We start from the raw sequence: 55188 nt of genomic DNA on the forward strand, positions 1-55188 counted from the left end.
GCACCACGGACGTGACGGGCACGGTGAAGCTGCCGGACAACGTCGAGATGGTCATGCCGGGCGACAACATCGCCATCGAGGTGGAGCTCATCACCCCGGTCGCGATGGAGAAGGAGCTCCGGTTCGCGGTTCGTGAAGGCGGCCGCACGGTGGGCGCGGGCGTCGTGGCGGAAATCATCGCGTAGCACTCAGCCCACCAGCCCTCCGGATGGCCCCTCGTGGGCGCTTCCGGAGAGCCGGTGGAAATCCAGTTGCAACCCATGGGGTGTGGTGGTACACACCGCGCCCCTTCGTTCCGAAGAAACGGTTCTCTGAAATCCAGGCGTTGACGGGCGTACCGCCTCACGGTTCCCAGAGGTCGTTCAAAGAGGTTCTTGCGAATGGCGACACAGAAGATCCGCATCCGGCTGAAGGCGTACGACTCGAAGCTCCTGGACCAGAGTGCTGGGGAGATCGTCGAGACGGCCAAGCGCACGGGCGCCAAGGTGGCCGGTCCGATCCCCCTGCCGACGCGCATCAACAAGTTCACCGTGTTGCGTTCGCCGCACGTGGACAAGAAGAGCCGCGAGCAGTTCGAGATCCGCACGCACAAGCGCCTGCTCGATATCCTCGAGCCGACCCAGCAGACGCTGGACGCGCTGATGAAGCTGGATCTGTCTGCCGGCGTTGACGTCGAGATCAAGTCCTAGGAAGCGGGATGGCGTCGGAGTGGTTTCACTCTGACCCCCGAGGAAAGTGCCATGGCGAAGTTTGACGTAGTCGACCTGGATTTGAAGAAGGTGTCGGAGATCGAGCTCTCCGACGAGATCTTCGGCGCCGAGCCGAACACCCACCTGTTCTACGAGGTGGCGAAGATGCAGCAGATCAACCGGCGTCGCGGCACGGTCGGGGTGAAGAACACCTCGCTGGTCAGCGGCGGCGGCAAGAAGCCCTGGAAGCAGAAGGGCACCGGCCGCGCCCGTCAGGGCTCGATCCGCGCCTCCCACTGGGTGGGCGGCGGCAAGGCGATGGCCCCCAAGGCCCGTGACTACTTCTACCGGCCGCCCCGCAAGGTCCGCCGCGGTGCCCTGCGCGCCGTGCTGTCCCTGCGTGCCCGGGAGAAGCAGCTCATCATCCTGGACGGCTTCAAGCTGGACGCCCCGAAGTCGAAGCAGGCCTTCGAGGTGCTCACGCGCCGCATGAAGCTCCAGAACGCGCTGGTCATCGACGAGCGTGGCAACACCAACCTGCACCGCAGCGTGCGCAACCTGGCGAAGTTCGACGTGCTGCCGCCCGAGGGTCTCAACCTCGAGTCCGTGCTCAAGCACTCGCACATCGTCCTGACTTCCGCCGCCGCGAAGGCGCTCGAGGGGTCCCTGTCATGAACCTGAACGACGTCATCAAGGGCCCGCTCATCACGGAGAAGCTGGACAAGGCCCGGGAGAAGTTCCGCCAGTACTCGTTCATCGTGGACCGCAAGGCCACGAAGCACGACGTGTCCCGCGCGGTCCAGTCCCTGTTCAAGGTCACGGTGGAGGGTGTTCGCACCAACATCGTGCGTGGCAAGACGAAGCGGGTGGGCAAGAGCATCGGCCAGCGCCCCAACTTCAAGAAGGCGGTCGTCACCCTGAAGGAGGGTGACAAGATCGAACTCTTCGAAGGGGGAGCGGTCTGACGCCACTGGCGTCCAGATCCGCCTGAGAGGAACACACCATGGGCATCAAGAAGTACAAGCCGACAAGCGCCGCCCGCCGTTTGATGACGGTGTCCGACTTCGCGGACATCACCAAGGACTCGCCGGAGAAGTCTCTCACCGAGCCCATCAAGCGCTCCGGTGGCCGCAACGTCCACGGCCACATCACCCGTCGCCACCAGGGTGGCGGTCACAAGCGCCGCTACCGCGTCATCGACTTCAAGCGTCGTGACAAGGACGGCGTGCCGGCCAAGGTCGTCGCGGTCGAGTACGACCCGAACCGCACCGCCAACATCGCCCTCCTGCACTACGCGGACGGCGACAAGCGCTACATCCTGGCCCCCGTGGGCCTGAGCGTGGGCGACACCGTGTTCGCCGGCTCCACCGCCGACATCCGGCCGGGCAACAGCCTGCCGCTGCAGAACATCCCGGTGGGTACGGTCATCCACAACGTGGAGCTGAAGCCGGGCCGTGGCGCCCAGGTCATCCGCTCCGCGGGCACCTCCGGCCAGCTGATGGCGAAGGAGGAGCGCTACGCCCAGGTCCGTATGCCCTCGGGCGCCGTGCGCAAGGTGCTCATCGAGTGCCGCGCCACCGTGGGCCAGGTGGGCAACATCGAGCACGAAATCATCCGCATCGGCAAGGCGGGCAAGAGCCGCTGGCTGGGCATCCGTCCCACCGTCCGCGGTCTGGCGATGAACCCTGTCGACCACCCGCACGGTGGTGGTGAGGGTAAGTCCGGCCAGGGTAACCCGCACCCGGTGTCTCCGTGGGGCAAGAAGACCAAGGGCCTCACCACGCGCACCAACAAGCGCACCGACAAGTTCATCGTGAGCGGCCGCCGCCAGGGCGCGCGCAGCCAGTAAGAGGATTTGAAACATGGCTCGTTCGATCAAGAAGGGTCCGTTCGTTGACGATCACCTCCTCAAGAAGATCGAGGGGATGATCGCCGCGAACAAGAAGGCGGTCGTCAAGACCTGGTCCCGGCGCTCCACGATTCTCCCTGAGTTCGTGGGTCACACCTTCGCCGTTCACAACGGCAAGAAGTTCATTCCGGTGTTCGTCACGGAGAACATGGTGGGCCACAAGCTCGGCGAGTTCGCTCCTACGCGCACCTTCGGTGGGCACTCGGCGGAGAAGAAGGTCGCCAAGGCCCCGGGCAAGTAGCCCGTTCGCACGCCTGAGAGCCTGAGGAGATGACCATGGAGTCGACTGCACATCTGCGTCACCTGCGCATGAGCCCGCGCAAGCTGTCCCTCGTCGCGGCGCTCATCCGGGGCAAGCCTGTTGAGGCCGCCCTGAACATCCTGAAGTTCACCCCGCGCGCCGCCGCGCGGCCGGTGGAGAAGCTCATCAAGAGCGCCGTCGCCAACGCGACGGACCTGTCCAAGGGTCAGGTCGACGTGGATACGCTCTACGTCAAGACCATCTCCGTGGACCAGGCCGCCACCCAGCGCCGGTTCATGCCGCGCGCCATGGGGCGCGCGACGCCCATCCAGAAGAAGTCTGCCCACGTCCACGTCGTGCTGGCCGAGGCCAAGAAGTAGGACCCGTCGGGCCCCGCCCGGACGCACCAAGGAGATTCAGTTTGGGACAGAAAGTACATCCGATCGGGTTCCGGCTCGGCGTCATCAAGACCTGGGACTCCAAGTGGTTCGAGCACAAGAACTACGCCCAGTGGCTCCACGAGGACATCCGCATCCGCGAGTTCGTGAAGAAGTCGCTGAACCACGCGGGCGTGTCCAAGGTGGAGATTGAGCGCGCCGCCAACAAGGTGAAGGTCAACGTCCACACCGCTCGGCCGGGCATCGTCATCGGCAAGCGCGGCGCTGGCATCGAGACCGTCAAGAAGGACCTCCAGCAGTTCACTAAGAACGAGGTCTTCCTGAACATCGTCGAGGTCCGCAAGGCCGAGACCGACGCGCAGCTCGTGGCGGAGAACATCGCCACGCAGCTCGAGCGCCGCATCGCCTTCCGCCGCGCCATGAAGAAGGCGCTGCAGACCGCGATGAAGTTCGGGGCCAAGGGCATCCGCGTCGCCTGCTCGGGCCGCCTGGGTGGCGCCGAGATGGCCCGCTACGAGTGGTACCGCGAGGGCCGCGTGCCCCTGCACACCCTTCGCGCGGACATCGACTTCGGCTTCGCCGAGGCCAAGACGACCTACGGCAAGATTGGCTGCAAGGTCTGGATCTGCAAGGGCGAGGTCCTCCCCGGCAAGGGCGGCCAGGCCCCCATGCCCACCAACCGGTAAGACGCCCCCTGCGGGGCGGGTTTAAGAGACCCGCCCTGCATGGAAGGCACGAAGGACATCGACCATGCTTCAGCCTGCTCGAACCAAATACCGCAAGATGCAGAAGGGCCGCATGTTCGGCTCGGCCCACCGCGGCAGCGACCTCACCTACGGTGAGTTCGGCCTGGTGAGCCTCCAGCCGGGCTGGATCACCTCGCGCCAGATCGAGGCGGCCCGTATCGCGATGACCCGCCACGTGAAGCGCGGCGGTAAGATCTGGATCCGGATCTTCCCGGACAAGCCCATCACGAAGAAGCCCGCCGAGACCCGTATGGGTACCGGTAAGGGTGGCGTGGAGTACTACGTCGCGGTCGTCAAGCCGGGACGCGTCCTCTACGAGATGGAGGGCATGACGCAGGAGATCGCCACCGGTGCGCTGAAGCTGGCGCAGGCGAAGCTGCCGGTGCTCACCAAGATCGTGCGCCGCAGCGAGCTCTCGCTGTAGTCACGCACCGCCGGGACGGGCGCTCCACCTGGTGACAGGGGAGGGCGCCCGCATCCCGCGCCGAGGAGACCAAGATGGCGACTGCGAAGGAACTGAAGGACCTGTCGACGGACGACCTGCAGAACCGCGCGAAGGAACTGCGCGACACGCTGGTCCAGGATCGGCTCAAGCGTCGGACCGGCTCGCTGGACAGCCCTGCTGAGGGCGTGCAGCACCGCCGTGATCTGGCCCGCATCCTCACCGTCCTGGGCCAGAAGGCCCGGGCCGCGAAGGCGGGGTAGTAGTAGCAGTGCATCCGCGGGCATCCGGGCTCACCCGGATGTTCGTGGCCATCCGGGCAGAGGGCCCGGGTGCATGACAGACAGTGAGAACCAACATGGCTGAAGCGACCGAAACGCCCGCTGCCGAGACCTCCACCCGGGGTCGTCCCAAGACCCGCGTGGGCATCGTCACCTCCAACAAGATGCAGAAGACGGTGGTCGTCACCGTCCAGCGTCGTGCTCCCCACCCGAAGTACGGGAAGATCATGAGCCTGCGCGAGAAGTACAAGGCGCACGTCGAGGATCACGACTACCCGAAGAAGGTCACCATCAACGAGGGTGACCGGGTGCGCATCGCCGAGACCAAGCCCGCTTCGAAGGACAAGCGTTGGCGCGTGGTCGAGGTGTTGGAGAAGAGCAAGAACGTCTAGGTAGGCCACACCGCGTCCGTGCGCCATGAAGCGCGTGGACGGGTTCGAGCAAGAGGAGACTTCACATGATTCAGATGCAGAGTGTGCTCGATGTGGCCGACAACTCGGGCGCCAAGAAGGTGTTTTGCATCAAGGTTCTCGGCGGCTCCAAGCGCAAGTATGCCTCCATCGGCGACGTGATTGTCGTGTCGATCCGCGAGGCCCTGCCCAACTCCAAGGTGAAGAAGGGTGACGTCGCGAAGGCCGTCATCGTCCGCACCCGTCGCGAGGTGGGTCGTGCGGATGGCAGCTACATCAAGTTCGACGGCAACTCGGCGGTCCTCATCAACAAGGACCTGGAGCCCATCGGGACGCGCATCTTTGGGCCGGTCGCCCGTGAGCTGCGTGCCCGCAAGTTCATGAAGATCATCTCGCTGGCGCCCGAGGTCCTCTAAGAGGACGCAGGCCTGACGGCGAACAGCCAGAGTGAGGAAGCCATGCAGAAGCTGAAAGTCGGTGACACCATCCAGGTCATCTCCGGGTCTGAGCGCTCGGAGAAGACGCCGGCGACCAAGCGCGGCAAGGTGCTGAAGGTCGACCGGGAGGCGGGCCGCGTGACGGTCGAAGGCCTGCGCCTGGTCAAGCGCCACATGCGCAAGACGCCGCAGAGCCCCGAGGGCGGCATCATCGAGAAGCCGGGCACCATCGCGCTCTCGAACGTCCAGGTGGTCTGCGCCAAGTGCGACAAGCCGACCCGCGTCGGCATCCGCAAGGAGGGGGAGTCCTCCAAGCGGTTCTGCAAGCAGTGTGACGCCCTGATTGACTAGGGGTCGGTGTTCGGGCATGTATGCGCGCCCCTTGCCCCACCTCGTGGTGGGGCAAGCGGGCGTGCACGTCCAGAGGGCTGAAATGGTCGAGCCCTCCGGGTGTTTCCACGTACTAGACGCAGGACTGATCGGACGCGCTGGGTCCATGACGGCGCCCCGAAGCAGGGGAATGAAAGATGGCTGACGAGAAGAAGGCCGACTCGAAGGAAAAGAAGAGCAAGAAGCGCGGGAAAGAAGAAGCCAAGAAGGTCGGCTTCGCCGCGAACATCGAGGAGGGCCTGAAGGCCCGCTCGGCGCGGCTCAAGGACCGCTTCCGTTCGGAAGGCGTGCCCGCGCTCATGAAGGAGCTGGGGCTCAAGAACCCCATGGAAGTGCCGCGGCTGGAGAAGATCGTCGTCAACATGGGTCTGGGCGAGGCACTCGCCAACAACAAGATCCTGGAGTCGGCGGTGGACCAGCTGGCCGCCATCACCGGTCAGAAGCCGGTCGTGACGCGCGCGCGCAAGTCCATCGCGAACTTCAAGCTGCGCCAGGGCCAGGCCATCGGTGCCGCCGTCACGCTGCGCGGCGACCGCATGTTCGAGTTCATGGACCGCCTCATCACCGTCGCGCTGCCGCGCGTGCGTGACTTCAAGGGCGTGTCCCCGAAGGCCTTTGACGGGAAGGGCAACTACACGCTCGGCGTCCGCGAGCAGATCATCTTCCCGGAAATCAACTACGATCAGATCGAGAAGGTGAAGGGGCTCAACATCAGCTTCGTCACCACCGCCCCGAACGACGAGCAGGGACTGGCGCTGATGCGTCACTTCGGCATGCCGTTCCGTCAGTAGGACCGAGCCCAGGACTCCCATCGATCATGGCCAAGCTCTCCAAGATTGCCCAGGCAAAGCGCAAGCTGAAGTTCCCCGTGCGTCAGTACAACCGCTGCCCGCTCTGCGGTCGTCCTCGCGCCTTCCTGCGCAAGTTCAAGATGTGCCGTATCTGCCTGCGTCACCGCGCCCTGCGCGGTGAAATCACCGGCGTCACCAAGTCGTCCTGGTAGGCGCTGGACCCCGGAAGCCGTCCCTGTCCTGAAGAGGGCAGGGCGGTCCCCGGTTGAAGTAGAAGGGAAGTGGCGGTCTCCGCGAACCCCCGGGATGGGCCCGGCAGGCGTGGTGGCTGCGAGCGCGGTGGGCTCCTGAAGGGGCTCCCGCTTAGCTTGAAGGTGCTTCATGCCGGTCAATGATCCCGTCGGCGACATGCTGACCCGCCTGCGCAACGCCTCGCGCGCGCGGCACGACAAGGTCGTCATTCCCCACTCGAAGCTCAAGGTGGAGATCGTCAAGGTCCTCAAGGACGAGGGCTACATCGGGGACTTCACCATCCACGAGGTCGCGCCGCAGAGCGAGATCACCGTGCAGCTGAAGTACGGCCCGGACCGCAGCCCGGCCATCACCGGCCTGCGCCGCGTGTCGAAGCCCGGCCTGCGCCGCTACGTCGCGGTGCGCGACATCCAGCCGGTGCTCGGCGGCATGGGCATCTCCATCCTCTCCACCTCGCGCGGCATCCTGGTGGACACCGAGGCCCGGAAGCAGAAGGTCGGCGGCGAACTGCTCTGCACGGTCTACTAGCCAGGAGTCTGGGTGAGGCGCCCCGCGAGGAGCGCGCCCCAGGCGACGACAGCACGAGGCAATCATGAGTCGGATTGGAAAACTGGCGATCAAGCTTGGCGACAAGACGAAGGTCAACGTCGCCAACCAGCAGGTCAACTTTGACGGCCCCAAGGGCAAGCTGTCCGTCAAGCTCCCCGCCAAGGTGAAGGTGGAGGTGAAGGACGGCCAGGTGACGGTGCAGCGCGAGGATGACTCGCGTGAAGCCCGCAGCCTGCACGGCCTGACCCGGACCATCCTCGCCAACGCGGCGAAGGGCGTGTCCACGGGCTTCGAGAAGCGCCTCGACATCCGCGGCGTCGGTTTCCGCGCGGAAGTGAAGGGCAAGGCCATCCACTTCTCGCTCGGCTACTCCCACCCGGTGGTGTTCAACCTGCCGGAGGGCGTGACGGCGGAAGTCGACAAGGTCTCCCGTACCGAGGACAGCCTTCCCACGGTGGGGCTCACGCTCCGCTCGGCGGACAAGGAAGTCCTGGGCGCCACGGCGGTCAACATCCGCTCGCTGCGTCCGCCGGAGCCCTACAAGGGCAAGGGCATCAAGTACGCCGAGGAGCGCATCCGTCGCAAGGAGGGCAAGACCGGTACGACCTAGTCGTCACCGCGTCTTCGCCGAGCATTCAACCCCGCCGGGCCTTGAAGCCTGGCGGAATCATCCGGCGGCGGAAGGCCGCATCGCCGCCGGACGGAAAAGGAAGCAGCCATGTCCAAGACTGTCGATCAGCGCCTCAAGAGGAAGAACCGCATCCGCAAGAAGCTCTCGGGTACCACCGAGCGCCCGCGGCTTACGGTGTACAAGAGCCTCAAGCACATCTACGCGCAGGTGGTGGACGACTCCACCGGCCGCACGCTGGCGTATGCGTCGTCCCTGTCCAAGGAGCTGAAGGGCAAGGACGAGGGCGACAAGAAGGCCGACGCGAAGCGCGTGGGCTCCCTCATCGCGGAGAAGTGCAAGGCCGCCAACGTCGATGCGGTGGTGTTCGACCGCAACGGCTTCCCCTACCATGGGCGCATCGCTGCCGTGGCCGACGCCGCGCGCGAAGCCGGCCTGAAGTTCTAGGTACCAGAAAGGAATTCCTCAAGTGGCAACTCCGATCAATCCGAACGATCTGGACCTGACCGACCGCGTGGTGAACATCAACCGCGTGGCCAAGGTGGTGAAGGGTGGCCGCCGTTTCTCGTTCGCCGCGCTCGTCGTGGTGGGCGATGGCAACGGGCACGTGGGCGTGGGCCTGGGCAAGGCCAACGAAGTCCCCGAGGCCATCCGCAAGGGCGGCGAGAACGCGAAGAAGAACCTGTTCCGCGTTCCTCGCATGGGTCACACCATCCCGCACGAGATCCTGGGGCACTTCGGTGCCGGCTGGGTGCTCCTGAAGCCGGCCTCCGAAGGTACGGGCGTCATCGCCGGTGGCGCGGTGCGCGCGGTGCTGGAGGCGGCGGGCATCCGCAACATCCTGACCAAGAGCCAGGGTTCGCGGAATCCGCACAACGTGCTGAAGGCCACGGTCGCTGGCCTGAAGCTGCTGCGCAGCGCCGAGCAGGTCGCTCGCCTGCGTGGCAAGGACGTCGAGTCGCAGAAGCTCGCGGGCGAGGCGAGGGGCTAGCCATGGCGCTCAAGGTAAAGCTGACGAAGAGCTACTCGGGTTCTTCCGAGGACATGCTGGCCACCATCAAGGGCCTCGGTCTGAAGAAGTTCGGCGACGAGCGGCTGTTGAAGGACACCCCGGCGGTGCGCGGCATGGTGTTCAAGGTGAAGCACCTGGTCTCCCTGGAGACGGTCAGCCAGGAGGCTCCGGCGCCCAAGCGCCGCAAGCCCCGGAAGATTGTCGCCCGGGACCGCGCCCTGGAGCGCCTGGCCGCCAAGGCCAAGGCCTGAGAACTGAGGATCCATCATGAGCATCCTGACCAATCTGAAGCGCCCTGAGGGCTCCTGGCACCGCAAGAAGCGCGTGGGCCGTGGCCAGGGTAGCGGCCTGGGCAAGACGGCCGGCCGCGGCGGCAAGGGCCAGAAGGCCCGCTCCGGCAACATGCGGTTCGAGGGCTTCGAAGGCGGCCAGAGCCCGCTGCAGCGTCGCCTGCCGAAGTTCGGCTTCAACCCGCCCAACCGCACTACCTACGCGGTGGTGAACCTGGGTGACCTGGAGCACGTGTTCGACGCGGGCGCCACGGTGGACGAGGCCGCGCTGAAGCAGGCGGGCCTGGTCAAGGGCCGTTATGACGGCGTGAAGGTCCTGGCCCATGGCGAGCTCGCCAAGAAGCTGACCGTTCGCGTCAACAAGGTGTCCGCGGCGGCTCGCGAGAACATCGAGAAGGCGGGCGGCTCCGTGGAAGAGCTCCCGCTGGTGGCGCACAAGCCGGAGTCGGCCTCCAAGGCCCACGCCGGCAAGGGCGTCAAGGCTCCTCGCCAGCCCCGGGCGTAGGCGTGACCGGCGCGCATCACGGTGATGTGGTGCGCGCCCCCAGCCTTGTGTAGGCTTCCGCGCCCCTTTCCGGAACCGGAGAGGGGCGTTTGTTGTTGCTGGCAGAACCTCTTGAAGAGGATGGCATTACCGTGGCCCTGAACGCCCTCGCCAACGTCTTCCGCATCGCGGAGCTGCGCAGCCGGCTTGCGTACACGCTCGTGCTGCTGTCCGTCTACCGCATCGGCATCTTCATCAACACGCCGGGCGTGGACCGCTCCGCGATGAACGCGTTCATGGACGCCCAGAAACAATCGGGCGGCCTCGTGTCGCTGTTCAACCTCTTCTCCGGCGGCGCGCTGGAGCAGATGTCCATCTTCGGTCTGGGCATCATGCCGTACGTGAGCGCCTCCATCATCATCCAGCTCCTGGCGGTGGTGGTGCCCAGCCTGGAGCGCCTGCAGAAGGAAGGCGCCGCGGGCCGCCAGAAGATCAACCAGTACACGCGCTACGGCAGCATCGCGCTGTCCATCGTGCAGGGCGTGGGCATCTCGCGGTGGCTGGCCTCGCTGGGCCGCTCCGACGCGGGCCAGGCCGGCTTCAACCAGGTGGTGGTGCCCAACGACAACCTCTGGTTCACCTTCATGACGGTGGTGAGCCTCACGGCGGGCACGGCCTTCATCATGTGGCTGGGCGAGCGCATCACCGAGCGCGGCATCGGCAACGGCATCTCGCTCATCATCTTCGCGGGCATCGTGGCGCGCGTGCTGCCCGGCGCGAAGACGCTGCTGGACCTGACGACGCAGGAAGTGGTGAACGTGGCCGCGGTGCTGGGCCTGCTCTTCTTCATGCTCCTCATCATCGGCGTGGTGGTCTACGTGGAGCGCGGTATGCGGCGCGTGCCCATCCAGTACGCCAAGCGCATGGCGGGCCGGCGCATGTTCGCGGGTCAGGCCACGTACTTCCCCATGAAGGTGAACGCCTCGGGCGTGATTCCTCCCATCTTCGCCGGCGCGGTGCTCTCCTTCCCGGCGACGCTGGGCGCGTGGTTCCCCTTCCTGCAGGGCTTCCAGCGCGCCATCGAGGGCAACCTCTGGGTCTACAACGGCCTGTTCGTGCTGCTGGTGGTGTTCTTCTCCTACTTCTACACGGCGCTCACGTTCCGGCCGGATGACGTGGCGGACAACATCAAGAAGCAGGGTGGCTACATCCCCGGCATCCGCCCGGGCCGTCAGACGGCGGAGTTCATCGAGCGGACGCTCAACCGCCTCACGTTCGGCGGCGCCATCTACCTGGCCGTCATCTGCGTGATTCCGTCCGTCATCAGCAGCGTGCTCGGGGTGCGGTTCACCTTCGGCGGCACGGCGCTCCTCATCGTCGTGGGCGTGGCGCTGGACACGGTGCAGCAGATCGAAGGGCACCTCATCAGCCGCAACTACGAAGGCTTCGCGGGTCCGCGCGGTCCGCGCATCCGTGGTCGGGTCCGCGTGGCGGCCTGACGTCGGTCGGTTGTGTTCCGGCGCCTCTCCCCAAATGGTGGGGAGGGGCGCCTCGTCGTTCAAGGGTGGACGCTGGTGCAAAGGAGCGACATGAACCTCATCCTCTTGGGGCCGCCGAACGCCGGGAAGGGAACCCAGGCGAAGAAGCTCTACGCGGACTTCCAGATCCCGCAGATCTCCACCGGCGACATCCTGCGCAAGGCCGTGAAGGACGGCACTGCGTTGGGCAAGGTGGCCGGGCCGCTGATGGCCGCGGGGCAGTACGTTCCTGACGACGTCGTCATCGGCATCGTGGAGGAGCGGCTGAAGGAGCCGGACGTGGCCAAGGGCTTCGTGCTCGATGGCTTCCCGCGCACCCCGGGGCAGGCGGACGCGCTGGACCGGATGCTGGAGCGGCTTGGCAAGCAGCTGAACGCGGTGGTGTCGCTCGAGGTCCCGCACTCGACGCTGGTCGAGCGCGGCTCCGGGCGGCGCGTGTGCCCCAACGACGGAGCCGTCTACCACGTCACCCAGAGCCCGCCGAAGCGTGCCGGGCTCTGCGACAAGTGCAGCGCGGAGCTCGTGCAGCGCCCGGATGACACGCCGGAGGTCATCGAGAAGCGCCTGCAGAAGTACGACGCGGAGACATCTCCCCTGAAGAGCTTCTATGCGAAGAAGGGGCTGCTCAAGAGCGTGGACGGCGTCGGGTCTCCGGAGGGCATCTACGAGGAGATCAAGAAGGCCGCCGGCCGTCCCGCCTGAGTCCAGGCCGGGCGGAGGGGCGGGGGCAGGGCCGGTCCGGACTGCCGCCCCACCGGTCGCGGGTTCCGACAAAGCAGCAGCCCGGTAGGGAAAGGGGCGCATGAACCCGGTGGAACTCAAGAGCCCCGACGAGATTGCCCTGATGCGGGAAGCGGGGCGCATCGTCTGTGAAATCCTGGACGAGCTGGAGAAGGCAGTAGCGCCCGGGGTGTCCACCTGGGAGCTGGATGCCCTGGCGGAGCAGCTCATCGCCCAGAAGGGCGCCAGGCCGGCGTTCAAGGGCTACCACGGCTTCCCGGGCGTGCTCTGCGCCTCCGTGAACCAGGAGGTGGTCCATGGCATCCCAAGCCGGAAGCGCCGGCTGGTGGCCGGGGACCTGATGAAGCTGGACTTCGGGGTGGTCTACCGGGGCTTCTTCGGGGACTCGGCGCGCACGGTGCCGGTGGGGAAGGTGACAGCGGAGGCCCAGGCCCTGGTGGATGCCACCCGGCAGTCGCTGGAGAAGGCCATCCAGGTGATGCAGCCGGGCAACCGCATTGGGGACATTGGCCACGCGGTGCAGCGCCACGTGGAGGCACGGGGGTTCTCCGTGGTCCGGGATTTCACGGGGCACGGGATTGGCCGGAAGCTGCACGAGCCGCCCCAGGTTCCCAACTACGGGCAGGCGGGGGCGGGGATGAAGTTGCGGCCAGGCATGGTCCTGGCGGTGGAACCGATGGTGAACCAGGGAACGCCCGACGTGGAGGTCCTGGAGGACGAGTGGACGGCTGTCACCGTGGACGGCAAGTTGTCCGCCCACTTCGAGCACACCATCCTGATCTCGGAGCGAGGGCCGGAAGTGCTCACCCGGCGCTCATGAAGGGCCCCGGACCCGGGGTGAAATAGGGTGATGTCAGTAGGTGTTGATAGAGGTCCAGATTTCAGATCGCGCGGCGCTTGCTACTTACGGACCAAAGTGTTATCCCGCCGCGCTTCCAGAAGGTTCGTGGTCCGGGAAGAAGGTTGACGCTTGCCGAAGGATGATTCCATCGAAGTCGAGGGGACCGTCATGGAACCCCTACCGAACGCGATGTTCCGCGTGGTGCTTGACAACGGCCACAAGGTGCTCGCGCACATCTCGGGCAAGATGCGGATGCACTTCATCCGCATCCTCCCGGGCGACAAGGTGAAGGTCGAGTTGTCTCCGTATGACCTGACCCGCGGACGGATCACGTACCGGGCCAAGTAATTCGCGCCGGCCGCCTGTGCGGACCGGCTGTTGTGCTTTTCTCCGCTGAAGGAAGGAAGTTCGCTCCATGAAGGTTCGGGCGTCCGTCAAGAAGATCTGCGACAAGTGCAAGGTTGTCCGCCGCAAGGGCATTGTGCGCGTCATTTGCGCCTCCAACCCCCGGCACAAGCAGCGCCAGGGCTGAGAGTCCCCAGGGACTCTTAAGCCTCAGACCAACTCCAAAACGAAGGAAGACCGAAGATGGCTCGTATCGCCGGCATCGATCTGCCGCCCAACAAGCGCGCGGTGATCTCGCTCCAGTACATCTACGGGATCGGTAACAAGACCGCGCACGACATCATCGAGGCGGCGGGCATCGATCTCACCACCCGGACCAAGGACCTCACCGAGGACCAGGCTCGAAAGATCCGCGAGATCATCGAGGCCAACTACAAGGTCGAGGGTGACCTCCGGCGCGAGGTGACCATGAACATCAAGCGGCTGATGGACCTGGGTTGCTACCGGGGTCTGCGTCACCGCAAGGGTCTTCCGGTCCGCGGCCAGCGCACCCACACCAACGCGCGCACCCGCAAGGGCCCGAAGCGCGGCATCGTTCGCGCGAAGCCGGCCGCTCCGGCCCGCTAAACCCTCTGGCGCCTGCGGCCTCACCCCGTGTGAGGCCCGGGCGTTGATCACCTACTCCCAGGAGCAGCGATTCACATGGCTGACGAGATCAATACCGCCGCGGCGCCGGCCGGTGCCGAGGGTGGCGAGACCCCTGCGGCGAAGAAGAACAAGCGCAAGGGCAAGAAGAACATCCTCAACGGCGTGGTCCACATCCAGTCCACGTTCAACAACACCATCATCACGATCACGGACGTGTCCGGGAACGTGATCTCCTGGTCGTCGGCCGGGGCGCGCGGCTTCAAGGGCAGCCGTAAGTCCACGCCGTTCGCGGCGCAGGTCGCCGCCGGCGACGCCGCGGCGAAGGCGATGGAGCACGGTCTGAAGACCGTGACGGTGTTCGTGAAGGGCCCGGGCGCGGGCCGTGAGTCGGCGCTGCGCGCGCTGGCCGCCGCTGGCCTGAAGATCAGCCTCATCCGCGACGTGACGCCCATCCCGCACAACGGCTGCCGTCAGCCCAAGCGCCGCCGCGTCTAATCACCGCTTCGGGCCGGGGCTCGCGTCATGCGCGGGCCCGGCTCCAGACCATCTGCAAGGAGAGTTTCCGTGGCTCGTTACACCGCGAGCGCCTGCCGTATCTGCCGGCGCGAGAACCTGAAGATGTACCTCAAGGGCGACCGTTGCTACACGGACAAGTGCGCCATCGAGCGCCGCCCCTATCCCCCCGGTCAGCACGGCCAGGGCCGCGTGAAGTTCTCCGGCTACGGCGTGCAGCTGCGCGAGAAGCAGAAGGTCAAGCGCATGTACGGCCTGCTCGAGAACCAGTTCCGCGGGTACTACCACCGCGCGTCCGCGGCCAAGGGCAAGACGGGTGAGAACCTGCTGCAGCAGCTGGAGCTCCGCCTGGACAACGTGGTGTTCCGCATGGGCTTCGCGGACACGCGCAACGAGGCGCGCCAGCTGGTGCGTCACGGTCACTTCCAGGTCAACGGCCGCCGGGTGAACATCCCGTCGTTCTCCGTGAAGCCGGGCAGCGCCGTGGAAGTGGTGGAGAAGAGCCGCAAGGTGCTCCGCATCTCCGAGGCGCTGGAGACGGTGGACCGCCGTGGCGTTCCCCAGTGGATCGACCTGGACAAGAAGGCGTTCAAGGGCACGGTCAAGACGGTCCCCAACCGCGAGGACCTGACCATGCCCATCCAGGAGCAGCTCATCGTCGAGTTGTACTCGAAGTAGTCCTGGGTGCCGGGCCCGCTTTTCCGGGCCCCTCCCGCAGTGGACGCCCTGGCCGACGAGGCCGGGGCGTCGTTGCTTTGTCGCCTGGAGGGCGCGTCCTGCGCGCGCCGGGCGAAGCTGTTACGCAGTCCCCCCGCGTGCCCGTCCTCCCGCCACTTTGGCGGGGATGTGGGTGATGGCGCACGTTCCGAGGAGCAGTCCCCATGGCGGATACGTTTGTTGCGAAGAACTGGCGCGACCTCATCAAGCCGCGCCGCATGGAAGTGGACCAGGACTCGCTGAGCCCCACGTACGGCAAGTTCGTGGCGGAGCCGCTCGAGCGCGGCTTCGGGACGACGCTGGGCAACTCGCTGCGGCGGGTGCTGCTGTCGTCGCTGCAGGGCGCGGCCATCACCTCCGTGAAGATTGAGGGCGTGGACCACGAGTTCACGACCATCCCCGAGGTGGCCGAGGACGTCACGGACGTCGTGTTGAACCTGAAGGAGGTCCTCCTCCGGATGCACACGAACGAGACGAAGACGCTGCGCATCGAGGTGGAAGGCCCCAAGGAAGTGAAGGCGGGCGACCTCATCGCGGACCAGGACGTGGAGATCCTCAACCCGGGTCACCACATCTGCACCGTGTCCGAGGGTGGCAAGGTGCGCATGGAGCTGACGTGCCGCCGGGGCCGGGGCTACGTGCCGGCGTCCACCAACAAGGTGGCGGGCGCGCCCATCGGGACCATCCCCATCGACTCGCTCTTCTCGCCCATCCGCAAGGTGAACTACCAGGTCACCAACGCGCGCGTTGGTCAGGTCACGGACTTCGACAAGCTGTCGCTCGAGGTCTGGACGGACGGCTCCGTGGTGCCGCAGGACGCGGTGGCGTACGCGGCGAAGATCATCAAGGAGCAGCTCACGGTGTTCGTGAACTTCGACGAGACCGAGGAGCCGGTCGTCGCCGAGGCGCCGAAGGAAGAGGCGAAGCTCAACGAGAACCTGTTCCGCTCGGTGGACGAGCTGGAGCTGTCGGTGCGTTCGGCCAACTGCCTGCAGCAGGCGAACATCAAGTCCATCGGTGACCTGGTCCAGCGCACCGAGGCGGAGATGCTCAAGACGAAGAACTTCGGCCGCAAGTCCTTGAAGGAAATCAAGGAGATCCTCGCGGAGATGGGTCTGTCGCTGGGCATGAAGCTGGAGAACTGGCCGCCGAAGAACGCGCCGGCTCCCGCGGCCCCCAAGGCCTGAGCGTCGTCGTTTCCCTGAAGCACCTGTCCCGCCTCCCACCGACACGGCATCACGGTGGCGCGAAGGCAGGGGGCCCTGGTACACAGGGCCCGATTCAACGGCGGCCCCCGGTGTCGGGGCCGTCATTCCCACCCGGTACCTGATACGGCCGGAGTGGTGGGGTTCTCAAGAAGAGGCCCCGGAGCACGCGCATGCGCCACAAGGTCGGACAAAGGAAGCTGCACCGCACCACGAGCCACCGTCTCGCGATGCTGAACAACATGGTCACGTCGCTCCTGGAGCACGGGGCCATCCGCACCACCGTTCCCAAGGCGAAGGAAGTCCGTCCGCTGGCCGAGCGCATCATCACGCTCGCCAAGCGCGGTGGCCTGTCCAACGTGCGCCTGGCTGCCCGCACCGTGAAGGACCGCACGGTCCTCCAGAAGGTGTTCAGCGAGTACAAGGAGCGTTACGCCTCCCGTCCGGGTGGCTACACCCGCATCGTGCGCCTGGGCTTCCGCCGGGGCGACGCCGCGGAGATGGCCCTCATCGAGCTGGTGGACCGTCCCGCGAAGGCTCCGGCCGCCGCCGAGACGACCGAGGCTCCCGCCGAGGCGAAGACCGAGGGTTGAGCCGTTCCCCGCGCCCGGGCCTCTGCTGTGAGTGAGGCCCGGCCGGACTGAAGAAGCACAAAGGGCGCCTTCCTGCTTCAGGAGGGCGCCCTTCGTGTTTCCGGAGGCTGGGGCCTGCTCGCGGCGGGCTACTGCTTCGGCGCGAGGAGGCGCTTCCACTCCTCCTGGAGGGAGGGCGTGAGGTCGGCGTTGTCGTCCGAGCTCTTCATCGTCAGCGCCTGGAAGCGGAGGTCCGCGGGCGCGGAGCCGCCGTTCTTCCCCAGCAGCTGCTTGGGCGTGATGGTGACGAAGTTGCCGGGCTGCACCTCCGCCACCACCGCCTTGTACTCGTTGTTCACGGTGATGATGACGTCGCGCCAGACGTCCTTGCTCTCGTTCCAGATGGTGACGGAGGGCCGGTCCAGCTTGTCGCTGAGCACCAGGCGCGCGTCCATGTCCCCTGTGTCCAGGGAGCTGCCCGGGCACGCGATGGCGAAGCTGGCGACGGACAGCGCCACCCAGGCCGCGACGATGCCGGCCTTGTACTTGAAGAAGCGGTCGCTCGCGCGGAAGTCCGCCAACTGCTCCTTCAGGATGGAGAAGGCGTTGAGCAGGACGTTGGAGGTCTCCGCGGCGACGCGCTTGCCCAGCGGGCCTTCCGTCTTGGGCTTCTCCAGCGGGGCCGTGCGGGCGGCGCTCACGGCGCGCATGCCGGGGCTGGTGGCCGCGCGGGGCTGGGTGCCGGGATTGGACGGCGTCCGGGGCGGCGGGGTGCTGGGAGGGGCGGGTTTGCGCGCGTCGCTCATCGGGGGCGGAGTGTAGAGGGCGCGGTGCGCCGGTGGCTACTGGCCCTTGAGCACCTGCAGGGCCTTGCTGGCCACCGCGTTGTCGGGCTGGGTCTCCAGCACCTTGCCCAGCCAGCGCTCCGCTTCGCTCGCGGCCTTCTGGCGCTCCTCGGGGCGGCGGGCCTTCTGGGCTTCCTCGGTGTAGAGCAGGCCCAGGCGCAGGGCGAACTCGGTGTTCTCCGGGTCCTTGTCCGCCACGTACCGGAGCTCACGCTGCGCGGCCGTGTAGTCCCCCTCCAGCTGGTACACGAGCGACAGCTTTCCCCGCGCGGGCGCCGAGTCCGGCGTCAGCGTCACCGCCACCTGGAAGGCCTCCTTCGCGGTGGCCAGGTCTCGGGACTCCAGGCGCAGGTCGCCCAGGCGGAACCAGGCCAGCTCCAGCAGCGGGTTGAGCGCCACGGCCTTCTCGAAGGCGGTGCGCGCCGCGTCCGCGCGCTGGCGCGACAGGTACAGCTCCCCCAGGTAGAGCTGGTTCTTGCCGTCCTGGGGGGCGCGCTCGATGGCCTGCTTGAACTCGTCCACGGCGCGGCCGGCGTCATCCAGCCGCTGGTAGGCCAGCCCCAAGAGGGCGTGCACCACGGCCAGGTCCGGGTAGTCGTGGAGGATCTCCTCGAAGGCGATGAGGGCGTGCTGGGGGGCATCCAGCTCGTGCAGGTAGCGCATGCCCTCCTCGAGCTTCGCCTCCGCCGCCTTGGGGAAGTTCTGGAACGGATCCGCCAGCTGGTTCATCAGCGCCCTCGCGGTGGCGACTTCCGAGGGCGTGGGGTTGCCCTTCACGACGGTGCCCAGGGCCTCCACGGCGCCCGCCGCGTCACCCGTGCGGGCCAGGGCCTTGGCCAGGGGCAGCTTCCAGCCCGCGCGCTCCGGGGCCAGCTCCACGGCCTTTCGCAGCGGGCCCATCGCGGCGGCGTACTGCTCCGACTCCAGGCGCGCGACGCCCAGGCGGTAGTGGAACTCCGCGGTGGTGGGGGACAGCGTGATGGCGCGCTCGAAGGCGGCCACGGTGGGGGCGCCCGCGTCCCGGGCCCGGGAGAAGAGGGTCAGGCCCAGCATGTACTGGTCCACCGCGCGCTCGTTCTTCGCGATGGACTGGCGCAGCTCCTCCGCCCAGGCGTCCGCGCGGCCCGCCTTCACCTGGGCCTCGGTGAGGGCGCGGGCCACGTCCACGTCGTCCGGCGTGCGCGCGTGCAGTTCGCGCAGCAGCTTCAGCGCCTCCTCGGGCTGGTTCCCGTCCAGGTACGCGCGGGCCTGGGCCGTGGGGGACAGCGCGGGGGCCTGGGCCTGGCCGTGGCCGCAGCCGGTGACGAGCAGCCCGAGCCCCAGGAGGGCGGCGGGCCAGCGGAGCATGCGGAGGCGGTTCGAGGGCGTCAGCAGGGGCACGGGGAGCTCAGGAGGCCTTGGAGGTGGCGGAAGAGGCGCGCTGGGCGACGCCCTCGCGGTTGGGCGCGGCGACGGCCGTGTCCGGGTCACCGCCCTTGCCGCCCAGGGAGAGGCTGTCCGCGATGATCTGCGCGCGCACGGCGCGGGCCAGACCCTCGCGGTCGTTGTCCGCGAAGCCGGTGGTGTCGATGGGGCGGCCAATCTTCACGCGCACCGGGCCCGGGGTGATGTTCCACGAGTTCTTGGGCATCACGTTGTCGGTGCCCTCGATGGTGACGGGACAGATGGGCACGCGGGCCTTGAGCGCGAGCGCGAAGGGGCCCTTCTTGAAGGGCAGGATGCTGCCGTCCTCGGAGCGGGTGCCCTCCGGGTACAGGAAGATGCTGGTGCCCGCGCGGATCTGCCGGGCAGCCTTGTCCAGCGACGCGATGGCCGACGAGCGGTCGCCGCGGTCGATGAAGATGTGCCCCGCGATCCAGAGGTACCAGCCGATGAAGGGCACCCAGCGCAGCTGCGACTTGGCGACGAAACGGAAGTCCACCGGCACGGCGAGGAAGTGAGCCGGGATGTCGAGCGTGGACAGGTGGTTGCCCACGTAGATGGTGGGCCGCTTCGGGTCCACGTTCTCCCCGCCAATCACCTCCAGCTTCGCGCCCCCCGCCCACAGGAGCACGGGCGACCAGAGCCTCCGGGCGACCCCGACCGAGCGCGACGGGTTGAGCGTCACGAGCATCGCGAGGCATGCGAGGGGAAAGCAGACCGCGGACCACACCGTGACCACCAGGATGCACCACAGCTTGCGCAGCATGCGTCGCCTTTTCTCCTACCGGGTGGCTTGAGCGCCGGACGGGCCCCGGGGGTGCCGCTCACCGGTCGGGCAGCCAGGCGGCTCGGCGGGGGCGCCGGCACGGGCTCCTGGGCGTGCGCAACGGGGCGGGGGCATGCACTTTATCTACCATGGCTCCCCTCGCCATTGTTTCTGGTGAATGCTGCTCGCTGGGGTTACAAGCAAGGGTGGCGTGGCCAGGAAAAAGTTCATCGCCATCGCGGGCAATATCGGGGCCGGAAAGACGGAGCTCACGTCCTTCCTGTGCCGGAAGTACGGCCTCACGCCGTCCTTCGAGCCCAATGACCAGAACCCGTACCTCGCGGATTTCTACAAGGACATGAAGACGTGGGCGTTCCGCTCGCAGCTCTTCTTCCTCACGCACAAGTTCCGCCTGCACCGGGAACTGGAGCGTACGCCAGGCACCGTGCTCCAGGACCGGACGCTCTACGAGGACGCGGAAATCTTCGCCAAGAACCTCCACCGCCAGCGGCTCATCGACAAGCGCGACTGGTCCACGTACTGGGAGTTGTACCAGACCATCTCCCAGTCGCTCCGGCCGCCCGACCTGATGATCTACCTGCGCTGCCCGGTGGTCACCCTGAAGGAGCGCATCCGCCTGCGCGGGCGCGCCATGGAGAAGGACATCCCGACCGCGTACCTCAAGCGCCTCAACGCCCTCTACGAGGAGTGGTTCGGGGGCTACTCGCTGTCGCCGGTGCTGGTGCTGGGGACGGACAAGCTGGACTACCTCACCAACCTGGTGGACCGCGTGGACCTCTTCCGGCAAATCGAGAAGCACCTGTGAAGGAGGTCTACGTCCTGGCCACCGAGCAGCCCGTGCCGCCGTCCCTGGAGTCGCTGCGCGCGGCGTTCTCCACGGACGAGGTGGAGTTCGTCCCGCACGAGGGCGACTGGGGCTTCACCGTGCGGGCGGACGGGTCGGAGGTGAAGGTGGTGCTCAAGCCCCTGAGCGACGGCCGGCCGCGCGTCAGCCAGGAGCTGTTCAGCGGCAGCCCGGAGGCCTTCGCGCGCGTGGAGAAGGCGCAGGCCTGCTACGCGTTCCTGCTGGAGCCGGGCGGCGCGCAGCCCACGCTGCCCGTCTTCGAGGCGCTGTGGACCGTGCGCACGCTGATGGAGCAGGCGCCGGGCGTGCTCGTGGACATGACAGCGTTCAAGCTGCACGAGCCCGAGGACGTCGTCGAGATCACGGAGCTGGACTTCGACATCCGCGACCACGTGCACCTGCACGCCATCGAACTGGCGGAGGGTGACACGCCGCTGTGGGTGCACTCGCACGGGATGGAGAAGTTCGGCGCGCGCGACGTGGAGATCTTCCACCTGGGCGAGGGCGACCTGCTGGCCGCGGAGAGCTTCCTCCACGAGCTGTGCACGGACCTGGCGTTCGCGCAGGGGCCGGCCTTGCGCGCGGAGGTGTCCACCAGCGAGGGGCAGAGCTTCACCCTGGTGCCCTCCGAGGAGGCCCGAGCGAACCTGCTGGGCGTGCCGCTGGACGCCTTCGAGGGCCACGAGGGGCTGTTCCTCACGGTGGTGTCGCCGCTGGGTCGGCACAACACGGCGGAGCTGCTGGCCACGTACCGGGAGCGCTTCGCCAAGGAGCCGGCCGAGCAGACCCAGGCCATGCACGAGGAGGCGCAGGCGCTGCTGCCCGCGTTCCTGGCGCGCTTCCAGCGCAAGGGGTTGATGGAGCCCCTGACGTTCCTGGTGCGGGCCCCCTTCGAGACGCACCCGGAGGGCGAGGTGGTGGTGGAGAACCTGTGGCTGGAGGCGGTGGCCCGGGACGAGGGCTCCGTCGTGGGCCGGCTGGTGGACGGCGCGGTGCACACCACGGAGTGGCGCAAGGGGGCGCACGTGGAGGTGGAGGAGAAGCAGATCAACGCCCTGGCCATTGCCCGGGAGGGCCGCGCGCTCAACGAGTCCGAGCTGCGCAGTCTCCTGACCGCCGAACGCCCGATGTAGCGCCGCGCGTCCAACCCGACGCGTCTTGCCGGCGCCCCGAGGGGCGCTGCTAGGCTCCGCGCCCGAATGCCGGCACTCCTGCTGCTCACGGGCCCGTCCGCGGGGCGCCGGTACGAGGTCGTCTCCCAGCTGACCCTCGGCCGCAGTCCCTCCTGCGACATCCCGCTGGAAGACGACCAGGTGTCGCGGCGCCACGCGCAGCTGTTCCTGGACACCGTCGCGGGGCAGGTGCGGCTGCGCGACCTGGGCTCCACCAACGGCACGCTGCTCAACGGGCAGCGGCTGGCGCTCCAGGAAGAGGCGGTGCTGCGGCCGGGTGACCGGATGCGCGTGGGCGCCACCATCGCGGTGTACGAACCGCCGCCGGTGTCCATCGTCGACGAGCCCTCCGGCGCGCCCGCCTCGGAGCCGCAGCACGTGCCCATCGAGGAGGTGCTGCCGCACGTGGGCGCGGCCGCGGCGATGTACTCGGCGGGGACGGCGCTCCTGGGCGCCACCAGCGAGGCGATGGTGCTGCGGCGGCTGTCCGAGGAGACGGCGCACGCGCTCAACGCGGACCGCGCGGCGGCGCTGTTGAGCGGGCCGGAGGGGCTCCGCACGGCGGCGGTGTCCGGCGCGGCGTCCGTGGAGGTGCCTCGCGCGCTGGTGCAGGCGGCGCTGGAGCGCAAGGAGCTGGGGCGGACGGACACGGCGCTGTGCTCGCCGCTGGTGGCTTCGGGCGGGATGCCCTTTGGCGTGCTGTACGTGGAGCGCGAGGAGTCGCCGTTCACGGAGGGCGAGGGGCAGCTGCTCGCGTCGCTGGGACGGCTGGGCGGCGAGGCCTATACGGCGGTGCGCTCGCGCGCCGAGGCGGAGGCGGCGGAGCTGCCCTGGGTGACGCCGCTGGGGACCTCGCGGGCGTTCCGGGGCGTGGTGGAGGAGGCGCGGCGCGCGGCGGGCAGCGCCGCCCCGGTGGTGCTGTACGGCGAGCCGGGCACGGGCAAGGCGCTGCTGGCGCACTTCCTCCATGGCAAATCTCCGCGCGCGCTGGGGCCGTGGGTGACGGTGGAGTGCCGGCAGTCCCTGGAGGCGGTGGAGGTGGCGCTCTTTGGCCGTGCGGGCGCGCCCGGCCAGCCTCCGGTGACGTCCGCGGTGCTGCGGGCGGACGCGGGCACGCTGCTCCTGCGCCACGTGGAGGCGCTTCCCCGTCCGGCGGCGGAGCGGCTGGCGCGGATGCTGGCCCGGCGCGCCGCTCCGGCACGGCAGGGCGGCGAGGAGCCCGTGGACGTGCGCATCGTCGCCACCAGTGCCTCGCCGGTGTCGCGGCTCGCGTCCCGGGGAGAGTTCGACGCGGCGCTGGCCCGGGGGCTGGCGGGCTTCGAGCTGGAGGTGCCGCCGCTTCGGGAGCGGCGGGGCGACGTGCCGGTGCTGCTGGAGCACTTCGCGCTGCGCGGCGCCCGGCAGGGAGGGCGGGAGGCGCCGGTGCTGGGACCGGAGGCCCGGCGCCTGCTGGCGGAGTATCCGTGGCCGCAGAACGTGCGCGAACTGGAGCTGGTGGCGGAGCGGCTGGGGCGCGTGTACGCGGCGGGCCACGTGGGCATCCCGCAGCTGCCTCCGGAGGTGCGCGAGGGCGCGGTGGGGCAGGCGCCTCGCACGTTGCAGGAGCAGGTGGCCCGCCTGGAGCGCGACGCCATCGCGGAGGCGCTGCGCGAGTCCGGCTGGAAGAAGGTCCGCGCGGCGGAGCTGCTGGGCATCAGCCGGCCCACGCTCGACCGGAAGATGGAGGAGTACGGGCTGACGCTGGAGCGCGGGACTCGCGGCTGAGCCGTCAGGCCTTCGTGACGGCGGTGTCCTTGCGGCGGCTGATGAGAACGCCCGTGAGGATGAGCGCCGCGCCGAGTATCTGGAACAGGGTGGGGCGCTCGCCGCGAATCGCCCAGGCGGTGAGGGCGGCGACGACGGGGATGCCGGTGCCGTAGAGCGTCGTGCGGTTGGTGCCCACCTGCTGCACGCTGCGGAACCACACGAAGTACGCGAGCACCAGCGGCACCAGCGCCGAATACACGAGGGCGATCCAGCCCGCGGCGCTCACGCGCGACGTGTCCAGCGCGATGACCTGGGAGGCTCCGGCCAGCACCACGCCCGGGGCTCCCGTGAGCATGGTGATGGCGGTGACGCGCAGCGCGGACACGCCCGTGCCCACCGCGCGCGTGCCCACCGTGTAGATGGCCCAGCACAGCGAACTGCACACAATCAGCGCGTCGCCCGTCCACGTCGCCGCGCCCAGGTTCGGGCCCCGCGCTCCGACCACGAGCAGCATTCCCACGACCGCGAGGGACAGGCCCGCGACGACCGGGCGCCGCAGCCGCTCGATGCCGAGCACCGCGCCCAGCGCCGCCGTCACCACGGGGCTGACCGCCGTGAGCATCCCGCTGTTGGCCGCGGTGGTCCGCGCGAGGCCCTCGATGAAGAACAGCTGATAAAGCGTGTTGCCGACGAACCCCAGCGCTGTGAGCCGCAGGAACGTCTTCCACGGCATCGGCTTGTGGCCTTCCACCGCGAACAACACCAGCCCCATCGCGAGCGCCGCGAGCCCGAAGCGCAGCGACATGAAGGCCCGGGGCGGCATGCCCTCCAGCGCGTCCTTCACGAGGGTGTAGTTCGTCCCCCAGACGACCACGACGGCGAGCATCGCGACGTCGGAGGCGGAGAGGAGACGGGCAGGCGCTGCGACCGCGGGCGACGAGGTACTCACGCGGCGGGGCATAGGGCGCCGCGAGTCCGGATGCAACCGACGGAGCTGCAACGAACAGGCAGCCCGTGCCGCTTCCACGGCGGGTGACCCGCACGCGCGGTGCTCCGCCCGGGCGACGTCACGCCGACGTTTCCCCATGCCCGTGCTTGTCCGTCCGCCCCGCCCATGGCGTAAATGCTCGCCCATGGACTTCCGCTATTCGGACGAGGTGCGGCGCGCGAAGGACTCCGGGCAGCCGCTGGTGGCGCTGGAGACGAGCGTCGTCGCGCAGGGCCTGCCGTATCCCGACAACCTGGCCGCCGCTCGTGCGTGCGAGGAGGCCATCCGCCGCGCCGGCGCCGTGCCCGCGCCCATCGCCATCGTGGACGGCGAGGTGTGGATTGGCCTGGAGGACGCTGCGCTGCGCCGGCTGGCCGAAGGGAAGGAGAAGCTCCTCAAGCTGGGCTCGCGCGACCTGGCCGTGGCGATGGCCACCCGCGCCAGCGGCGGCACCACCGTGAGCGCCACGTGCGAGTTGGCCGCGGCGGCGGGCATCCGAGTCTTCTCCACCGGCGGCATCGGCGGTGTGCACCGGGGCGCCTCCGAGCACTGGGACATCTCCCAGGACATCGCGGCGCTGTCCCGCTACCCCGTCGCCGTGGTGTGCGCGGGCGCCAAGTCCGTGCTGGACCTGCCCAAGACCATGGAGCTGCTGGAGACGGCGGGCGTGCCCGTCATCGGCGTGGGCACGAACGAGCTGCCGTCCTTCTACAGCCGCGAGTCTGGCCTCTCCCTGGAGCACCGCGCGGACGACGCGGAGTCCGCCGCGCGCATCGCCCACGCGCGCTTCGACATGCTGGGGCAGGGAGGGGTGCTCTACACCGTGCCGCCTCCGGCGGAGGCCGCGCTGGGCCGCAACGACGTGGAGCTGCACATCGCGTCGGCGCTGGCGGACGCGGACCGTCAGGGCGTGCGCGGCAAGGCCGTGACGCCGTTCCTCCTGGGCGAGATGGCGAAGCGCACCGGCGGCAAGAGCCTCAAGACGAACCTGGCGCTGCTGGAGAACAACGCGCGCTTCGCGGGGGCGCTGGCCGTGGCCTACGCCCGCCTCGCGAAGCGCTGAGCTCCGGCGCTCAGGCCGCGCGGTGCTGGAACCAGGACATCAGGTCCTCCAGCGCCGCGCGGTCCACGTCGTCGAAGGTGTTCTTGTGCTCGGAGTCGATGTCGAGCACCGCGAGCAGCTCGCGGTTGCGCCCGAACACGGGCACGACGATCTCCGACGCGGAGCGCCCGTCGCAGGTGATGTGGCCCGGGAAGGCGTGCACGTCCGCCACCACCACCGTCTCCCCCTTCGCCGCGGACGTGCCGCACACGCCCTTGCCGAAGGTGATCTCCAGGCACCCGAGCGTCCCCTGATAGGGGCCCACGCGCAGCAGCTTCCCGGGCGTCACCACCCGGTAGAAGCCCGTCCACAGGTGGCCGAAGGCGTGGTGCAGCAGGCAGCTCATCGTCGCCATCGCGCAGATGTCGTCATCCACGCCTTCGAGGATGGCGAGGGCGTGCGTCTTCAGCTCGGCGTATGCCTCGGTCTTGGGCTGACCGCGCAGATCCAGGGTGACTTCGGCCATGATGGGGTCCTCTGTCAGGAAGTCCGTCCCGCCCCTTCTAACAACCCTCGTGCCCGCTGGCACAAGGAGGTCGTGTGGAACCGCTCGTCCTGGATTCGCGAACCCGTCTGCTCGTGCTCACCGGTGCTGGAGTCTCCGCGGAGAGCGGGGTGCCCACCTTCCGGGGCATGAACGGGCTGTGGGAGAACCACCCCGTCGAGGCCGTGGCGTCCCCCCAGGGCTTCGAGGCGAACCCCGCGCTCGTCTGGCGCTTCTATTCGCAGCGCCGGGCCGGTGCGGCGGACGTGAAGCCCAACCCGGGCCACGACGCGCTGGTGCGCTGGGAGCAGCACCTGGGGGACCGCTTCCTCCTGGCCACCCAGAACGTGGATGGCCTGCACACGAAGGCAGGCAGCCAGCGCGTGGTGGACATGCACGGCAACCTCTTCCGCACGAAGTGCGCGGACTGCGCGCGCGAGCCCTTCGCCGACGCCACCGTGCACCCATCGGGCACCGTGCCGAAGTGCGACAGCTGCGGGGGCCGGCTGCGGCCGGACATCGTCTGGTTCGGGGAGATGCTGGACCCCAAGGACCTGGCGCGCATCGGCGAGTTCATCTCGCGCCAGGACGGCACGCGGCTGGTGTTCCTGGCCGCGGGGACGTCCGGCGCGGTGTGGCCGGCGGCGGGCATCGTGGACGAGGTGCGCTCCGTGCGCGGGGACACGTGGCTCGTGAACTACGAGTCCGCCGCGAACACGGAGCGCTTCCACCACTTCGTCCAGGGCCAGAGCGGGCAGGTGCTGCCCACCCTGGCGAAGCTGGCCTGAGGCCCCGGGCTCACGGCCCCCGGAGGACGGTGAGCCCCTGGTCGGTGAGGACCAGCAGCATGCTCGGCTTCACGCTGGGCTCGTAGACGAGCTGCAGGACGCGCTGGCCGGACACCTCCCGCACCTGGGCCAGCGTGGTGCCGTCGGCCTCCAGCCGCCAGAGGCCCGCGCCGCTGGTGCCGATGTAGAGCGCGCCGTCGTCCGTCGCCTTGAGCGAGAGGATGCGGTTGGTGGGCAGGCCCGCGAGCTTCGACCAGTTGCCCGCCGAGCGGGACTTCGGCGTCAGCGCCCAGACGCCGTACTCCGCGCTGCCCAGGTAGTAGCGGCCGGAGCTGACCTGCTCGAAGGCGCGCCAGTAGTCGTCGGTGGTCTGCCCGTTGAGCGCGTCGTTGTAGCTCTTGAACTTCCAGGGCGTGGGGCCTTCCCAGGTGAGCTCGCGGTCCCACTCCTCCAGCTTCGGGCTGGGCACGAGCACGCCGAGCATCTGTTCGTTGGCGACGAGGACGTCACCGTTGGGCGCGATGCCCAGGCCATGCATGTAGGGACACTGCAGCGAGCCCCATTCCGAGCCGTCCTCGAAGAGGTACCAGCCCGGGTGGCGGTGGCTGTTGTAGGTGAGCCCCTGGACGCGCGTCACGCCGTGGTTGGTGGTGATGTAGAGGTCGCCGCGGTCGCGGCCGCGCGTCACGCGGGCGCAGTTGAGGACGGAGCGGTCCTCCTCGTAGTGGAAGTCATTGGTGTTGTGGATGCCCGCCTGACGGTCCTTGTTCGACGCGCCGGTGGTGCGCCACAGGTGCTCCTCGAGCGTGACGCTGCCGTCGGGTTGGACGCGGACGGCGTCGAGGTCTCCCTTCTGGTACTCGGCGAAGCGCTCGGGCGAGTAGCCCGCCTCGCCCCTCCAGGGGATGTACGTGCGTTGCTCGATGCCCTCGGCGCGCTTCATCTCGTTGGCGGTGTAACCGACGTAGGCGCGTCCGGCCTCTCCGCCGCAGATGACCGAGGAGCTCATCGCGAGCGCCTCCGGACCGAACGGCTCGCGCGCCTGGCCGACGCCGGTGGTCCACGTGGGCGCGGTGTCGCCCGGGCGAAGCACGCCGATGCGGCGGCCGTCGAGGAGCCAGACGTTCAATCCCTCATCGACGCCGACGCTCTGGGGTTTGCCGACGCCATACGAGCGCGTGTAGTCGAGCACCGCGTCCGTGGGCCACGGGCCCGCGTCGGGTGTTTCGCCGGTGCCGGCATCCGGATCCGGCGTCGTCCCCGCGTCGGGGGTTCCGCCCGCATCGGGTGTCCCCCCATCTTCGCCAGGAGGGAGCGTGCCTGCGTCCGGAATGGAACCCGGCGGGGGGAGCGTGGGAACTTCGTTTCCGTCGGATGGATCGACGACAGGGTCGTCCTGCGGATCAACTGTCGGCGACCCGTCGTTGCAACCCGCCGACAACAAAGACATGACCACCAACCCCGTCCCCACCACGCCTGCGCGAATACCCATTCCGTGTCTTCCTCCACGGGGGCTTCATGGCAAGACCCGGGCCAGCGTGTTTCACGTCAGGTGGCTTCAATCCCTTGCGTCAACGCGGCGCGTGCGCGGCCCGTGTTGGCGTGCCTTCCAGTCCCCTTCGCCACGAGCCTCGCCATGTCACAGGAACGCTTCACGACCAGCCGCGAGGTGTATCACCGCATCCGGTGGGATCCCCGGCTTGACGCCCGCGAGTTCGCCGTCGGCTACGACGCGCACCGTGGCGCGATGGAGGAGATGCCCTTCGAGGCGTTCGTCCCCGATGGCGAGATCCCGTGGCACCGCGTCTGGTACTTCAAGCGCGGCCCCCTGGTGGTGTGGGACCGCAAGGAGCGCATCGACCTGCTGAGCAATGCCCGGCCTGAGGAGGAGGAGCCCGCTCCGGCTCCGCTCCTCGCGGTGCCGGGTTTCACGCCGCTGCCCGCATGGCGGTTCGACGCGCGCTCGGGTTCGTGGACGGAGCGTTCGCCTGAGCCGGGCCACGCGGTTCCCCATCCGGTTTCGCTCACCGTCGCCACCTTCAACGTCCTCTTCGACCTGTACGACGCGGAGTTGCTGGCGACCGAGCGCAGGACCCCGGCGGCGCTCACGCTGCTCCGTGAAACGGACGCGGACGTCATCGCGCTCCAGGAAGTCACCCCGTCCTTCCTTCGGGCCCTGCTCGCGCAACCATGGGTGCGCGAGCACTACTGGCTGTCCGACGGTCCCGGCGCGCGCACCGTGGAGCGCTATGGCCAGGTGCTCTTGTCTCGCGTGCCGTTCGCCTCCGTGTGGCAGCGCGTCTTCACCCGGGACAAGCGCATCATCACCGCCGAGCTGCGCCTCGCCGAGGGCCCGCTGTGGGTGGCCACTCCGCACCTGACGAGCAACCGGGATCCCTCCGGCGCCTCCGCGCGCGCCGTGCAGGTCGAGGCCCTTCTCGAATGGGCCCGTGCTCTCGGTGCCACGGGTGACAAGGAGAATCCGGACTTGGTGCTGGCCGGTGACTTCAACTTCGGTGACGGGGCGCCGGAAGCGGAGTCGTTCACGCGTGCGGGCTTCGTGGATGCGTGGTCCGCGCTGCGGCCTTCGGAAGCAGGGGAGACGTTCAACCCCCGGCTGAACACGCTGGCGGCGCTCACCACTGTCTCGGGGCGACTCCAGCGGTTGGACCGGGTGCTCGTGGCGTCTCCTTCGGGCCGGTTCGCTCCGGCGGCCGTGGACCTCTTCGGCGAAGCGCCCCTGGCGGGCCCTCCCGCGCCCACCGGGCAGGCCCTCTTCGTGTCGGATCACTTCGGACTGCGCTGCGTCCTCCACCGGGAAGCGGTTGCGCTCACGCCGCGGAACTCCACGGCCCTTGTCCACCACACCGCCCTGGTGCTCATTCCCCCGGAGGACGTCTGGGGACCCATCCAGGCACTGCGCAAGAAGCACGACGCGAAGTTCCAGCGGTGGATGCCTCACGTCACGCTGCTGTATCCGTTCGTCCCGGAGGAAGACTTCGAGACGGCGGAGGCGCTCCTCGTGGATGCCCTCCAGGGCGTCGAACCCTTCGAGGTGACGCTCTCGGAGTTCAGCCACTTCGAACACCGCGCCAACGCGACGGCGTGGCTTCGTCCCGAGGCGCAACCCTCCGGCGCGCTGGCGGCCCTGCACGCGAGGCTCGTGGCGGCCCTGCCCGAATGCGCCACCTCCACCCATGGCGGCTTCACGCCCCACCTCTCCGTGGGCCAACTCCCGCTCTCCTCGGACACGGACATCGCCCGCACGCTCGCGGAGTGGCAGCGAAGCTGGCGGACCCTGAAGTTCCGCGCGGGCGAGCTCTGTCTCATCCGCAGGAAGGGCGACACCCCCTTCGAGGTCATCCGGCGCATTCCCCTTGGACAGGCACGGAGCGCGACGCCGGAGCACGAAGACGCTCCATTGCGCGAAGCACTGGGCTCCCTCGACGCTGGCGAGTCCCAAGCCGGACACGCAGCCAGGACCGCGGCGGTGGGCACACTTCGCCAGCACTGCGAACGGATCGGCGCCACGCTGCATCCCTATGGCTCGTATCTCCTGGGCACGGATGGCGCGGGCAGCGACGTGGACGCGGTCGCCATCGGCCCGGCGAGCCTGCCCCGCGAGGACTTCGCTCGAGCGCTCCTCCAGGCGCTGGTACCCGGCACGGCTCGCTACGTGGCGGACGCCGCCATCCCGCTGGTGAAGCTGTCCCTGGGAGGCGTGAGCTTCGACCTGGCCTATGCGAGCAGTCCGGAGGGCGTACCCGCGGAAGACCCCCTGACGCTGCTCGCGCTGCATGGCGACCGGCTCGACTCCGCGGGCCTGCGCGCCGTGCTGGGACTGGCGGACACGTTGGGTCTGATGGACGCCCTTGCCCGTGACAGTGCACGGTCCGAGCGGTTTCGGACCCTGCTGCGCGCGGTGAAGGCCTGGGCGCGGGCGCGGGGCATCTACTCGCACGCGCTGGGCTACCTCGGCGGCTTGTCGTGGACGCTGCTCGCGGCCTGGGCCTGCACCCGCGCGACCCCGGACGCGATGCGCTCCGACGCGTCGCTGCTCACGCACTTCTTCAGCACCTTCGCCTCCTGGCCGTGGCCCCAGCCCGTGGCGCTCACACCCGAGACGGCGCGCTACCGGCCCGACGGCAAGCGCGACCTCCTGCCCGTCATCGCTCCCGCGCTCCCCGCGCGAAACACCGCGCGCAACGTGTCGCGCTCCACGTTCCGCGTCCTCCGGGAGGAACTGCTTCGCGCCCGCGAACTCGTGGCCAACGCCCGCGCCGCACGCACTCCCTCCGCATGGGCAGCGCTCTTCCAACCCCTCGACGTCAACGAGGCCCCACCGGCCGCGCTGCGCCTGTCCGTCGAAGCCGCCACGTCCGAGGACCGGGAGCGCGTCGCGGGTTGGGTCCTCGGACACGTCACGGCCCTGGTGTATCGGCTGGAAGGGGACCGGCGTCTCTCCGTGCGTCCGTTCCTGCCCGCGCACGCCTCAGGCTCCCTGCTCATCGGGCTGGAGGTGCGCGAGGCCCGGGACGTGGCTGCCTTGTCCTGGCAGCCCCAGGGGCCGTTGTTCGCGGCCGTGGAGGCGTTCCGCGTGTCCTTCCAGGAATGGGAGCACCGCCCGGCCGGCGCGGTGCTCCAGGTCGAACTCGTGCGAGGCAATGACAGCTCACGGAGCGATGCGCCGGCTCCGTAAAGCCTGTCACCCAGACGCCCGCGTCACTTCGCTCCCGGGAGCCACGAACCCCAGCGCACGATCCGCGCGCCACCCTCCGGAGCGTTCTTGCCGCCCGTCACGACGCGCTCCGTGCTGCTGGCGAGCGGCTGGAAGCGCGCCTCGTAGGGCAGGCCCGCGAGTCCCGGCGCCCACGGCTCGGCTGCGTAGGTCTCGGAGAAGACGCGCTGGGTGCCCTCGACGTCCTCACTGCTCCGCGTGATGAGGGCAGGCACGTCGCGGCCCTCCGCGCTGAACGTGCCACGGGTGCCGGACAGGGCGGCGGCGGGCGGCCAGTCCCCCGCGGACAGCACCTCCCACGGCAGGCCCATCAGCAGCTCCTCCAGGGGCTCCGGCTCGGCCTGGGAGAAGTCCGAGCACGGGGCGGCGTTGGCCTCGACGGGGCCCTCGGTGCGCAGCAGGTAGCCACGCTCGGCGCTGAAGCACACGCGCTGGACTCCGGGCGTGGTGCCCGCCACGTCCACGAACCGCTCGTAGTACGCGCCCGGACCCAGGGGCCGCTCCAACGCGGGCGCGGGGGCGCTGGCCTCCGCTGAACCCTCACGCACCTCGCGCAGCGTCATCTGGAAGCCGCCCTGTGCGCCGAAGCCTGACGCCTCCATGCCCGCTTCAATCAGGCCACGGGTGAGGTACAACGGGCCCGGCGTGTTGGCGTACACGTGCGTGCGCAGCGGGCCGTCCACGGGGCGCTGGTCGCTGACGTAGCGGACGGCCTCCCAGCTGCGGCCCGCGCTGGACGCGACCTCGGCGGAGGCCTTGCCCCCGTGAGGGACTTCGAGCGGGCGCGTCGTGTCCGCGCGCACGGGGAGGAGCAGGTCCTGCGCCAGTCGCGCCTGGGAGAGGGGCTTGCCGGACGCGTCGCTGAAGGCCACGCGCACCCACACCCAGGGCTGCTGCACGGCCACCACCTCCAGCGTCAGCTGCCCCTGGAGGGTGCGCGCGGTGCCGCCACCGCCCCGGGGCGAAGGCCCTTGCGTCGCGGTGAAGCCGTAGGTGACGCGGTCTCCCACGCGTGCGCGCGCCCAGGCATCAGCGGACTGCACGGACGCGGTGTCTTGCGACCGCGTGTCGGAAGGGGACGGGCCGCTCGACTTCGTGCTCTCGCAGCCGGGGAGGAACGACAGGGCCGCACCCAACAGCGCGGCGATGGGGAGGGAAGGGCGCATGGACATGGGGACGGGATATCCCGGGAGCGGATTCACTCCCAGCTCTAGCGAGGCCTACAAGGATTTCTTGGATTAACGGGGTAAATGAGACCCCAGGGCAGGTGACTGATTGAAAGACACCCCTGTCCGAAAACAGGAGGTCTCCCATCGGGGAGCCAAAAGGACTGTCATCGCAACCACTTGCGCTTCCAGCTGTCATATCGGTTTACACCCAGTTTCTTGGAAGCTGGAGTGCAGGCGCTCCATGAAATTCAACAAAATCGAGTTATTCCCTCTGGAGCATGGTTGGCCCGGCAGTTGCTCAGTGGCGGGGCAAGCTGTCCGCGGCTGACGGGAAGGTCAGGCGGCGGCGAATCTCCCCCGAACCAGAGGAACGACGAATGTTCAAGAAGGCGGCAGTCCTCGTGGCGAGCTGTGGTGCGTTGCTGTCTGGCTGCGGTACCGACCTGGAGAGCGAGAACCAGGAGATCGTCGCCAACCTGATCGAGGCCGGCTTCCCCGCGGACGACATCATGGAGGCGGACGGTCAGGTGTACGTGGGCCGTGACGCGCACGTGAGCCTGGCGGCGTCCCGCGAGATGCTCCAGACGGGCAAGGAGACCCAGGAGCAGTACCGCACGACGAACCTCGTCTCCTCGAGCGTGACGAAGATCTGCGTGAACCCCACGTCCACGTTCAACAGCTACACCCGCCTGAGCCAGGGCCTTGACCTGGCCATCCAGAACTACAACCAGCGCGCCCTGAGCTTCACCATGGCGCGTGGCCCCACCACGGGCTGCAGCGCGAACATCACCGCGACGGTGACCTCCGGCGCCGGCGGCTCCGCGGGCTTCCCGTCGGGCGGCCTGCCCTACAACACCATCAACATCGGCACCAGCCTGAACACCTACAGCGTGGACGTGAACGAGCACGTCATCACGCACGAGCTGGGTCACACCATCGGCTTCCGTCACTCGGACTACTACAACCGCGCCATCTCCTGCGGCGGCGCCGCCAGCAACGAGGGCACCGCGGGCGTGGGCGCCATCCTCATCAGCGGCACGCCGAGCACCGCGACGGTGGGCGGCTCCATCATGAACTCCTGCTTCCGCTCCACGGAGACGGGCGAGTGGACCAGCTCCGACATCACGGCGCTGAACGCCATCTACTAAGTCATGGCGGTGCGACCCCTTGAGTCCTTCATGAGTCCGAGGGGTCGCATCCTCGCGGGCACCTTCCTCCTCCTGGGCCTGATGGCCTGTGGAAAGGAGAAGGTGCCCGCGGCTTCCCATCCAGCAGTCTGTGAGAGTCCCACGGCGTCGCGGGTGCGCCAGCCGTCGGAGGTGCATGGCCTCACGCAGTGTGGCCCGACCGCCGACTTCACCCCCATCAACAGCTACCAGGGCGAGTTCGCGGACGTCGCGCAGGCGAACGAGGACGCGGTCGTCCTGATTGACGGGCGCTGCACCGGAACGTTGATTGAAGCGAGCGCGGGGCCCGTGGTGGTAACGGCGGGGCACTGCGTCGCGCTCGGCGACCGGCCGCTGCTTGTCTTCAACTTCGAGGAGCAGTCCGACGGCGACCCGCTCATCACCGAGGGCACCGTCATCGAGCAGTCGCTCGAACCCGACTACGCGCTCATCCAGCTCGACGTGCTTCCAAAGGTGACGCCGGTGCTGCTGACGGCCGTCCCCAGCGAACGCCTGGCGATCATCCAGCATCCCCGGGGCAAGCCCAAGGTCATCGCCGAGGGCGAGTACCTGGATGCGTGCAACTCGCTGCTCTACTACGTGGACCTGGACACCCTGGTCGGAAGCTCCGGCGCGGGCGTGCTCAACCGCCAGGGACACCTGCTGGGCATCCACACCGACGGTGATTGCGACGACGCCGGCCGTGGCGCGAACCGGGGTTGGACGACGGAAGCGATTGTCGCGGCGTCGCCCTACCTGGTGGACGCGGACATCGTCGAGCGCTGAGGCCGGACTCCGCTCGACAGGACCCGAGGGGAGACGACCATGTTCAAGAGTGCGGCGGTGCTCGTGGTGGGCTGTGGTGCGTTGCTGTCCGGCTGCGGTGGCGACCTGGAGCAGGAGCACCAGGAGATCGTCTCCAACCTGCTGGAGGCGGGGTTCCAGGCGGGCGACATCCAGGTCTCGGAAGAGGCGGTCTACGTGGGGGGCGACGCGCTGGTGAGCGTCGAGGCCTCTCGCGAGATGCTCCAGTCCGGCGGGGACAGCGCTGAGCAGTACCGGACGACCAACGTCGTCAGCACGTCCCTCGTGACGAAGATCTGCATCAACCCGACGTCCACGTTCACCAGCAACAGCCGGCTGAGCCAGGGCCTGGACCTGGCCATCCAGAACTACAACGCCCTGGGCCTCTGCTTCACGATGGTGCGGGGGCCCACCACCGGCTGCAGCGCGAACATCACCGCGACGACCGCGGCGGGCACGGTCTACAGCTCGGGCTACCCCTCGGGGGGCCGTCCCTACGGGACCATCACCATCGGCACGGGGTGGAACACCGCGCCGCTGGACACGGTCGAGCACATCGTCACCCACGAGCTGGGGCACACGCTGGGCATGCGCCACTCGGACTACTACTCCCAGGTCATCAGCTGCGGCACCGGGGGCAGCGAAGGCACGGCGGGCGTGGGGGCCATCCTCATCCCCGGCACGCCCGCCACGTCCTACGTGAACGGGTCGATCTTCAATGCCTGTCTTCCGCCGAACCCGACCGGTGAGTTCACCAGCACGGACATCACCGCGCTGACGTACCTCTACCGCTGCTGAGTCCGGCGGAGCGCGGCCCGGAGACGCTGAAAGCCGTTCCGGGCCGCCAGGTGCTTCAGCTCAGGGCACGGTGACGGTGATGGGATTGCTGCGCCGCTCGTTGCCCGCGCGGTCCGTGGCGATGGCGACGAGGGTGTGCGTGCCGGACAGGCCCGTGGTGTCCCACGTCTTCGTGTACGGCGCGGTGGTCGCGAAGGGCGTGAGCCACACGCCGTCCACCTCGAAGATGACGTAGGCCATGGCCTGGCTGTCGCTCGCGGAGGCCGCCAGCGTGACGACGCCGCTGACCACCGCGCCGTTGGCAGGCGAGGTGATGACGGAGAGGGACGGCTTCGCGTTGTCCACGATGAACGTCCGCGTGTAGACCACGGACGGGTTGCCCGCGGCGTCGGTCGCCTGGAAGCCCAGGGTGTACGAGCGGTTGCCCAGGACCAGGGTGTTCCACGAGTAGTAGTAGGTGCTGCCGCTGCTGGTGGGGTTGGACGACACCACGCCCCCGTTCTGGAAGACCTGCGCCAGGGCCACGGGCGCGCCGCCCTGCAGGGCCACCGTCCACGACGCGTTGACGGTGCCGCGCACGTAGTTCTGCATGATGGGCGGGTTCTGGGGCTGGCTCCCGACGATCAGCGGGGGATTGTTGTCCACCGTGACGCTCACCACGCTGGAGGTGCCGCTGTTGCCGGCCGCATCGAAGGCCTGCGCCGTCAGCGAGTGCACCCCCGACGCCTGGGACGTCGTGTTCCAGGAGATGCTGTACGGCGCCGCCGTGGCCGAGCCGATGGGCGTGGTGCCGTCGAAGAAGTCCACGCGGGCGACGCCCACGTCATCCGTCGCGTTCGCGGTGACGGCGACGGTGGAGCGCACGTAGCTGCCCGGGGCCGGCGCGGTGAGCTCCACGGTGGGCGCCTGGGTGTCGGGATCCTCCTCCAGCAGGAGCCGGTCCGCCTGCGCCGTGACGATGAGCTTCAGCGGCCGGCCGTTCGCTTCGAGCGCGTTGAAGGCGGAGGGGCCGTCACCCGCGTTGCCCCGCGCCAGGTCGCGCAGGCGCAGGGGAGGGCGCGTCAGGTCCAGCTTCCCGTCGGCGCGCACCGGCCAGTCGCGGAGCAGCTGGGCTGCGCGCTCCCGCATGGCGGGGCTCTGGAGGCTCGACTCGGGGCCGGACTCCTTCGTGAGCCAGCTCCGCACGAAGTCCTCGGGAGCCTCGGGGCCGCTCAGCCGCGCCACCAGCTGGCCGAAGGTCGCCGCGTCCTCCTGTCGGGCCTGGGACACGGTGGTGTCCGGGGTGCTCGCGACCTCACCACAGCCAACGACAGCCAAGGTGCCCGCACCGACGAGCGCGGCGACGAGACCGCGGGTCCCTCTCGAAACGATTCGCATTTGGATTTCCCCTCAGGCGGGCACCCGCGTGGGGTGGGGCGCCCGTGGCAAAAGACATATCAAGAAAGTCTTTCCCGGGTTCAGGGGAATTCGTCTTGGAAAGCTTGTTGCCCCAAGCGGATCAGTCGGCTTGCATTGCGCGCTTCGGCGTGAGCTGCGCTTCGAGCGTCCGGGCCCAATGGGCAAGCACCTTGCGGCGCCGGGTGGTGTCGTCGTGGAGCAGGTTCGCGAGCGCCAGGCCGCGCAGGAGGTCCAGCGTCGCGCGCACGGCGTCGCGCACGTCGCGGTCGCGCTCGTCCAATCCCAGCAGGTCCACGGTGAGCCGGTGCACCTCGCGGCCCACGTGCGTTTCGAGCGGCAGCAGCAGGGCCTTCAGCTCCGCGTCGGCCCCGGCCGCCACCCACAGGTGCGTCGCGGCCGTGAAGAGCGGTCCGGCGTAGACGTCATGGAGCAGGTTCAAGAGGGGCTCGACGCGCCGCCGGCTCTCCGACAGGCCCTTCGCGCGCCGCACCAGCTCCTCGACCTGCTGGTGGAAGACGTGCTCCACGGCGGCCGCGACCAGGGCCGCGCGCGTCGGGAAGTGGTGCTGGCAGGCGCCACGCGACACCCCCGCGCGCTCGGCGATGGCGCCCATTGTCGCCCCCGCCCAGCCCTTCTCCACGAGCACCTCGATGGCGGCCGTCATCAGCTTCTGCCGCGTCACCCGGCTGCGCTCCTGCTCCTGCCGTGTCGTTCCGCTCGCCGCGCCGCTCATGGAGCCACACTGTTGCGGCGGGAAGAAAAAAGCAATCGTGATTGCTTTCTTTGGGTGGCGGGGTACAGACTCGCCGCTCCCTGGCACAGGAGGTGCGATGGACGGGCGATCGCTGCGCATCGGCAATGCATCCGGCTTCTACGGCGACCGCTTCTCCGCGTTCCGGGAGATGCTGGAGGGCGGGCCGCTCGACGTGCTCACCGGCGACTACCTGGCGGAGCTGACCATGCTCATCCTGGGCCGCGACCGGCTGAAGAACCCGGACGGCGGCTACGCCCGGACGTTCCTGCGCCAGCTGGAGGAGACGCTCGGGCTCGCGGTGGAGCGCAAGGTGCGCATCGTCGCGAACGCCGGTGGCCTCAACCCGCAGGGGCTCGCGAACGACCTGCGCGCGCTCGCCACGAAGCTGGGACTGTCCGTCAACATCGCGCATGTCGAAGGCGATGACCTCGTCGGACGCGCGGATGAGCTTGGCTTCGACCAGCCCCTCACGGCGAACGCGTACCTCGGGGGCTGGGGCATCGCGGCCTGCCTGGACGCGGGCGCGGACATCGTCGTCACGGGGCGCGTGACGGACGCGTCGCTCGTCGTCGGCCCCGCGGCCTCCCACTTCGGCTGGAAGCGCGACGACTGGGACCGCCTCGCGGGCGCCATGGTCGCGGGCCACGTCCTGGAGTGCGGAGCCCAGGCCACGGGCGGCAACTTCGCGCGCTTCGGCGAAATCGACGTGCGCCGGCCCGGCTTCCCTCTGGCGGAGGTCTTCGCCGACGGCTCGAGCATCATCACGAAGCATCCGGACACCGGGGGCGCCGTCACCGTCGACACGGTGAAGGCCCAGCTCGTCTATGAAATCGGCGGGGCCCGCTATGCCGGCCCTGACGCCACCGCGCGCTTCGACACCATCGTGATCGACGCGGAGGGCCCCGACCGGGTGCGCCTGTCGGGCGTGCGCGGCGAGCCGCCCCCTCCGGACGTGAAGGTGTGCCTGAACCGGCTCGGCGGCTTCCGCAACGACGCCCAGTTCGTGCTGGTGGGCCTGGACATCGAGGAGAAGGCCGCGCTCGTGCGGACGCAGCTCAACGCGACGCTCAAGCCCCGGCCCTCGGAGGTCCTCTACACGCTCGCGCGCACCGACCACGCCGACGCCCCGAGCGAGGAGCAGGCGTCGGCGACCCTGCGGGTCACCGTGAAGGACGCCGACCCGAAGGTCGCCGGCCGGGCCTTCACCGGCGCCGTGGTGGAGCTCGCCCTGTCCAGCTACCCCGGCTTCTTCCTGCCCGCGCTGCCCGGTGAGGCTTCGCCCTTCGGCGTCTACACCGCGGGCTATGTGGACGCGCGGAAGGTGCCGCACGTGGCGGTGCTTCCGGATGGGCGGCGCATCGACGTGTTGCCTCCGGAGGAGACGCGGAAGCTCGAAGCCGTCCCCGCGCCGTCGCTGCCCGCGCCGCGGCTGGCGGGGCCCACCCGGCGCGCGCCGCTTGGTCAGGTCGCCCTGGCCCGCAGCGGCGACAAGGGCGGGGACGCGAACATCGGCGTCTGGGTCCGCACCGACGAGGCGTGGAGCTGGCTCGTGCACACCCTCACGGAGGAGCGGCTGCGCGCGCTGCTGCCGGAGACGCAGGCGCTGAAGATCCAGCGCCACGTGCTCCCGAACCTGCGCGCCCTGAACTTCGTCATCGAGGGACTGCTGGGCGAAGGCGTCTCGTCGTCCACCCGCTTCGATCAGCAGGCCAAGGCGCTGGGCGAGTGGCTGCGCTCGCGCCACGTCGACGTCCCGGAATCGCTTCTCTAGCGCCTTCGCGCGCCCCCAAGTCCACCGAGGAAGCCATGCAGCAGACCCAGGAACACCGCGCCATCCGACAGACCGTCCGCAAGTTCGTGGAACAGGAGCTGAACCCGCATGTCGACGCCTGGGAGGCCGCGGAGATCTTCCCGGCCCGGGAGGTGTTCCGGAAGCTGGGCGAGCTGGGGCTGCTCGGCATCACGAAGCCCGCGGAGTTCGGCGGCCTGGGGCTCGACGCGTCGTTCTCCGTCGCCTTCGCCGAGGAGCTGGGTCACTGCACCTGCGGCGCGCTGCCCATGGCCATCGGCGTGGTGACGGACATGGCGACGCCCGCGCTCGCCCGCTTCGGCAGCGACACGCTGCGACGGGAGTTCCTGGCGCCGACGCTCACCGGCGAGCGCGTCTGCTCCATCGCGGTGAGCGAGCCCGGCGCCGGCTCCGACGTGGCGAGCGTGACGACCACGGCGCGCCGCGATGGCGACGACTACGTCATCGACGGCAGCAAGATGTGGATCACCAACGGCATGCAGGCGGACTGGGTCTGCCTGCTCGCCAACACGGGGGAGGGACCGGCACACGCGAACAAGTCGCTCATCATCGTGCCCATGGACCGCCCCGGCATCACGCGGTCGAAGATCCGCAAGCTCGGCATGTGGGCGTCCGACACGGCGCAGCTCTTCTTCGACGGCGTGCGCGTCCCCACGCGCTTCCGCATCGGCGACGAGGGGCGCGGCTTCGCCATGCAGATGCAGCAGTTCCAGGAGGAGCGGCTGTTCGTGTCCGCGAGCACGCTCGTCACCTTCGACCGGCTCATCGCCCAGACGGCCGAGTACACGCGGCAGCGCAAGGCCTTCGGCCAGTCCATCCTCGACAACCAGAGCGTGCACTTCCGGCTGGCCGAACTGCAGACGGAGGTGGAGGCGCTCCGGGCGCTCATCTACCGGACCGTCGGCATGTACATCGAGAACAAGGACGACCCGGAGGTCGTGAAGCTCGCCTCGATGTGCAAGCTCAAGTCGGGCCGGCTGGCCCGCGAGCTCGTCGACGGTTGCCTCCAGTACTGGGGGGGCATGGGCTTCACCTGGGACAACCCCGTCGCCCGCGCCTACCGCGACCTGCGTCTGGGCTCCATCGGTGGCGGCGCGGACGAGGTGATGCTCGGCATCATCAGCAAGGCCATGGGCACGCTGCCCCGCAAGGCACGCTAGGAGAACACGATGGGATACCGTTCAGTCTTCGCTCCGGATGCGTTCGCGGGCCGCACCATCATCGTCACCGGCGCCGGCAGCGGCATCGGCCGGTGCACCGCGCACGAGCTCGCGTCGCTCGGCGCGCACGTCGTCCTTGTCGGCCGCAAGCAGGAGAAGCTCGCGAAGGTCGCGGGGGAGCTGGCCTCCGAGGGCCATGCGTCCACGCAGCACGCCGTGGACATCCGCGACGAGGCCGCGGTGCGCGACATGGTCGCCGCCGTCGTCAAGGAGCGCGGCCGCATCCACGGGCTCGTGAACAACGCCGGCGGGCAGTTCCCGTCGCCGCTGTCGGCCATCTCCAAGAAGGGCTTCGAGGCGGTCGTCGCGACGAACCTCACCGGCGGCTTCCTGGTCGCGCGCGAGGTGTTCAACCAGTCCATGACCGACCACGGTGGCGCCATCGTGAACATGCTCGCGGATGCCTGGAACGGCATGCCGGGCATGGGCCACTCGGGCGCGGCCCGGGCCGGCATGTTCAACCTGACGCAGACCGCCGCCGTCGAATGGGCCTTCGCCGGGGTCCGCGTGAACGCCGTCGCGCCCGGCTGGGTCGCCTCCAGCGGCCTGGACACCTACGAGGACCCCTTCGTCCGCGAGATGATCCCCATCCTGCGCAAGCAGGTGCCGCTGCACCGGCTGGCCACGGAGGCGGAGGTCAGCGGCGCCATCGTCTTCCTCCTCTCCGACGTGGCGGCGTTCATCACCGGCGAGGTCATCCGCATCGACGGCGGGGCGTCCTGCAACACCAAGGCGTTCCCGCTGTCGGAGCACTCGAACTCCAAGCCATACGACGGGTTCCACCTGGCCCAGGGGCCCGCCATCCTCGACGGCCCGAAGGAGAAGTGACGTGCCTACGCTCGTCTCCCAAGTCGAACCGGCCTCCGCCGCCTTCACCACGCAGCGCGAGGAGATGCTCGCCCGCGTCGCCCAGCTGCGCGCCATCGAGCAGAAGTCGCGCGACACCGAGCAGCTGGCCCGCGAGAAGTTCAAGCAGCGCGGGCAGTTGCTCCCGCGCGAGCGTCTGGCGCTGCTGCTCGACCGGGGCTCGCCCTTCCTGGAGCTCTCCACGCTCTGCGGCTACAAGCACCACGACGACAGCGACGGCTCGCTGGCCGGTGGCAACACCCTCATCGGCATTGGCTTCGTGTCCGGCGTGCGCTGTCTGGTGTTCGTGAGCAACTCCGCCGTGAAGGGCGGCACCGCGACGCCGTGGGGCGTCCAGAAGGCCCTGCGCGCGCAGGAGATTGCCCTGGAGAACCGGCTGCCCGTCGTGTCGCTCGTGGAGAGCGGCGGCGCGAACCTGCTCTACCAGCAGGAGATCTTCATCCCGGGCGGGGAGACCTTCTACAACCAGGCGAAGCTGTCCGCGGCCGGCATCCCGCAGGTCACCGTCGTCCACGGGTCCAGCACGGCGGGCGGCGCGTACATCCCGGGCCTGTCCGACCACGTCGTGATGGTGCGCGGCAAGGCGAAGGTGTTCCTCGCCGGCCCGCCGCTATTGCTCGCGGCCACGGGCGAGGTCGCTACGGACGAGGACCTGGGCGGCGCGGAGATGCACACCACCGTGGCCGGGACCTCGGATCACCTCGCGGAGGACGACGCCGACGGCATCCGCATCGCGCGGGAGATCGTCGCGTCGCTCGGCTGGAATGATTCCCTGCCTGCGTCCTCGCGTCCCGGCTTCGAGCCGCCGCGCTACGCGGTGGAGGAGCTGTGCGGCGTCGTGCCCATCGACCACCGGCGGCCCTACGACTGCCGCGAGGTGATTGCCCGGCTCGTGGATGGCTCGGACTTCTCGCCGTTCAAGGACGACTACGACGCGCTCACCGTCTGCGGCTGGGCGCGCATCGAGGGCCGGGCGGTGGGCATCATCGGCAACAACGGGCCCATCACGGCGAAGGGCGCGACGAAGGCGGGGCAGTTCATCCAGCTCTGCTGCCAGGCGCGCACGCCCATCGTCTACCTGCAGAACACCACCGGCTACATGGTGGGCACCCAGTCCGAGCAGGGCGGCATCGTGAAGCACGGCGCGAAGATGCTGCAGGCCGTGGCGAACGCGACCGTGCCGCAGATGACCATTCTGCTGGGTGGCGCCTTCGGTGCGGGCAACTACGGCATGTGCGGCCGTGCGTTCCATCCGCGCTTCATCTTCGCCTGGCCCAACGCGCGCACCGCGGTGATGGGCGGCGAGCAGGCGGCGAAGGTGCTGACCATCGTCGCCACGGAGAAGGCCCGGCGCGCGGGGCTGCCGCCCGACCAGGAGTTCCTGGACGGGATGGCGAAGCCGCTCATCGAGCAGTTCGACCAGGAGTCGGACGCCTTCCACTGCAGCGCGCGGCTGTTCGACGACGGTGTCATCGACCCCCGGGACACGCGGCGGGTGCTCGGGTTCATCCTGGCCACGTGCGATGAGGCTTCGCGCCGCACGCTGTCACCCAACTCCTTCGGCGTCGCCCGGCTGTAGCGAGGGGAATCATGAAACGCATCCACAAGGTGCTGGTGGCGAACCGGGGTGAGATCGCCGTGCGCGTGCTGCGGACTTGCCGCCGGCTCGGCCTGCGCACGGTCGCCGTCTTCTCCGACGCGGACCGGGAAGCTCCCCACGTGCGGCTCGCCGACGAGGCGATGCATCTGGGGCCGGCGCCCGCCAGGGAGTCCTACCTGTCCATCGAGCGGGTCCTCGCCGCGGCGAAGGCCTCCGGCGCGGACGCCATCCATCCCGGGTACGGCTTCCTGTCGGAGAACGAGGACTTCGCGCGCGCGTGCGCGGAGGCTGGCTTCGTGTTCGTCGGGCCGCCGGCGCAGGCCATCGAGCTGATGGGGAACAAGCGGCAGGCGAAGCTGCGCATGCAGGCCGCCGACGTGCCGTGCATCCCCGGCTATGAGGCGGCCCGTCCCGGCGAGTCGCTGGAGGACGAGGCCCTGGTCCGCGAGGGCCAGCGCATCGGGTTCCCCGTCATGGTGAAGGCCGCGGCGGGCGGCGGTGGACGCGGCATGCGCCTGGTCCGCGACGCGGGCGCGCTGCTCGATGCCATCCGCTCCGCGCGCTCCGAGGCGACGAACGCCTTTGGCAGCGGCGAGCTCATCCTGGAGCGCGCCATCGAGGGCGCGCGCCACGTGGAGGTGCAGGTCTTCGCGGACGAGCATGGGGGCGCGGTGCACCTGGGCGAGCGCGACTGCTCCGTCCAGCGACGGCACCAGAAGGTGATTGAAGAGAGCCCGTCCCCGGCCGTCACCCCGGAGTTGCGCGAGCGCATGGGCGCGGTGGCGGTGCAGGCCATCCGCGCCATCGGGTATCGCGGCGCGGGCACCATCGAGTTCCTGCTGGCGCCGAATGGCGACTTCTTCTTCATGGAGATGAACACGCGCCTGCAGGTCGAGCACCCGGTGACGGAGCTCATCACCGGGCTCGATCTGGTGGAGTGGCAGCTGCGCGTCGCCGACGGCGAGCCGCTCCCGCTGACGCAGCCGGAGATCACCTTCCGTGGGCACGCCATCGAGGCGCGGCTGTGCGCGGAGGATCCGGCGAAGGGCTTCCTCCCGCAGACGGGGCGGCTCCTCGCGTGGGTGCCTCCGGAAGGGGAGGGCATCCGCGTGGACCACGGCGTGCGTGAGGGGCAGGACATCACGCCGTTCTACGACTCCATGCAGGCGAAGCTCATCGCGTACGGGCCGGACCGCGAGACGGCGCGCGAGCGGCTGGCCGCGGCGCTGCGCGAGCTGACGGTGTTCGGCGTCACGACGAACAGCACCTTCATCCAGCACGTCCTCGGGCACGAGGCGTTCCGCTCCGGACGCTACGACACGGGCTTCGTCGGCGCGCACACGCCGCCGGAGACGCTGCAGGCGCTGGGGCAGGCCTCCGTGGAGGAGCAGGCCATCCTGGCCGCCGTGCTCTTCCACGACGACGCGGTGGCGCTGGCCAGGAAGGGCGGGTTCGACGCGGCGCTGACGGGCTGGAGCAGCTCCTACGCCCTGCCAGTGCCGGTCGTCCTGCATGACGGGACCGCGGAGTTCCGCGCGTCGGTCCGTCCCGTCGCGCCGGAGGCATACGACGTCCGCGTCGGGGACACGTCGGTCTCGCTCTCCCTGCGCGGCCTGGGTGCCGAGCGCGTGGAGGTCGAGGTGGCGGGGAGGCGCCGCGCGGTCCGCTACCGCCGCGCGGGGGGCACGCTGTGGTGCTCGCTGGACGGCATCACTCGCAGCCTGCGCGACGTCTCCTTCCGGCTGCCCTCCGAACGTGAGCGCGCCAGCGACGGCCGCCTGCGCGCGCCCATGGATGGCCGCATCATCCGGGTGAGCACCCAGGTCGGCGCGACCGTGAAGCGGGGCGAGGTGCTGGTGGTGCTCGAAGCGATGAAGATGGAGTCGTCCCTCATCGCACCCACGGATGGCGTGGTCACGGCGGTGAACGTCACGGTCGGGGCGCAGGTGCCGGCACGGCACGTCGTCGCGGTCGTCTCCCCTGAAGCGAAGGAGGCAGCATGAGTGAAGCACCGCTCGTCCGTTACGAGGTGGCTCGCGGCGTCGCGACCCTCACGCTCGACTCGCCCCGCAACCGCAACGCGCTGTCGCGGGCGCTCGTCACGCAGCTGCTGGAGCGGCTGCACGCCGTGGGGGCCGACCCCTCGGTGCGCGCGGTCGTCCTCGCGGCCACCGGTCCCGCGTTCTGCGCCGGTGCGGACCTCTCGGAGATGGCGGACGGAGGCGCCGCGAAGGCTCCGGCCGTGCTGCTGGACGTGCTGCGCACGATCGTGACGCTGCCCCAGCCGGTCGTCGCGAAGGTCGCGGGGCAGGTGAGGGCGGGGGGCATCGGCATCGTGGGCGCGTGCGACGTGGCGGTCGTCGCGGAGTCCGTGAAGTTCGCCTTCACGGAGGCGCGCATCGGCGTGACGCCCGCGGTCATCTCCCTCACCACGCTGCCGCACCTGACCAGCCGGGCGGCGAGCCGCTACTTCCTCACCGGTGAGGCGTTCGACGCCGCCGAGGCCGCGCGCATCGGGCTCATCACGTCCGCGGTGCCGGACGCGTCGCTGGAGGGCGCCGTCGAGCAGATATTGGAGACCTTCCGGGTGTCGTCGCCGCAGGGGCTTCGTGAGACCAAGCAACTGGTAGCCGCCGGGCTGCGCGCGCGCCTGGACGCCGGGGGCGCGGACATGGTCGCGCTCTCCGGACGGCTGTTCGCCTCCGAAGAGGCCCAGGAGGGCATGCTCGCCTTCCTGGAGCGCCGTCCCCCGGCGTGGGCCGCACCCAAATAGACGAAAGGGAGCACACGATGTCCGCGACCCAGGAAGCGCAGCATTCGCGCATCAGCCGAGTCTCGCTGGGAGACATCGTCCACCGGTCGGCGTTGCGCTGGCCGGAGCGGACCGCGCTCGTCGATGGGGAGTTGGAGCTCTCCTATGCGGAGCTCGACCGGCGCTCGAACGCGTTCGCGCACCACCTGCTCGCGCAGGGCCTTCCCCGGGGCTCGCGCATCGCGATGCTCTGCGGTAACTCGGCGCAGATGGTCACCGCCTTCGTGGGCATCTACAAGGCGGGGCTCGTCTGGGTGCCCATCAACACCGGCCTCTCCGTGGAGGCCGTCCGGTACATCCTCGAACACGCCGAGGCCACGCACGCCGTCATCGACGCCGAGCTCCTGGCGAAGCCCGGGCTGCGGGCGATGCTCGACGCGCTGGGCACCCGCCTCATCGTCTGCGTGCCGGAGGGACAGGCGTCACCGGATGGGGACCCGGCCGCGTTCCTGGACACGCTGAAGGGGCGGCACGGCACCCTGCCGGAGGTGGACATCGAGAGCGGCCAGCTCGCGCAGATCATGTACACCAGCGGCACCACCGGCCAGCAGAAGGGCGTGATGCACTCGCACGCGTCGGTGCACGCGGCGCTGAGCGGCAACCTCTTCGAGCTGGAGATGCGGCCGGGGGACTCCACCCTCTGCGTGCTGCCGATGTTCCACTGCGCGCAGCACACCATCGTGATGACGTTCCTCCTGGCCGGGGCGACCGTCGTCGTGCGGCGTGCCTTCGACCCGGGCGCGATGCTCGCGACCATCGAGCGGCGGGGCATCACGTTCCTGCTGTGCCTGCCAGTGATGTACGGCGCGATGCTGGCGCACCCGGCGCGACCGGCGACGAAGCTGTCCAGCCTGCGCCTGTGCCTCTACGTGATGGCGCCCATGGCGCGCACGCTGCTCGTGCAGCTCATCGAGCACTTCTGCCCGGGAGGGTTCGCGCTCGCGTCCGGGCAGACGGAGATGTACCCGGCGACGACCCTGTTCAGGCCGGAGCAGCAGCTGAAGCGCTTCGGTTCGTACTGGGGCGACTCGGTCGTGACGAACGAGACGGCCATCATGGACGACGACGGCCGGCTGCTCGGGCGCGGCGAAGTGGGAGAGATCGTCCATCGCGGGCCGAACGTGATGCTCGGCTACTACAAGGACCCGGAGGCGACCGCGCGGGCGAGCGCCTTCGGCTGGCACCACACCGGCGACCTGGGCATGTTCGACGCCGACGGCCAGCTGCTCTTCGTGGACCGCAAGAAGGACATGATCAAGACGGGCGGGGAGAACGTCCCGTCCATCAAGGTCGAGGAGGTCCTCCTGCGCCACCCCGCCGTGCTCCAGGTCGCGGTGGTGGGCCTGCCGCACTCGCGCTGGACGGAGGCGGTGACGGGCTTCGTCGTGCTCAAGCCCGGCGTGTCCGCGACAGAGGCGGAGCTCAACGCCCACTGCCGCCAGCACCTGGGCGGGTTCGAGGTGCCGAAGGCCCTCGTCCTGCTCCCGGCCATGCCGCAGACGAGCACGGGCAAGGCGCAAAAGTTCGTGCTCCGGCAGCAGTTCGCGCGGCACTACGAGGACGGGAACGGGTAGGCGGTCCGGAGTAGGGTCCTGGGTTTCCTCCCTCCCCAGGTTTCCATGGCCCTCCGGCAACTCCTTCCTGTCGTCGCGTTCGCCACGACCTCGCTCCTGGCGAACCCGGCCCACGCGAACACTGTCTACGGCCTTTGGCAGGGCTCAGGGGGACAGAGCCCCTCGGGTCCGGGCAACCGGGTGTTCCTGCTGGACTCCCAGACGTCCAGCAACCCGGTGACGTTCACGCTGACGTCGTCCGCGGATGCGTGGCTCTACCTGCTGGATGCGAACGGCACGGTCCTCGCGCAGGACAACAACGGCGGTGGCGGCACGAACTCGCGCCTGGTCGTCACGCTGTCCCCGGGCAGCTACCAGCTGGTCGCGGCGACGGCGCTGGCGGGCCAGAGCGCGGAGTTCACCCTGGCGTCGGACTCCGGCGTGCTGCGCGCTCCCAGGGCCCTGGAGGTCCGGCCCACGAGCCGCTTCACCTGGGTCTACGATGATCACGGCACCGGCGCGACGAACGACATCGCCATCTGGCGTCCCGACCTCTCCCAGACCCCGGGCTTCTTCTCGCTGGGCGACGTCGCCATGCCCCGCCGGGGACAGGCCCCAGCGACGACGTTCGTCGTGCGAGGCGAGGGCGACCTGCTCGCGCGTCCGTCCAACTACACGTGGATCTGGGACGACTCCGGCTCCGGTGGCACGCACGACGTCTCCTTCTGGGAGCCCGTCGCGCCCGCGGGCTACACCTGCCTGGGCCACGTCGCGGTGCTGGGCTACTCCAAGCCCTCCACGGACCTCATCCGCTGCGTGCGGAGCGAATACGTGCTGCCCGCGAATCCCGCCTGGGTGTGGGACGACAGCGGCTCCGGCGCGGACGACGACATCGGCGTGTGGCAGGCGGTGGCGCGCGACCACCGCGGCTTGCCCGCGTCCACCTTCGTCTCCCGTCCCAGCCACGGCGACACCGGCGGCAACCGCTACTGGGTCCTCAACAAGAGCGCCACGTCCAACGCGGAGCTGCGGGGCCTGCCCGTGGACGCGCAGACGGTGGCGGCGTTCGCGCCGCGCGTGTGGCTGCATCCGGACGAGGCCTACTTCCCGTCCTCCACGCAGTTCCACCTGGCCAACGTCCACGAGGAGAACGGCCACCTGGTGACGAACCAGGCGCTGGGCTGTGATTCCTGCACGGATCCGCAGTTCCTGGACGGCCAGCGCCCCAGCCAGACACCGGTGCCCGTCTACGCGCAGGTCATCCCGCGCACCCAGGGCGGCCTGCCGACGAACGTGACGGACGTGCTGTATTGGAATTTCTATCCGTACAACAATGGCAAGCGGGTGTGCATTGGCTGGTATTCGCCCTGGGGCTGCGTGGGCGGCTACTCCACGTTCGGCAACCACGTGGGGGACTGGGAACACCTCACCGTGCGCTTCATCGACGGGCGCCCCGCGCAGGTCTACCTGAGCCAGCACGCGGACGGGCAGGGCTTTGCCTTCGGCGACAAGGCGGTGTTCCTCACCGGCTGGCACCCGGAGGTCTTCTCCGCCAATGGCTCGCACGGCCTCTACCCGGACGCCGCCCGGCACATCTACGAGACCCTCTTCAACGGCGACTTCCTGGCGGATGACACCGGTGCCGGGCTGGCGTGGGACACCTGGAACAACGTGGTGGTCATTCCCTGGCAGCCGGCGGGGACGTACACGGGGTCGCTCGCCTGGATGAACCTCACGGCGTACTGGGGCAACCCCGAGGCGGGCTGCGACAACCCGACCGGCTACTGCGTGAACAGCGGCGGTCCCTCTCCGCTGCGGAACCGGTCGGTGTACCAGCCGGATTACATGACCCTGGAGTAGGGCAGGGCATCCGGCGGCACGGATCGGGGTGGAGAGCACGTGGACCTCCACCCCGGTGCGCTCCGGCGCTGAACGCCGGGCGCGGTGCTAGCAGTTGTCGGGCTCATAGACGGCGAAGTCCGTCTTCGTTCCGAAGACGCGCAGCGTGTGGCCACAACTGCAATCACCGTGTCCGACCTGCGTGCTGTAGGTCGCGTCGCTGTAGTACGTCACGAAGGAGAAGCCCTCGCAGTAGGGCAGCTCGTCCTCGCGTGTGGCCAGCTGGGGCTCCTGGCCCAGGTCCTCGACACCGCCACAGCCCGCCAGCAAGCCAACGGCCAACAGTCCACCCATGAGGCTCTTGCGCATCGTGAGGATCTCCAGACAGTCATTCAGGTTTGTGAGGCCTTCCCAGGATAGCGCACCTCACCCGGAAGAAGTCGTCCTCAAGACCTCTGCGCGCCGTGGCGCGGACGTGATAGTCATTGCCGGAGGGAACATCCGGGTGTCGGGCCGGCGGCACCCCTGAGTTCGAGGGGGAGTCCAGATGACAAGCACTGGGAGTGGAGCGCTCGCACGGGCCGTGGTCCTGCTGTTCCTGGGCCTGGGAATGGCCTCCTGCGGGACGACGGAGCCAGGGCCGACGGAGGAGGTCCTTCCGAGTCTCGACGTGCTGCACGAGGGTGCGTGGCTGATGGGTGTGGACTCGCGGGAGCGCTACCTGCTCTTCACGGCCCAGAATGTCTTCGGCACGTACGCGAAGGTGCTTCCCGACGGTGGGGACATCCGGGTCTCCGACCCGGCGGAAGCCGCCATCTTCGCGCAGGACGGCGACTCGGTGCTGCTCTGGAGTCCTCTGAGCGGGGAGAAGACCCGGACGGCGTGGCTGTGGCGGCTCGGCCCCAAGGCCGGCATCCCCTTCACCACGCGGTCCCAGGGCGACATCGTCCATGACCGCGCGCTGTCCTACGTGGCCTTCACGGAAGCCGACGCCGAGGCAGGGACGACGTCGATGCGCGTGATGGACGCGGCCACCTGCACCGTGAAGGCCTGTCCCCTCCGGACGCTGCTCCAGGTCCCGGGGAACACGCTGTTGCTCCAGGGCGGGGGGACGACCGTGCTCGCGTCGGATGCGACGCGGGCGTGGCTCATCGACGTGCCCTCGGGTGCCGTGACGGAGCTGGGGACGGTGGCGGGCCCGTCCGTGCTGCTCGGGGGCGGCAGCCACTACAGCGTGTTCGACAGGGCAGGGCACCTCCAGGTGTTCGACACCGCCACGCGCACCCTCCAGTGGGAGCGGTCCTGGGCCGAGGAAGTCGACCGCAAGGACTGGAATGTCCTCTCCGCGCTGATGACCGACGCGACGACCGTCGTCCTCAACATCAAGGAGCCCCCGCCGCCGCCTCCCGCCTTCCCGACCGACCGCGACACCGTCACGTGTGATGCGACGGGGTGCCGTGTCTTCGGGTACTGGGAAGGGGCTTGCTGGTATGGCGCGGGCCGTACGGATCTCGTGTCCTGCAACCGCACCGTGCGGTGCGGCCCGTATGGATGCGAGTACCAGCTCACCTACTTCGATGCCTCGATGCGGTTGCTCGTGAACACGACGACCTCCCGCGCCGACTCGCCGCATGCGGTCTTCAACGCGGACCTGTCGCAGCATGCGTCGCTGCGGCTGGATGGCTCCCTCCAGGAGCTGAGCTGGGACGGGCCCGCCGGGCTCCGCACCGCGAGGGTGTCTGGTCAGGTGGACACGCGCCTCTTCACCTTCCTGCCGAACGCGGAGCGTCTGGTGTTCGCCCAGGTGGTGCCGCGCTCCGACGAGGGGTTCGAAACCCATCTGGTGGCCTGGGACGGAGTGGCCCTGACGGACCTGCTGAAGCTGCCGGGCGCGCCCGCCTCCAACGCGCAATATGCCCCCACGACGGGTTCCCCCACCACGCTGTACGTGACCGTCGCGGGGCCGTCCTCCCTGAACATCGTCCGGATCCGGCTCTAGTTTCGGGCCGCGCTGCTTCGAAGGGCTTTCAATGACTGCTCAAGCACGAAGTGCCTCCCCGCGCCGGATGTGGAGGCTGCTGGGCTTGCTGCTGGCGAGCCTGGGCGCCACCCATTGCCATGGAGACGGAGACGGGAGTGATTCCTTCCGGACCGTGACCCGTGACGCCCGCCTGCTCCAGGTGGATGAAGGACAGCGCGTCCTGTTGTCCGTTCGCGCGGATGGCACCTACGCGCAGGCGCTTCCCACGGGAGAGCCCGTGCGCATCGCGGACGTGGCGGTGGGGGCGGACATCTCGGCCGACAGCCAGACGGCGGTGCTGTGGAGCGCGGAGGTGAACGGCGAGCGGACCGTCTGGCTCTGGCGGCCCGGCACGCCGGAGGCCCTCGTGCTCAGCCAGAAGGCGCGGGGCACGGTGCGGTACGGCGCGGCGCAGGGCTACGTGGCCTTCCTGGAACGGGACGACGCGGGAGCCACCTCCGTCCGTCTGGCGGTGACGGCGTCCTGCACGCCCGGCGACTGCGCGCTCCAGACGCCCCTCCAGGTCCAGACCCACGCGCCGGTGCTCGAAAGCGGTGGCACCACGGTGTCCCTGGTGGATGGGCTCCACCGCTGGTTGATCGACGTACCCTCCGGCACGGTCACGGACCTGGGCAGCCTGCCAGGGCCCTCGTTCCTGTCGCCCGCCGGGACCCGCTACGGCTGGGTGGTGGAGGATGCGCGGCATGTGCGGGTGTTCGACACCGCCACGGGCGCGCAGCTCTGGGAACAGGGCGCCAACCACGCCCCCGTCTACCTGGAGTGGACCTATACCGGTGCCTTCATGTTCAACGAGGCGAGCGTCCTGGTGACCGCCTTCGCGACGGAACAATGGGGAGGCCCCTCCTTGCCCGATTCCCACTTCATGGACACGTGCTGGGACCAGGGCTGCAGGCAGGTCACGGGTCTCTACGCGTGCAGTCCGGTCGTGCTCTCCGGACAGCCGGCGATGCATTGCCTGTCGGACCCCTGCATCACGCGCGGCTGCACGACGGGCGCACCCGAACTCCGGAACGGTGAGGGAGCGTTGATCCACGGCAACAGCAGCGGCGTGCTCGCCGGTCCCTTCTTCAACCAGGGCTTCGCGGACGCGGTATCGCTCAGGGGCGTCGCGGGGCAGCAGCTCTGGCTGGAATGGACACGGCAGGAGTCGCTCTGGAAGTTGAACCTGGACGCTCCCGCCCCGACGGCGCCCATCCAGTTCCTTCCGGACCAGCAGCGGGTGCTGTTCCATCAGCCGGTGTCACGGGAGGACGGGACGTTCGAAAACCATCTCTGGACGTGGGACCGGTTCGAGCGCGTCGACCTGGGCCTGCTGGACGGAACGCCCGGGCCCACCCGTCTCATGCGGGACCACCCGCCCACGGCCTACCTGGATGTCGACACCGCGAACGCGGACGGCACCACCACTCCGTCCATCATTCGCGTCGAGCTTTGATGGAGCGCCCCATGGCCCTGGAGGGGCTTGACGTCAGCCCAGGAGGCCGTAGGGCTTCCACTCCAGGATCTTCAGGTCGAACCCGGCCTGGCGCTTCCCGGCGATCCAGTCCTCGAGGGCACTCAACGCGGAGGCCTCGTCATCGAAGCGCTGGCGCTCGCCGTCGCGGGTGACCAGCGTGGTGCCGTCCACGATGGCCGACGTGTACTCCGTCTTCGGCCCGCCGTAGTTCGCGAGCTCCCGTTCGAGCGGACCCCGGCCGGGAATCATGGACGTGACCCGCAGGAAGTCGCCCGTGTAGCGGGCCTCCAGCCGGCGCACCTCTTGCGCGGCGTCATCAGGCGTCGCGAAGGCGAAGCGGAACGTGCGCAGCGACCCGTTGTTCTGGCCCGCGTGGAGCTGGACGACGGCGCCGAAGCGTTCGATTTCGAGGAAGAGGTCGCCCCGCTTGCGCCAGAAGGTGACGCGCTCCGAGGCCCGCTGCTTCACGTCGAGGGCCGGCGGCGTTCCCTGCCCGAGCAGCTGCTTCCCGTCGAAGATGTGCAGGGGAAGGCTGCCCGGGCGCATCAGCCACACCTCGCCCGTCTTGCGCTGCGCGTAGACGACGTCCTTCGCGCGCGCGTTCGCCGACGCCTGGGCCGCGATGCCGGCGATGTCGAGTCCCTCGAGCTCCTCGGCGGTGGGGGCATCCGGCTCGCGGACCTGCGGGGCCTGGGTCGCGTCCGTGAAGACGGGCTCGCCCTTCCGGATGCGCTCGAACAGCGCGTCGTGGTGCAGCTCCCCGAGGTCGACGTTCCAGAGCTCGGGACGGAGGAAGGTGGACGCGAGGGTGACGGCGGCGTCGCCGGAGCGGCCGTTCTCCAGGTGATGCTCGGCGTGGACCTCGCCGTAGCAGGTGACGTCGTGATCGTTCTCGTCGAGGAAGCGCGTGGTGAGGTCACCCGCCACGACGAGGCTCTCATCGTTGTAGACGCCCTGGATGACGTCCCGGACCACGAGGTCGCCGAGGACCAGGAAGTTCCCCGACGTCTGGAGCCCCCACGCCGTGCAACGGCCCAGGACCACGACCGTTGAATCCGGCCCACAGTCCTCCAGCACCCCCTCCACCTCCAGGTCTCCGAGCACGATGAGGGGACAGGTGACGCGCAGCGAGCTGGGAGCCCGGGCGTTGCCCGTGACGACGCGGGCCTCGGAGACGGACCCTTCGAGCACCACGTCCACGGGCGCCAGCAGCTCGCGCATCACCAGGGCCGCGAAGCCGATGGGCGAGAGGGGACCGGGACACAGCGCCTGGGCGAACTGGGAGGGCGACAGCCGCGCCTCCTCGCGGAAGACCCCGGCGAGCGACGAGACCGAGGGCTTGCCGTGGTGGGAGAGCGCGTCGAGGGCGGCCCCTTCGAGCCGGGCGAGCGTGGACTCCGCGCGCGCGAGGAAGTCGTTCTGGGAGAGGTGCATGCGCGCGCATGCTACCCACGCGAAGCACCTCCCACTACCGCGAAGCCCGGACGTGAAGCCCGGGCCTCGCGGGCGAAGCCATGGCGCTCAGATCTCCGCGGTGGCTTCCGGATGCTCCTCGCTGCAGACCTGCGAGGCGTCATCGGCCTCGCGGGCTTCGTCCGCGCTCACCGAGGCGGAGGGATCCGTGGGCTCGGAGCGGGCGGTGGGATTGCACCACGTGGGGTACTCCGCGCCACACGTGGTGCGGCGGTTCATGACGGCGCACGTATCCGCGCACGTCCACATCCAACACCAGTCATCACACTGCGGCGGCAGGGCAAAAGCAGACGAGGGGGCGGCGATGGAAAAGACAGCCGAAACCGTCAGCAGGGACTTCATCAGCGTGCGCATGCGTGCTCCGTCTGGGAAGAACTGCATGCACAGCTTGACCGTGTTGTATCGGCTCGTGAATGAGTCCATTTCGACGAGCCATCGAGACA

62 protein-coding genes are annotated in these 55188 nt (G+C 69.2%); 50 read left to right on the forward strand and 12 right to left on the reverse strand.

Going from position 1 to position 55188, the window contains the following annotated elements; all coding sequences use genetic code 11:
- The 31 genes from AABA78_RS37185 to rplQ form a co-directional block, all read left to right on the forward strand.
- Nucleotides 1-185, forward strand: a 185-nt coding sequence (locus AABA78_RS37185; RefSeq protein WP_456264010.1) for an EF-Tu C-terminal domain-related protein, incomplete at its 5' end; no start/stop codon positions are given.
- A gap of 195 nt (nt 186-380) precedes the next feature.
- Nucleotides 381-689 carry a 30S ribosomal protein S10 gene (rpsJ, locus tag AABA78_RS37190; protein WP_002633608.1) on the forward strand — a complete coding sequence of 103 codons (309 nt, stop codon included), beginning with the start codon at nt 381-383 and terminating at the stop codon, nt 687-689.
- A 51-nt stretch (nt 690-740) separates the two neighbouring features.
- A complete protein-coding gene (rplD, locus tag AABA78_RS37195; RefSeq protein ID WP_120523549.1) occupies nt 741-1364 on the forward strand; it encodes a 50S ribosomal protein L4 in 624 nt (207 codons plus the stop codon).
- A complete protein-coding gene (locus AABA78_RS37200) occupies nt 1361-1654 on the forward strand; it encodes a 50S ribosomal protein L23 (RefSeq protein WP_120523548.1) in 294 nt (97 codons plus the stop codon). The genes rplD and AABA78_RS37200 overlap by 4 nt, the downstream gene beginning before the upstream one ends.
- Nucleotides 1655-1692: 38 nt before the next feature.
- Nucleotides 1693-2538, forward strand: coding sequence for a 50S ribosomal protein L2 (gene rplB / locus AABA78_RS37205; protein ID WP_338270243.1), 846 nt, complete (start codon nt 1693-1695; stop codon nt 2536-2538).
- Between the two features lie 13 nt (nt 2539-2551).
- Nucleotides 2552-2839 (forward strand): 30S ribosomal protein S19, encoded by a 288-nt coding sequence (gene rpsS, locus AABA78_RS37210; protein ID WP_014395864.1) that lies wholly within the window; start codon nt 2552-2554, stop codon nt 2837-2839.
- 35 nt (nt 2840-2874) lie between these two features.
- On the forward strand, nt 2875-3219 hold the full coding sequence (gene rplV / locus AABA78_RS37215; RefSeq protein ID WP_014395865.1) for a 50S ribosomal protein L22: 345 nt from the start codon (nt 2875-2877) through the stop codon (nt 3217-3219).
- A 41-nt stretch (nt 3220-3260) separates the two neighbouring features.
- Nucleotides 3261-3923: a 30S ribosomal protein S3 gene (gene rpsC, locus AABA78_RS37220; RefSeq protein ID WP_120523546.1), complete on the forward strand. Its 663-nt coding sequence runs from the start codon at nt 3261-3263 to the stop codon at nt 3921-3923.
- Nucleotides 3924-3987: 64 nt separating this feature from the next.
- Nucleotides 3988-4407 carry a 50S ribosomal protein L16 gene (gene rplP, locus AABA78_RS37225; RefSeq protein WP_014395867.1) on the forward strand — a complete coding sequence of 140 codons (420 nt, stop codon included), beginning with the start codon at nt 3988-3990 and terminating at the stop codon, nt 4405-4407.
- Between the two features lie 74 nt (nt 4408-4481).
- Entirely contained in the window at nt 4482-4688 is a 207-nt protein-coding gene (gene rpmC, locus AABA78_RS37230) for a 50S ribosomal protein L29 (RefSeq protein ID WP_120523545.1), read from the forward strand.
- 83 nt (nt 4689-4771) lie between these two features.
- Nucleotides 4772-5098 carry a 30S ribosomal protein S17 gene (gene rpsQ / locus AABA78_RS37235; RefSeq protein ID WP_169821648.1) on the forward strand — a complete coding sequence of 109 codons (327 nt, stop codon included), beginning with the start codon at nt 4772-4774 and terminating at the stop codon, nt 5096-5098.
- Nucleotides 5099-5163: 65 nt separating this feature from the next.
- The gene (rplN, locus tag AABA78_RS37240) at nt 5164-5532 is read left to right on the forward strand and encodes a 50S ribosomal protein L14 (RefSeq protein WP_014395870.1); all 369 of its coding nucleotides are present in this window, start codon (nt 5164-5166) and stop codon (nt 5530-5532) included.
- A gap of 42 nt (nt 5533-5574) precedes the next feature.
- Nucleotides 5575-5904, forward strand: a complete 330-nt coding sequence (gene rplX, locus AABA78_RS37245; protein ID WP_120523543.1) for a 50S ribosomal protein L24 — start codon at nt 5575-5577, stop codon at nt 5902-5904.
- Nucleotides 5905-6080: 176 nt separating this feature from the next.
- Complete coding sequence (gene rplE, locus AABA78_RS37250) at nt 6081-6734, forward strand: 50S ribosomal protein L5 (protein WP_120523542.1); 654 nt, start codon at nt 6081-6083, stop codon at nt 6732-6734.
- 26 nt (nt 6735-6760) lie between these two features.
- The gene (locus AABA78_RS37255) at nt 6761-6946 is read left to right on the forward strand and encodes a type Z 30S ribosomal protein S14 (protein ID WP_120523541.1); all 186 of its coding nucleotides are present in this window, start codon (nt 6761-6763) and stop codon (nt 6944-6946) included.
- 169 nt (nt 6947-7115) lie between these two features.
- Entirely contained in the window at nt 7116-7514 is a 399-nt protein-coding gene (rpsH, locus tag AABA78_RS37260) for a 30S ribosomal protein S8 (protein ID WP_171417740.1), read from the forward strand.
- A 64-nt stretch (nt 7515-7578) separates the two neighbouring features.
- Nucleotides 7579-8145 (forward strand): 50S ribosomal protein L6, encoded by a 567-nt coding sequence (rplF, locus tag AABA78_RS37265; protein WP_171417742.1) that lies wholly within the window; start codon nt 7579-7581, stop codon nt 8143-8145.
- Between the two features lie 108 nt (nt 8146-8253).
- Nucleotides 8254-8610, forward strand: a complete 357-nt coding sequence (rplR, locus tag AABA78_RS37270; protein WP_143905919.1) for a 50S ribosomal protein L18 — start codon at nt 8254-8256, stop codon at nt 8608-8610.
- Between the two features lie 22 nt (nt 8611-8632).
- A complete protein-coding gene (rpsE, locus tag AABA78_RS37275; protein WP_171417744.1) occupies nt 8633-9154 on the forward strand; it encodes a 30S ribosomal protein S5 in 522 nt (173 codons plus the stop codon).
- Between the two features lie 2 nt (nt 9155-9156).
- Nucleotides 9157-9426, forward strand: coding sequence for a 50S ribosomal protein L30 (rpmD, locus tag AABA78_RS37280; protein WP_120523537.1), 270 nt, complete (start codon nt 9157-9159; stop codon nt 9424-9426).
- A gap of 16 nt (nt 9427-9442) precedes the next feature.
- Nucleotides 9443-9970, forward strand: coding sequence for a 50S ribosomal protein L15 (gene rplO / locus AABA78_RS37285; RefSeq protein ID WP_120523536.1), 528 nt, complete (start codon nt 9443-9445; stop codon nt 9968-9970).
- Nucleotides 9971-10101: 131 nt separating this feature from the next.
- Nucleotides 10102-11448, forward strand: a complete 1347-nt coding sequence (secY, locus tag AABA78_RS37290) for a preprotein translocase subunit SecY (RefSeq protein ID WP_171417746.1) — start codon at nt 10102-10104, stop codon at nt 11446-11448.
- Nucleotides 11449-11538: 90 nt separating this feature from the next.
- A complete protein-coding gene (locus AABA78_RS37295; protein ID WP_338270252.1) occupies nt 11539-12189 on the forward strand; it encodes an adenylate kinase in 651 nt (216 codons plus the stop codon).
- 100 nt (nt 12190-12289) lie between these two features.
- Entirely contained in the window at nt 12290-13048 is a 759-nt protein-coding gene (map, locus tag AABA78_RS37300; RefSeq protein WP_338270253.1) for a type I methionyl aminopeptidase, read from the forward strand.
- A 150-nt stretch (nt 13049-13198) separates the two neighbouring features.
- On the forward strand, nt 13199-13417 hold the full coding sequence (infA, locus tag AABA78_RS37305; RefSeq protein ID WP_002614803.1) for a translation initiation factor IF-1: 219 nt from the start codon (nt 13199-13201) through the stop codon (nt 13415-13417).
- 67 nt (nt 13418-13484) lie between these two features.
- Nucleotides 13485-13601: a 50S ribosomal protein L36 gene (rpmJ, locus tag AABA78_RS37310; RefSeq protein ID WP_002633586.1), complete on the forward strand. Its 117-nt coding sequence runs from the start codon at nt 13485-13487 to the stop codon at nt 13599-13601.
- 56 nt (nt 13602-13657) lie between these two features.
- Entirely contained in the window at nt 13658-14041 is a 384-nt protein-coding gene (rpsM, locus tag AABA78_RS37315; protein WP_014395883.1) for a 30S ribosomal protein S13, read from the forward strand.
- A gap of 75 nt (nt 14042-14116) precedes the next feature.
- Complete coding sequence (gene rpsK, locus AABA78_RS37320; RefSeq protein WP_120523531.1) at nt 14117-14557, forward strand: 30S ribosomal protein S11; 441 nt, start codon at nt 14117-14119, stop codon at nt 14555-14557.
- 69 nt (nt 14558-14626) lie between these two features.
- Nucleotides 14627-15253, forward strand: coding sequence for a 30S ribosomal protein S4 (rpsD, locus tag AABA78_RS37325; RefSeq protein WP_120523530.1), 627 nt, complete (start codon nt 14627-14629; stop codon nt 15251-15253).
- Between the two features lie 203 nt (nt 15254-15456).
- The gene (locus AABA78_RS37330; RefSeq protein WP_120523529.1) at nt 15457-16479 is read left to right on the forward strand and encodes a DNA-directed RNA polymerase subunit alpha; all 1023 of its coding nucleotides are present in this window, start codon (nt 15457-15459) and stop codon (nt 16477-16479) included.
- Between the two features lie 191 nt (nt 16480-16670).
- Nucleotides 16671-17090, forward strand: a complete 420-nt coding sequence (gene rplQ / locus AABA78_RS37335; protein WP_120567144.1) for a 50S ribosomal protein L17 — start codon at nt 16671-16673, stop codon at nt 17088-17090.
- Nucleotides 17091-17218: 128 nt separating this feature from the next.
- On the opposite strand, the gene AABA78_RS37340 is transcribed toward rplQ, so the two are convergent.
- Genes AABA78_RS37340 through AABA78_RS37350 form a run of 3 tightly spaced genes read right to left on the reverse strand, consistent with a single transcriptional unit; the run spans nt 17219 to nt 20102 of the window.
- The gene (locus AABA78_RS37340; protein WP_338270262.1) at nt 17219-17875 is read right to left on the reverse strand and encodes a hypothetical protein; all 657 of its coding nucleotides are present in this window, start codon (nt 17873-17875) and stop codon (nt 17219-17221) included.
- A 36-nt stretch (nt 17876-17911) separates the two neighbouring features.
- Nucleotides 17912-19261, reverse strand: a complete 1350-nt coding sequence (locus AABA78_RS37345; protein ID WP_338270263.1) for a tetratricopeptide repeat protein — start codon at nt 19259-19261, stop codon at nt 17912-17914.
- Between the two features lie 40 nt (nt 19262-19301).
- A complete protein-coding gene (locus AABA78_RS37350) occupies nt 19302-20102 on the reverse strand; it encodes a lysophospholipid acyltransferase family protein (protein WP_253894821.1) in 801 nt (266 codons plus the stop codon).
- A 211-nt stretch (nt 20103-20313) separates the two neighbouring features.
- Here AABA78_RS37350 and AABA78_RS37355 point away from each other — a divergent pair, with 211 nt between their 5' ends.
- The 3 genes from AABA78_RS37355 (at nt 20314) to AABA78_RS37365 (ending at nt 23903) form a co-directional block, all read left to right on the forward strand.
- Nucleotides 20314-20928 (forward strand): deoxynucleoside kinase, encoded by a 615-nt coding sequence (locus AABA78_RS37355; protein WP_171411806.1) that lies wholly within the window; start codon nt 20314-20316, stop codon nt 20926-20928.
- Entirely contained in the window at nt 20925-22100 is a 1176-nt protein-coding gene (locus AABA78_RS37360; RefSeq protein ID WP_338270266.1) for a DUF2314 domain-containing protein, read from the forward strand. Before AABA78_RS37355 ends, AABA78_RS37360 begins: the two co-directional genes overlap by 4 nt.
- A gap of 66 nt (nt 22101-22166) precedes the next feature.
- Nucleotides 22167-23903 (forward strand): FHA domain-containing protein, encoded by a 1737-nt coding sequence (locus tag AABA78_RS37365; RefSeq protein WP_338270268.1) that lies wholly within the window; start codon nt 22167-22169, stop codon nt 23901-23903.
- Nucleotides 23904-23907: 4 nt separating this feature from the next.
- On the opposite strand, the gene AABA78_RS37370 is transcribed toward AABA78_RS37365, so the two are convergent.
- The gene (locus tag AABA78_RS37370) at nt 23908-24771 is read right to left on the reverse strand and encodes a DMT family transporter (RefSeq protein ID WP_216622581.1); all 864 of its coding nucleotides are present in this window, start codon (nt 24769-24771) and stop codon (nt 23908-23910) included.
- 247 nt (nt 24772-25018) lie between these two features.
- On the opposite strand from AABA78_RS37370, the gene AABA78_RS37375 reads away from it, so the two are divergent.
- The gene (locus AABA78_RS37375) at nt 25019-25936 is read left to right on the forward strand and encodes a pseudouridine-5'-phosphate glycosidase (RefSeq protein WP_338270270.1); all 918 of its coding nucleotides are present in this window, start codon (nt 25019-25021) and stop codon (nt 25934-25936) included.
- 10 nt (nt 25937-25946) lie between these two features.
- Here AABA78_RS37375 and msrC read toward each other — a convergent pair whose 3' ends face one another.
- Entirely contained in the window at nt 25947-26441 is a 495-nt protein-coding gene (gene msrC, locus AABA78_RS37380) for a free L-methionine (R)-S-oxide reductase MsrC (protein ID WP_338270272.1), read from the reverse strand.
- Nucleotides 26442-26515: 74 nt separating this feature from the next.
- On the opposite strand from msrC, the gene AABA78_RS37385 reads away from it, so the two are divergent.
- Complete coding sequence (locus tag AABA78_RS37385; protein ID WP_338270273.1) at nt 26516-27247, forward strand: SIR2 family NAD-dependent protein deacylase; 732 nt, start codon at nt 26516-26518, stop codon at nt 27245-27247.
- A 10-nt stretch (nt 27248-27257) separates the two neighbouring features.
- Here AABA78_RS37385 and AABA78_RS37390 read toward each other — a convergent pair whose 3' ends face one another.
- Nucleotides 27258-28376: a hypothetical protein gene (locus tag AABA78_RS37390; protein ID WP_338270275.1), complete on the reverse strand. Its 1119-nt coding sequence runs from the start codon at nt 28374-28376 to the stop codon at nt 27258-27260.
- A 507-nt stretch (nt 28377-28883) separates the two neighbouring features.
- On the opposite strand from AABA78_RS37390, the gene AABA78_RS37395 reads away from it, so the two are divergent.
- Nucleotides 28884-31946: a poly(A) polymerase gene (locus tag AABA78_RS37395; protein WP_338270277.1), complete on the forward strand. Its 3063-nt coding sequence runs from the start codon at nt 28884-28886 to the stop codon at nt 31944-31946.
- A gap of 23 nt (nt 31947-31969) precedes the next feature.
- On the opposite strand, the gene AABA78_RS37400 is transcribed toward AABA78_RS37395, so the two are convergent.
- Nucleotides 31970-33157 (reverse strand): DUF6068 family protein, encoded by a 1188-nt coding sequence (locus AABA78_RS37400; RefSeq protein ID WP_338270279.1) that lies wholly within the window; start codon nt 33155-33157, stop codon nt 31970-31972.
- A gap of 374 nt (nt 33158-33531) precedes the next feature.
- On the opposite strand from AABA78_RS37400, the gene AABA78_RS37405 reads away from it, so the two are divergent.
- From AABA78_RS37405 to AABA78_RS37415, 3 genes are read left to right on the forward strand one after another with little or no spacing between them, the layout of a single operon-like run.
- Nucleotides 33532-34302, forward strand: coding sequence for a zinc-dependent metalloprotease (locus AABA78_RS37405; RefSeq protein ID WP_338270280.1), 771 nt, complete (start codon nt 33532-33534; stop codon nt 34300-34302).
- Between the two features lie 3 nt (nt 34303-34305).
- On the forward strand, nt 34306-35106 hold the full coding sequence (locus AABA78_RS37410; protein WP_338270281.1) for a trypsin-like serine peptidase: 801 nt from the start codon (nt 34306-34308) through the stop codon (nt 35104-35106).
- A gap of 39 nt (nt 35107-35145) precedes the next feature.
- Nucleotides 35146-35922 (forward strand): zinc-dependent metalloprotease, encoded by a 777-nt coding sequence (locus tag AABA78_RS37415; protein ID WP_338270282.1) that lies wholly within the window; start codon nt 35146-35148, stop codon nt 35920-35922.
- A gap of 60 nt (nt 35923-35982) precedes the next feature.
- On the opposite strand, the gene AABA78_RS37420 is transcribed toward AABA78_RS37415, so the two are convergent.
- Nucleotides 35983-37239 (reverse strand): Ig-like domain-containing protein, encoded by a 1257-nt coding sequence (locus AABA78_RS37420; RefSeq protein WP_338270284.1) that lies wholly within the window; start codon nt 37237-37239, stop codon nt 35983-35985.
- Between the two features lie 181 nt (nt 37240-37420).
- Nucleotides 37421-38053 (reverse strand): TetR/AcrR family transcriptional regulator, encoded by a 633-nt coding sequence (locus AABA78_RS37425; RefSeq protein ID WP_338270286.1) that lies wholly within the window; start codon nt 38051-38053, stop codon nt 37421-37423.
- A gap of 97 nt (nt 38054-38150) precedes the next feature.
- Between AABA78_RS37425 and AABA78_RS37430 the strand changes: the two genes are divergently transcribed.
- The 8 genes from AABA78_RS37430 to AABA78_RS37465 are packed head-to-tail and all read left to right on the forward strand — an operon-like array spanning nt 38151 to nt 49796.
- On the forward strand, nt 38151-39845 hold the full coding sequence (locus AABA78_RS37430; RefSeq protein ID WP_338270287.1) for an acyclic terpene utilization AtuA family protein: 1695 nt from the start codon (nt 38151-38153) through the stop codon (nt 39843-39845).
- Between the two features lie 35 nt (nt 39846-39880).
- Nucleotides 39881-41044 (forward strand): acyl-CoA dehydrogenase family protein, encoded by a 1164-nt coding sequence (locus tag AABA78_RS37435; RefSeq protein WP_338270289.1) that lies wholly within the window; start codon nt 39881-39883, stop codon nt 41042-41044.
- A gap of 9 nt (nt 41045-41053) precedes the next feature.
- Nucleotides 41054-41932 carry an SDR family oxidoreductase gene (locus tag AABA78_RS37440; protein ID WP_338270290.1) on the forward strand — a complete coding sequence of 293 codons (879 nt, stop codon included), beginning with the start codon at nt 41054-41056 and terminating at the stop codon, nt 41930-41932.
- Between the two features lies 1 nt (nt 41933).
- A complete protein-coding gene (locus AABA78_RS37445; RefSeq protein ID WP_338270292.1) occupies nt 41934-43550 on the forward strand; it encodes an acyl-CoA carboxylase subunit beta in 1617 nt (538 codons plus the stop codon).
- An 11-nt stretch (nt 43551-43561) separates the two neighbouring features.
- Nucleotides 43562-45574, forward strand: a complete 2013-nt coding sequence (locus AABA78_RS37450) for an acetyl/propionyl/methylcrotonyl-CoA carboxylase subunit alpha (RefSeq protein WP_338270294.1) — start codon at nt 43562-43564, stop codon at nt 45572-45574.
- Nucleotides 45571-46344 (forward strand): enoyl-CoA hydratase family protein, encoded by a 774-nt coding sequence (locus AABA78_RS37455; protein ID WP_338270295.1) that lies wholly within the window; start codon nt 45571-45573, stop codon nt 46342-46344. Before AABA78_RS37450 ends, AABA78_RS37455 begins: the two co-directional genes overlap by 4 nt.
- Nucleotides 46345-46361: 17 nt before the next feature.
- Entirely contained in the window at nt 46362-47957 is a 1596-nt protein-coding gene (locus AABA78_RS37460; RefSeq protein WP_338270297.1) for an AMP-binding protein, read from the forward strand.
- Between the two features lie 45 nt (nt 47958-48002).
- Entirely contained in the window at nt 48003-49796 is a 1794-nt protein-coding gene (locus AABA78_RS37465) for a Vps62-related protein (protein ID WP_338270299.1), read from the forward strand.
- A gap of 87 nt (nt 49797-49883) precedes the next feature.
- On the opposite strand, the gene AABA78_RS37470 is transcribed toward AABA78_RS37465, so the two are convergent.
- Nucleotides 49884-50144 carry a hypothetical protein gene (locus AABA78_RS37470; RefSeq protein ID WP_338270301.1) on the reverse strand — a complete coding sequence of 87 codons (261 nt, stop codon included), beginning with the start codon at nt 50142-50144 and terminating at the stop codon, nt 49884-49886.
- A 214-nt stretch (nt 50145-50358) separates the two neighbouring features.
- On the opposite strand from AABA78_RS37470, the gene AABA78_RS37475 reads away from it, so the two are divergent.
- Together AABA78_RS37475 and AABA78_RS37480 are read left to right on the forward strand one after the other, a co-directional pair.
- Nucleotides 50359-51774: a hypothetical protein gene (locus tag AABA78_RS37475; protein WP_338270303.1), complete on the forward strand. Its 1416-nt coding sequence runs from the start codon at nt 50359-50361 to the stop codon at nt 51772-51774.
- Nucleotides 51775-51928: 154 nt separating this feature from the next.
- Complete coding sequence (locus AABA78_RS37480) at nt 51929-53251, forward strand: YncE family protein (RefSeq protein ID WP_338270305.1); 1323 nt, start codon at nt 51929-51931, stop codon at nt 53249-53251.
- Between the two features lie 33 nt (nt 53252-53284).
- Here the strand turns inward: AABA78_RS37480 and AABA78_RS37485 are convergent, their stop codons facing one another.
- Both AABA78_RS37485 and AABA78_RS37490 read right to left on the reverse strand, forming a co-directional pair.
- A complete protein-coding gene (locus AABA78_RS37485) occupies nt 53285-54706 on the reverse strand; it encodes a hypothetical protein (protein ID WP_338270306.1) in 1422 nt (473 codons plus the stop codon).
- 87 nt (nt 54707-54793) lie between these two features.
- Nucleotides 54794-54964, reverse strand: a complete 171-nt coding sequence (locus AABA78_RS37490) for a hypothetical protein (protein WP_171411784.1) — start codon at nt 54962-54964, stop codon at nt 54794-54796.
- Nucleotides 54965-55188 lie beyond the last annotated feature (224 nt).

This window comes from Corallococcus caeni, assembly GCF_036245865.1.
GTDB classification, from domain to species: domain Bacteria; phylum Myxococcota; class Myxococcia; order Myxococcales; family Myxococcaceae; genus Corallococcus; species Corallococcus caeni.

Bases quoted from the DNA above. Each gene is read 5' to 3' on its own strand.
- rpsJ (WP_002633608.1), top strand. From the start codon at position 381: ATGGCGACACAGAAGATCCGCATCCGGCTGAAGGCGTACGACTCGAAG.
- rplD (WP_120523549.1), top strand. From the start codon at position 741: ATGGCGAAGTTTGACGTAGTCGACCTGGATTTGAAGAAGGTGTCGGAG.
- AABA78_RS37200 (WP_120523548.1), top strand. From the start codon at position 1,361: ATGAACCTGAACGACGTCATCAAGGGCCCGCTCATCACGGAGAAGCTG.
- rplB (WP_338270243.1), top strand. From the start codon at position 1,693: ATGGGCATCAAGAAGTACAAGCCGACAAGCGCCGCCCGCCGTTTGATG.
- rpsS (WP_014395864.1), top strand. From the start codon at position 2,552: ATGGCTCGTTCGATCAAGAAGGGTCCGTTCGTTGACGATCACCTCCTC.
- rplV (WP_014395865.1), top strand. From the start codon at position 2,875: ATGGAGTCGACTGCACATCTGCGTCACCTGCGCATGAGCCCGCGCAAG.
- rplP (WP_014395867.1), top strand. From the start codon at position 3,988: ATGCTTCAGCCTGCTCGAACCAAATACCGCAAGATGCAGAAGGGCCGC.
- rpmC (WP_120523545.1), top strand. From the start codon at position 4,482: ATGGCGACTGCGAAGGAACTGAAGGACCTGTCGACGGACGACCTGCAG.
- rplN (WP_014395870.1), top strand. From the start codon at position 5,164: ATGATTCAGATGCAGAGTGTGCTCGATGTGGCCGACAACTCGGGCGCC.
- rplX (WP_120523543.1), top strand. From the start codon at position 5,575: ATGCAGAAGCTGAAAGTCGGTGACACCATCCAGGTCATCTCCGGGTCT.
- rplE (WP_120523542.1), top strand. From the start codon at position 6,081: ATGGCTGACGAGAAGAAGGCCGACTCGAAGGAAAAGAAGAGCAAGAAG.
- AABA78_RS37255 (WP_120523541.1), top strand. From the start codon at position 6,761: ATGGCCAAGCTCTCCAAGATTGCCCAGGCAAAGCGCAAGCTGAAGTTC.
- rpsH (WP_171417740.1), top strand. From the start codon at position 7,116: ATGCCGGTCAATGATCCCGTCGGCGACATGCTGACCCGCCTGCGCAAC.
- rplF (WP_171417742.1), top strand. From the start codon at position 7,579: ATGAGTCGGATTGGAAAACTGGCGATCAAGCTTGGCGACAAGACGAAG.
- rplR (WP_143905919.1), top strand. From the start codon at position 8,254: ATGTCCAAGACTGTCGATCAGCGCCTCAAGAGGAAGAACCGCATCCGC.
- rpmD (WP_120523537.1), top strand. From the start codon at position 9,157: ATGGCGCTCAAGGTAAAGCTGACGAAGAGCTACTCGGGTTCTTCCGAG.
- rplO (WP_120523536.1), top strand. From the start codon at position 9,443: ATGAGCATCCTGACCAATCTGAAGCGCCCTGAGGGCTCCTGGCACCGC.
- AABA78_RS37295 (WP_338270252.1), top strand. From the start codon at position 11,539: ATGAACCTCATCCTCTTGGGGCCGCCGAACGCCGGGAAGGGAACCCAG.
- map (WP_338270253.1), top strand. From the start codon at position 12,290: ATGAACCCGGTGGAACTCAAGAGCCCCGACGAGATTGCCCTGATGCGG.
- rpmJ (WP_002633586.1), top strand. From the start codon at position 13,485: ATGAAGGTTCGGGCGTCCGTCAAGAAGATCTGCGACAAGTGCAAGGTT.
- rpsM (WP_014395883.1), top strand. From the start codon at position 13,658: ATGGCTCGTATCGCCGGCATCGATCTGCCGCCCAACAAGCGCGCGGTG.
- rpsK (WP_120523531.1), top strand. From the start codon at position 14,117: ATGGCTGACGAGATCAATACCGCCGCGGCGCCGGCCGGTGCCGAGGGT.
- AABA78_RS37330 (WP_120523529.1), top strand. From the start codon at position 15,457: ATGGCGGATACGTTTGTTGCGAAGAACTGGCGCGACCTCATCAAGCCG.
- rplQ (WP_120567144.1), top strand. From the start codon at position 16,671: ATGCGCCACAAGGTCGGACAAAGGAAGCTGCACCGCACCACGAGCCAC.
- AABA78_RS37340 (WP_338270262.1), bottom strand. From the start codon at position 17,875: ATGAGCGACGCGCGCAAACCCGCCCCTCCCAGCACCCCGCCGCCCCGG.
- AABA78_RS37345 (WP_338270263.1), bottom strand. From the start codon at position 19,261: ATGCTCCGCTGGCCCGCCGCCCTCCTGGGGCTCGGGCTGCTCGTCACC.
- AABA78_RS37350 (WP_253894821.1), bottom strand. From the start codon at position 20,102: ATGCTGCGCAAGCTGTGGTGCATCCTGGTGGTCACGGTGTGGTCCGCG.
- AABA78_RS37365 (WP_338270268.1), top strand. From the start codon at position 22,167: ATGCCGGCACTCCTGCTGCTCACGGGCCCGTCCGCGGGGCGCCGGTAC.
- AABA78_RS37370 (WP_216622581.1), bottom strand. From the start codon at position 24,771: ATGCTCGCCGTCGTGGTCGTCTGGGGGACGAACTACACCCTCGTGAAG.
- AABA78_RS37375 (WP_338270270.1), top strand. From the start codon at position 25,019: ATGGACTTCCGCTATTCGGACGAGGTGCGGCGCGCGAAGGACTCCGGG.
- msrC (WP_338270272.1), bottom strand. From the start codon at position 26,441: ATGGCCGAAGTCACCCTGGATCTGCGCGGTCAGCCCAAGACCGAGGCA.
- AABA78_RS37395 (WP_338270277.1), top strand. From the start codon at position 28,884: ATGTCACAGGAACGCTTCACGACCAGCCGCGAGGTGTATCACCGCATC.
- AABA78_RS37400 (WP_338270279.1), bottom strand. From the start codon at position 33,157: ATGTCCATGCGCCCTTCCCTCCCCATCGCCGCGCTGTTGGGTGCGGCC.
- AABA78_RS37405 (WP_338270280.1), top strand. From the start codon at position 33,532: ATGTTCAAGAAGGCGGCAGTCCTCGTGGCGAGCTGTGGTGCGTTGCTG.
- AABA78_RS37410 (WP_338270281.1), top strand. From the start codon at position 34,306: ATGGCGGTGCGACCCCTTGAGTCCTTCATGAGTCCGAGGGGTCGCATC.
- AABA78_RS37415 (WP_338270282.1), top strand. From the start codon at position 35,146: ATGTTCAAGAGTGCGGCGGTGCTCGTGGTGGGCTGTGGTGCGTTGCTG.
- AABA78_RS37425 (WP_338270286.1), bottom strand. From the start codon at position 38,053: ATGAGCGGCGCGGCGAGCGGAACGACACGGCAGGAGCAGGAGCGCAGC.
- AABA78_RS37430 (WP_338270287.1), top strand. From the start codon at position 38,151: ATGGACGGGCGATCGCTGCGCATCGGCAATGCATCCGGCTTCTACGGC.
- AABA78_RS37435 (WP_338270289.1), top strand. From the start codon at position 39,881: ATGCAGCAGACCCAGGAACACCGCGCCATCCGACAGACCGTCCGCAAG.
- AABA78_RS37440 (WP_338270290.1), top strand. From the start codon at position 41,054: ATGGGATACCGTTCAGTCTTCGCTCCGGATGCGTTCGCGGGCCGCACC.
- AABA78_RS37450 (WP_338270294.1), top strand. From the start codon at position 43,562: ATGAAACGCATCCACAAGGTGCTGGTGGCGAACCGGGGTGAGATCGCC.
- AABA78_RS37455 (WP_338270295.1), top strand. From the start codon at position 45,571: ATGAGTGAAGCACCGCTCGTCCGTTACGAGGTGGCTCGCGGCGTCGCG.
- AABA78_RS37460 (WP_338270297.1), top strand. From the start codon at position 46,362: ATGTCCGCGACCCAGGAAGCGCAGCATTCGCGCATCAGCCGAGTCTCG.
- AABA78_RS37465 (WP_338270299.1), top strand. From the start codon at position 48,003: ATGGCCCTCCGGCAACTCCTTCCTGTCGTCGCGTTCGCCACGACCTCG.
- AABA78_RS37470 (WP_338270301.1), bottom strand. From the start codon at position 50,144: ATGCGCAAGAGCCTCATGGGTGGACTGTTGGCCGTTGGCTTGCTGGCG.
- AABA78_RS37485 (WP_338270306.1), bottom strand. From the start codon at position 54,706: ATGCACCTCTCCCAGAACGACTTCCTCGCGCGCGCGGAGTCCACGCTC.
- AABA78_RS37490 (WP_171411784.1), bottom strand. From the start codon at position 54,964: ATGAACCGCCGCACCACGTGTGGCGCGGAGTACCCCACGTGGTGCAAT.